Here is a 57,500-nt window from a genome sequence, read left to right as displayed (position 1 = left end):
TCGACACCCTGTCCTTCCAGGAGAAGGCGGGTCCGCAGTTCCGCCGCGGTCAGATCCGCTACGTCGGCTCCGGAGCCACCGGCAACCACGAGAGCGACAGCCGGATCCTCCCCTCCGGGGGGTTCACCTTCTCCAACATGCTGCTGCCGCCCGGCGCCGAGGGCCCGGCCCACACTCACCACGACGTGGAGGAGGCCTTCTTCGTCCTGGAGGGCGAGGTCAGGGTCGGCATCCACCGCGGCGCCGAGGAGGCCGAGTACCGCACCCTCGGCTACCGCGACATGATCGTCGTCCCCGCCGGAGTGACCCGGTCCCTCAAGAACGAGGGCGACACCGACGCCCTGTTCTGCGTCGTCATCGGAACCCGGAAGCCGCAGGTCCCGAGTTACCCCGAGTACTCGCCGATGCACGGCGTCACCCGTGGCTGACCGGCCCCCGGCAGGCCGGCGCACCGTCGTCGTCACCGGAGCGGGCCGTGGCCTCGGACTGGCCATGGCCCGCCGGGCGGGCACCGACGGCTTCCGGGTCGTCCTCGCCGAACTGGAGGAGGAGCGGGGCGAGCGAGCCGCCGCGGAGCTGCGCGGGCAGGGCATCGACGCCCACTTCGTGCGCTGCGACGTCGCCGACCCCGCCTCGGTGGACGCGCTGGCCGGCGCCGTCCGGGAACTCGGCCCGCTGTACGGCCTGGTCAACAACGCGGCGCTCGCCAACGGAGTGGGCGGAAGCGAGTTCCAGGACATCGACGTCGAGGTGTGGGACCGGCTGATGGCGGTCAACGCCCGCAGCCCCTGGCTCGTCTCGAAGGCCCTGTATCCACTCTTCGCCGAGCCCGGCCGCATCGTCAACCTCGCCTCGGACGCCGCACTGTACGGCTCCCCGCGCCTGGCCCACTACATCGCCTCCAAGGGCGCCGTCATCGCGCTGACCCGCGCCATGGCACGCGAACTCGGTGAGAAGGGCATCACCGTCAACGCGGTGGCCCCCGGCCTCACCGAGTGCGAGGCGACCGCGACCGTGCCCGCCGAGCGCCACGACCTCTACCGCGTGAACCGGGCCATCTCCCGGCCGCAGCAGCCGGACGACCTCACCGGGATCGTCTCCTTCCTGCTCGGCGAGGAATCCCGCTATCTGACCGGACAGGTGATCGCCGTCAACGGCGGCTTCACCATGAACTGAAGCGCAGGAGGAACCTGTTATGGATCTGGGCCTCGCCGACCGCACCATCGTGGTCACCGGCGGCAGCTCGGGCGTCGGCCTGGCCACGGTCCGCGCCCTGCTCGACGAAGGCGCCCGCGTCGCCACCTGCGGCCGCGACACCGACCGGCTCGCCGCCGCGGCCGCCGGACTCGGCGCCGGGCGTGACCGGCTGCTGACGGCGGTGTGCGACGTACGGGACGCCGATGCGGTGCGGGACTTCGCCGGCCGCGCCGCCGAGGAGTTCGGCGGGATCGACGGACTGGTCAACAACGCCGGACAGTCCCGGATGAAGGGACTCGACGACTCCACCGCCGAGGACTGGCGCGACGAGCTGGAGCTGAAGTTCGCCGGGGTGCTGAACCCCCTCCAGGCGGCGCGTCCGCACCTCGCCGCCTCCGGAGCGGCGAGCGTCGTCAACATCAACGCGGTCCTCGCCAAGCAGCCGGAGACCCGGCTCATCACGACCAGCGCCGCCCGTGCCGGCATCCTCAACCTCTCCAAGTCCCTGTCCGCCGAACTCGCCGGCGACGGCATCCGGGTCAACTCCGTCCTGCTCGGACTCGTCGACACCGGTCAGTGGACCCGCCGCCACGCGGCGGCGGACTCCGGCCTGTCGTACGAGCGATGGCAGGCGGAACTGGCCGCCGACCGGGGCATCGCGCTGGGCCGCCTCGGCCGGGCCGAGGAGGTCGCGTACGCGGTTCTCACCCTGCTCTCGCCCCGTGCCTCCTACATCACCGGCACCAGCATCGACGTCTGCGGCGGCGTCGGCCGCTCCATCCTCTGAGGAGACACCATGCGTCACGACAACGGAGGCGATCTCCTCGTCACCGTCCTGCGCGAACTCGGCATCGACACCGTCTTCGGCATCGTCAGCGTCCACAACCTGCCGCTCGTCGAGGCCGTCGACCGTGAACTGCGGTTCGTCCCCGTGCGGCACGAGGCCTCCGCCGTCAACGCCGCGGACGCCTACGGCCGGGCCCGGGGCACCCTCGGCTGCGCCCTGACCTCGACCGGCACCGGCGCGGGCAACGCCGCGGGGTCGCTGATCGAGGCGCTCAGCGCGGGCAGCTCCGTGCTGCACGTCACGGGCCAGGTGGAGAGCGAGTTCCTGGGCGGCGGACGGGGATTCATCCACGAGACCAAGGACCAGCTCGGCATGCTAAGCGCCGTCTCGGCGTACGCGGCGACCGTGCCCGACACCGGGCGGGCCGGCCGGATCCTGCGCGAGGCGGCCCGCCGGGCGCTGACCGCGCCCGGCGGACCCGCCAGCGTGGAGTGGCCGGTCGACCTCCAGTACGCGGAGCAGACCGACGAACCCGTCGCGTACGAGGAGCCCGCCCCCGTCGCCCCGTCGGACGGTGAACTCGCCTCCGCCGGAGCCCTCCTGGCCACGGCACGCCGTCCGCTGATCTGGGCCGGCGGAGGTGCGAACGCTGCCCGCGGCGAGCTGGCCCGGCTGCTGGACGCCACCGGCGCAGGACTCGTCACCTCGAACTCGGGCCGGGGCGGTGTGCCCGAGGACCACGCTCAGGTCGTCGGGAACTTCGCCACCACCCCCGCCGTGCGCGCCCTGCTCGCCGACGCGGACCTCCTGCTGACCATCGGCACGCACTTCCGGTCGAACGAGACCGCGGACTACACCCTGCGACTCCCGCAAGCACACATCCAGATCGATATCGAGGCCGCCGCGCTCGGCAGGGTCTACCCGGCCACCCACCAGCTGCACGGTGACGCGGCCGGCGTCCTGGCGGCCCTGCTCCCGCACGCGGTGTCCGCCGAACCCGGCTGGACCGAACGCGTCGGCGCCGTCCGCACCGAGGTGCGCGCGATCCTGCGCGACGGCATCGGGCCGCAGGCCGCTGTCTGCGACGCGATCCGCGCGGCCCTTCCCCGCGAGGCCGTCGTCGCACGCGACGTCACCATCCCCTCCAGCAGCTGGGGCAACCGCCTCCTGGAGATGTACGACCCGAAGGACAACGTCTTCCCGCGCGGCGGAGGCATCGGACAGGGACTGGGCATGGGCATCGGCGCGGCGCTCGCGCGGCCCGACGCGCCCACCGTGGTGCTGGCGGGCGACGGCGGTCTCGCCGTCCACCTGGGCGAACTCCTCACCCTCGCCCAGGAGCGGCCCCGGCTGACCCTGGTCGTCTTCAACGACGGGGGCTACGGAGTCCTGCGCAACATGCAGGACCGCTACGCCGAGCGGCGGTCCGGGGTCGACCTGACCACCCCGGACTTCGAGTTGCTGGCCCGCGCCTGCGGACTGCCGTACGCGCGCGTGGCTGCCGAGGAGCACGCGGGGCCGGTGCTCGCCGAGGCCGTCGCCTCGGACGGACCGACACTCGTCGAGGTCGATCTCGACGCCCTCGGCCCGATGAAGAACCCGTTCACCCCGCCCGTCAGGATCCCGGGCCGATGACCGGGCACGGCCGGAACACCGGCAAGGAGGCGACAGACATGTGCGAGGACCCGCTGCGGCTGATGGTCCGCCGTATGACCTGGGAGGCCGAGGGCGTCCTGTCCGTCGAGCTGACCCACCCCGACGGCGAACCCCTGCCCGCCTGGACCCCCGGCGCGCACCTCGATGTCCACGCCGGCGGCCGGATCCGCCAGTACAGCCTGTGCGGCGACCCGGACACTCCCGACGTCTACCGCATCGGAGTACTCGACGAGCCCGCCTCGCGCGGTGGTTCGCGCTTCGTGCACACCCAGCTGCGGCCCGGCCAGGAGATCACCGTCTCCCGGCCGCGTAACCACTTCGTACTGGAGGACGTTGACGCCTACGTGTTCGTCGCCGGCGGAATCGGCATCACCCCACTGCTGGCCATGGCCCGGGAGGCGGCCCGCCGGGGGGCCGGGTGGCGCATGGTCTACGGCGGAAGGAGTCGGGACTCCATGGCGTTCACCGGCGAACTGGACGCGCTCGGCGGAGACACCACGCTCGTCCCGCAGGACGAGAACGGCCACATCGACCTGGACGCCGTGCTCGCCCGGCTGCCCGCCGGCACCCTCGTGTACGCGTGCGGCCCCGAACCGCTGCTCGCCGCCGTCGAGGAGCGCTGCCCCGCGGACCGGCTGCGCCTGGAGCGGTTCACCGCGCCCACCGTGGAACGCACCGGCGACGACGAGGAGTTCGAGGTCGAGTGCCGTACCTCGGGCACGACGCTCACCGTCGGCGCCGGAACCTCCGTCCTTCAGGCCGCGGAGGAGGCCGGACTCACCGTGGGCAACTCCTGCCGTGAGGGGATCTGCGGCTCCTGCGAGACCCGGGTCCTCCAGGGGACACCCGACCACCGCGACTTCCTGCTCAGCGAGGCGGAACGGGCCGCCGGCACCTCGATGATGATCTGCGTCTCGCGGTGCGCCTCCGGCCGGCTCGTCCTCGACCTGTGACACCTCCCCCCACCGCACCCTCAGGAGACACCGTGACCGACACCTGGCCCTACCTGGACGTCCACCAGTCCCGTACCCATGAGCCCACCCCGTACGAGTACAAGCTCGCCGCCACCCTCGAAGAGGTCTTCACCCGTGAGGGCCACGAGCTCGCCGACGTCGTGCGCGGACTCAACACGCGCCAGGTCCACGCCGCCGACGGCAGTCCGTGGACCGAGGAGTCCTTCCGCGCCGAGATGAACCGACTGGGAGCCTGACCATGACGCTGTCGTCCTCCGCCACCGCGGACCACATCTACGCCACCGGCCTGCGCAACCAGTGGCACCCGGTCGTCCCCTCGCACTTCGTGGCCCCCGGCGCGATGCGCAGGGTGACCGCGCTCGGTGAGCAGTGGCTGCTGTTCCGGCGCTCCGACGGAGCCCTGTCCATGCTCGCGGACCGCTGTCCCCACCGCGGCGCGCCGCTGTCGCTCGGCAAACACCTCGGCGACCGCGTCGCGTGCTGGTACCACGGTGTCGAGGTCGAGCCCGACGGGACGGTCTCCTCCGTCCCGGGGCTGCCCGGGTGCGGCCTGGAGGGCAGGAAGCTGGTCACGTCGCTGCCGGTACGCGAGGTCGGGGGCGCGGTCCTCGCGTACTTCGGCGACGAGGAGCACCCCGAGCCCGCCGAGCTGACGCTCCCCGAGCCGCTGACCGACCCCGGCGTGGACGCCTTCCTCTGCTACGCCGAGTGGAACTCGCCCTGGCGCTACGCCGTGGAGAACCTGCTCGACCCGATGCACGGGGCGTTCCTGCACCATGACTCGCACACCATGTTCGACGGTGACACCACGGCCAAGTTCCGCATCCGGGAGACCGGCCGCGGTTACTTCTTCGAGAAGACCGACCAGCGCGGCGTCAACTTCGACTGGGTGGAGCTCTGCCGTACCGGAGTGGACTGGGTCGACCTGTCCATCCCCTACCCGCCGTCGGCCGGTCCCGGCGGGGCGTTCGGTATCGTCGGCATGGTCTGCCCGGTCGACGAGCGGCGCAGCGGCGTCTTCTTCTGGCGCTACCGCCGGGTCGAGGACTGGCAGCGCGCGTCCTGGCGCTTCCTGTACCGGACGCTGATCGAGCAGCGCCACTGGGACGTCCTGGAACAGGACCGCGTCATGCTGGAGGCCATGCCGGCCGACGCCGACCAGCGCGAGAACCTCTACCAGCACGACCTCGGGGTGGTGCGCCTGCGCCGCCTGTACCGGGCGGCCGCCGAGGAGCAGTCGACGGCGGTGCCTACGCGCGGGTGAGGCGTGTCCCCGGTACGGCGGCGCTGACGTCGGGTGCGGCGCCGTACCGGCCCCGTTCGAGGTGTGTGTACACGCGGCGCAGCAGTGAGCCGAAGCGTTCGCGTTCCTCCCGGGTCAGCGGGGCGAGCAGCTCGGTCTCGGTCGCCGACACGTCGGCGTCGAGGGCGCTCAGAGCGCACCTGCCCGCCGCTGTCAGGGCGACCTCGATGCGGCGGCGGTCGGCAGGGTCGCGGGCGCATTCGACGTAACCGGACCGGACCAGGTCGTTGACGGATCTGGTGAGGTCGCTCTGGTTCATGTCGAGCCCTGAGGCGAGGTCGCCCTTGGACAGCGGGCCGGCGTCGTCCAGCATAGCCATGATCGTCAGGTGCCACAGCCGCAGCCCGTGGGCCGTCAGCCGCTCGGTCAGTCTGCGTCGCGCGGCTTTGCCCGCCGCGTACAGGAGATAGGTGTTGAGGTCGAGCACGCTCGACGGTGTCCCGCCCGCGGGCCGCGGAACGGAGCTGTCGGGGTCCCGTGGGCCCGAAGTGTCGTGCACCGTCAGGGGGGAGGCCTGCGGGGGCATAGTTCTTCCTCCTCGGAACAACGACGGGTGATGCTTAGTTAAGCAAGCCTAACCTTAGTGCGCAATGGCCCGTGTTCCGAACGGAGTTGACGCGGTGTGTCGTGCGGCCGCGCGAATCGCGCCGACAAGGCCCGTCGGAAGGGCCGAGGCGGAGGCGGGGGCGACGCGCGGTCCGGCCCGCTGACGCCGTCAGCGGGCCGGAGGTTCAGCTCGGGATGCGCCGCCGGCCTCTCGCCGCCGCGACCAGTTCCTGAACCGTCGCCAGCTTGACCCTGGGGCGGCCGTCCCTGCGGCCGAGCGCGAGTTCGACGCGCTCGATCTCCGCCAGGCCCCGGGCGTCCACGATCCGCCTGTTGCGGCGCCGCGCGAGCCGACGGAACGCCTTGGCCCCGTGCTCGGGAGCGGGCAGCGCCCCGGCGACGACGTCGTCCAGCAGCGTGCCGACCGTCTCCGCGGCGCAGGACCTGTTGGCTCCGATGCCCCCGGACGGGCCGCGCTTGATCCACCCCACGACGTACGTTCCCTGTCGTCCCGTCACCCGTCCCGCCACATGCGGAACGGTTCCGGTGGCCTCGTCGAACGGCAGCCCGGCGACCGGCACGCCGCGTTGGCCGACAGCCCGCAGCAGCAGTCCGGCCGGGATCTCCCGGCTGCCCGTCGTACCGCTCCCTTCCGTGACCCGTACGCCGAGCACGGCGTCGTCGCCGATCACTTCCCGCGGCGACGAGTGGAAGCGGAACACGATGCGACGTCCCGCGGACGGCGTGCGGGACCAGTCGACCCTCTGGCGGGCGACACCGGTCAGCAGCGCGGCCCTGTCGTCGGGTCGCGCCGCGTCGATCGCCGCGCCCACCCTCGGGTCGTGGTCGTCCACGACCAGTTCCACGCCGGGCAGATGCTTCAGCGCCAGCAGTTCGGACCTGGTGTACGCGGCGTCCTCGGGGCCGCGCCGTCCCAGCAGCACCACCTCGCGCACGGCGCCGGCGCGCAGCGCGTCGAGCGCGTGGCCTGCGATGTCACCCGCGGCCAGCGCGTCGGGGTCCGACACCAGGATCCTTGCCGCGTCGAGGGCGACGTTGCCGTTGCCGACCACGACGACCCGCTCCGCGGACAGGTCCACGGCGTCCGGGGCGACGTCCGGATGGGCGTTGTACCAGGAGACGAACGTCGACGCGCAGACGCTGCCGGGCAGGTCCTCACCCGGTATCCCGAGCCTGCGGCCGGCCGGTGCGCCGACCGCGTAGATCACCGCGTCGTGGTGTGCGGCGAGCTCCTCCGGCGTGACGTCCCGGCCCACCTCCAGACCGAGGTGCATGCGCACCCTGGGGTGGGTGTGGAACCTGGCGAAGGTGTCGCCCGCCTTCCTGGTCGGCAGATGGTCCGGTGCCACGCCGTAGCGGATCAGGCCGCCCGCGACGGGCAGCCGGTCGATCAGGGTCACCTCGGCGCCGGTGTGCAGCAGCAGGTCCTCCGCGGCGTACATCCCGGCCGGTCCCGTGCCGACCACCGCGACCCGCGGCGGGGCGAAGTCCGACGGCAGGGTGCGGTCGAAGGACGGCCCGGCCCACACGTGGAAGTTCGGCCCCTCGGGCGCCGGTGCGGGCTCCCGGTCCGCGAAGTACGCCGCGTTGAGCGGTCCGTACTCCTGCTGCGAGGCGGGCAGGCTGTCCAGCGGGAAGACCGCGTCCACCGGGCAGGCGTCGGCGCAGGCACCGCAGTCGATGCAGGACTTCGGGTCGATGTACAGCATCTCCGTCCGGCCGAAATCCGGTTCCTCCGGCGTCGGATGGATGCAGTTGACGGGGCACACCGAGACGCAGGTGGCGTCACTGCAGCACGTCTGGGTGATGGCGTAGGTCATGTCGTCCGCTCAGATCAGATGGGCGCGCTTGTAGAACATCAGGGCGGGCTTGGTGAGCAGGCGTGCCGAGGCCAGGAAGTCCATGAGGCCCGAACAGCTGGACCGCATCATGGACTTGTGGTGCTCGTTCGCCTTCGCCTCGTCGAGAGCGCGCTTCGGGTCGAGTCCCGCGTTGGCGTAGACGCCCTTGTTGACCATGCTCGTGACGATGACGTACGAGGCGATGGCGATGACCAGCGCGTTGATCCGGCGTCGCACCGGACCCGCGCCGCTCAGGTGCTTGCGGGTCTCCGCGCGGGCGAACTTCATGTGCCGGGATTCCTCGACGACGTGGATGTTGTTGATCGTGCGGACGAAGGGGACGACCCGCTCGTCGCGCATCCAGTCGCGCTGCATGACGTCGAGGACCTCCTCGGCGACGAGGATCGCCGCGTACGCCGCCTCGCCGAACGCCAGGGTCTTGAAGGCCCGGCCCATCTCCACCGCGAACCGGTGCGGCCGGTAGGCGGGAGCGCCGAGCTTCTGAGCGCCGCGGGCGAACATGATCGAGTGCCGGCACTCCTCGGCTATCTCGGTCAGTGCCCACTGCACGTCGGCGCTCGTCGGGTCCTTGGCGTAGACGTCGCGCAGGATCATCTGCTGCAGGATCATCTCGAACCAGATGCCCGTGCTCGCGACCGAGGCGGCTTCCTGGCGCGTGAGCTCCGTGCGCTGCTCCTCGCTCAACTCCGCCCAGTAGGCGGTGCCGTACAGGGTGCTCCACTCCGGGCTCGCGCCGTGGTACGCCTTGTCCAGGGGCGTGTCCCAGTCGACCTCCGTGGCGGGGTCGTAGGCCAGCGTCGCGGCGGATTCGAGCAGGCGGCGGGTGAGGTCGTCCTCGGGAGGCCGGTCCTGGGAGTCCGGCCGAACGGTGCTGCTTGCCATGGTGCGGCTCCTCGGTTCGTCGGCGATTGTCCTTGGTGCTTTCACAGCACGGTTTCGGTGACGGTCCGTCATATGCCGTGCTGTCGAGCGTGTATGACGGCAGCGGCGAGCAGGGGATGGGTGTGGGCCTCGCCCGGGCGGCCTTCCGTCCCGCTTGTTAGACGCAAGGTATAGCAAGGACTCCGGGCGGGCCTACCCCCCAGTAAGAAATGTGCGCGAGTCCTCGCGATATCTCCTTGCGTACACGGATGCGTGCGCGGATGCGTGCAGGGTCGGCGGCCCTGTCCGGAGCGCCGAACGTGCCGAGCCCGGCGCCGCGGGTCGTGATGCGGGGCCCCGAGCCGACCGCCGGCGCCGTCGACGTGCCCACCGGCCCGAACCGCGTCCCGTGCGGGCGCTCAGGCGATGCTCGTGCCCCGGGCCAGCAGCAGCGCGACATCCGCCGCCGCCACGGCCACCGTCCCCGCGAGTGCGGCCTTGCGCCAGGTTCCGGACGGGCGGGGGCCCGCCCCCACCGCCGCCGACGAGGCGCAGAGGGTGACCACCACGAGGACGCCGACACCCGGCACGCCGGGCGCGCCCGGCGGACCCAGCACCAGCACCGCGGTCGCGGCGGCCAGGGGGAGTGGCAGCAGGAGCCGGGTGCGTACAGGGCCCCACCGCTGGGGCAGGCCGCGGATGCCCGCCCGCAGATCCGCCTCGATGTCGGGCAGGACGTCGCCCAGATGGGCCGCCACGCCGAGGAGCGCCCCGGCCGTCACCACCCACCAGGCGGGCCACGGGCTGCCCGGTAGTCCCAGGGTGACCAGGCACGGAAGGGACGCGAAGCCGATCGCGTACGGCAGCCAGGACAGCGGTGTCGCCTTCAGTCGCAGGTTGTACGCCCACGCCGCCGCGACCCCCGCCAGGTGCGCCGCACCGGGGGCGACGCCGCACGCGAGCGACAGCACCGCGCACAGGAGGAGAGCGGTGAACGCCGCACCCCACACCGTGCCCCGGCGCACCGCACCCCGGGCGACCGGCTTGCCCGGCCGTCCGGCCTCGGCGTCGTGGTGGACGTCGAACGCGTCGTTGCACCAGCCCACGGAGAGCTGCCCGGTCAGCACGGCCACCGCGACCAGCGCACAACGGCCCGCCCCCGAACCGGAGCTGACGGCCAGTGCGGCGGCCAGCACGGTCACCGCGCAGGTCGGCCCCGGATGGCACGACAGCAGGAGTCCCGTCACCGGGCGCGGCAGCCGTACGGCGGGCGCCGGCGGCCGGTCCGTGATGTCGACGGGGCGGTCGCAGGCGGGCCCTGAGATGTCCACGGGGTGATCGTATGCAGTTCCCGGCGAACGAACACGGCTGCAACGGGTCGCATGTGCGTGGATTTATGCCGGTCTGTAGGCAGGATGTGCACATGACCTCTCCGAAGCGGTGGCCAGGATGACGCGGATCGCGGCCGTTCACGGAGTGCTTCCGCCGCACCGCCACACGCAACGGGAAGTCACCGACATGGTGGCGCGCACCTGTCTGCCGGCGGGGGCCGACCGCCGCGTGCTGGACCGCGTCCACGCGAACGCGGGGGTGCGCGGCCGGAACACGGTGCTGCCGCTGGAGCGGTACGCCGGACTGGACGGCTTCGGAGCCGCGAACGACGTGTTCATCGGCGCCGCGGTCGAGCTGGGAGCGGAGGCGATCCGCGGCGCACTGCGCAAGGCGGGACTGCGACCCGCCGACGTGGACATGCTCATGTTCACCTCGGTCACCGGGATCGCGGCGCCCTCCATCGACGCGAGGCTCGTCGGACGCCTCGGCCTGCGCCCCGACGTCAAACGGCTCCCCGTCTTCGGACTCGGCTGTGTCGCGGGAGCGGCGGGAGTGGCGCGGCTGCACGACTACCTGCTCGGACGGCCCGGACAGGTCGCCGTGCTGCTCTCGGTCGAGCTCTGCTCCCTGACCTTCCAGCGCGACGACCCGACCCCCGCCAACCTGGTCGCCACGGGGCTGTTCGGCGACGGTGCGGCGGCCGTCGTCCTCGTCGGCGGCGACCACCCGGCCGGGGCGGACGGCCCGCGGGTGGTGGACACCCGCAGCCGCCTCTACCCGGACACCGGTCACGTCATGGGATGGGACATCCGCGGCTCCGGATTCACCGTGGTGCTCGACCCCGCGGTCCCCGACGTCGTACGCCGCTATCTCGCCGAGGACGTCGGCGGCTTCCTGGAACAGCACGGGATGAAGCCGAAGGACATCGCCCGGTGGGTCTGCCACCCGGGAGGCCCCAAGGTGCTGGACGCGGTCACCGAGGCCCTGGCGCTGCCCGAGGGGGCCCTGGACGTCACCCGGCGTTCGCTGGCCGAGACCGGCAACCTCTCGTCGTCGTCGGTCCTGCACGTCCTGCGGGACACCATGGAGCAGCGGAGGCCGGAGCCGGGATCGCCCGGCCTGCTGATGGCCATGGGCCCCGGATTCTGCTGCGAACTGGTGCTGCTGCGCTGGTAGCCGGGAGGAACACATGATCTGGTACACGGTCCTGGTACTGGCCGTCGCGGCCGAACGCCTCGCCGAACTCGCCCTCGCACTGCGCAACGCCCGCCGGAGCCTGGCGCGGGGCGGCACGGAGGCCGGGCGCGGCCACTACCCGGCGATGGTCGCCCTCCACACCGGGCTCCTCGCGGCCTGCCTCGCGGAGACCTGGACGGCGGGCCGCCCCTTCCTGCCCTGGTTCGGCTGGACCATGGTCACGGTGGTCGCCGCCGCCCAGGGACTGCGCTGGTGGTGCGTCCGCACACTGGGGAGCCGCTGGAACACCCGGGTCATCGTCGTTCCCGGCCTGCCCCTGGTGACCGGCGGGCCCTACCGGTGGCTGCGCCACCCCAACTACGTGGCGGTCGCGGCGGAGGGCTTGGCCCTCCCCCTGGTCCACGGGGCCTGGGTGACCGCGGCCGGCTTCACCGTGCTCAACGCGGCGCTCATGTCCGTACGCATCCGCTGCGAGGACGGCGCGCTCGCCCGCGCCACCGAAGCCGGGGCGCACGCGTGATCGACATCCTGGTCGCCGGCGGCGGACCGGCCGGTCTCGCCGCGGCGATCAGGGTCGCCGAGGCGGGCCGCGAGGCCGTCGTGGTCGAACCCCGCGCCGCTCCGGTGGACAAGGCCTGCGGCGAGGGCATCATGCCCAGCGGAGTGACGGCCCTGCGGGCCCTGGGAGTCGACCCGCCCGGCCGGGAGCTCCGGGGCATCCGGTACGTCGAGGGCGACCGGCGGGCCGAGGCGACCTTCCGCGGCGGCACCGGACTCGGCGTACGGCGGACCGAACTCCACAGCGCGCTGCACCGGCGGGCGGCGGAGCTGGGGGTGCGCGTCGTCCCGGGCAGGGTGGACGAGGTGCGCCACCAGCACGACAGCGTCACGGCGGCGGGCCTGACGGCACGCTGGCTGATCGCCGCCGACGGCCTGCACTCGCCCACGCGCCGCACGCTCGGACTCGAGCGCCCCTCCACCGCGCCACGCCGCTACGGGCTGCGCCGCCACTACCGGGTCGCACCCTGGACCGACCTCGTCGAGGTGCACTGGTCGCGCCACGGCGAGGCGTACGTGACACCCGTCGGGGACGGGCTGGTCGGTGTCGCCGTGCTCAGCGCCCGCCGGCGCTCCCACGGGCAGCACCTCGACGAGTTCCCCGAACTGGCAGGGGCGCTCCGCGGGCTGGAGGCCGGTCCGGTACGCGGCGCAGGACCGCTGCGCCGGACCGCGAGCGCACCGGCGGCCGGCCGCGTCCTGCTGGTCGGTGACGCGGCGGGCTACGTCGACGCGCTCACCGGCGAGGGCGTCGCCCTGGCGGCGGCCACCGCCTCGGCGGCGGTCGACTGCATCGTCGCAGGCCGGCCCGAGGAGTACCCCGCACGCTGGGCCCGGCTGACCCGCCGTCACCGACTGCTCACCCAGGCGCTGGTGTGGGCGGCGGGGCACCCGGTGACCGCCGCGAGGATCGTGCCCGCCGCCCAGCGGCTGCCCCCGCTGTTCAGCACCGCCGTACGCGCACTGCAATGACGCTCCCGCGCCGCCTCTGCCATGCTGACCGGGTGCCGCCGACCTTCCGTACGCCGCAGGCCGTCACCCCCGACCCCCCTGACCCGGCGATGAGTCCGCTCATGACGCAGTCCTGGCTCGACCTGGCCTTCCTGCACTGGGCCGCCGACCCTGAGGACGTGGCGCCGCTGCTGCCGGCGGGGACGGAGCCGGACACCCTGGACGGCGTCACCTACGTCGGACTGGTCGCCTTCCGCATGTACCGCATCGGATGGCTGCGCCTGCCCGGCATCCCCTACCTGGGCACCTTCCCCGAGACCAACGTCCGGCTCTACTCACGGGACGCGCACGGCCGGCGCGGGGTGGTCTTCCGCTCGCTCGACGCCTCGCGCCTGATCCCGGTGGCCGTCGCGCGGACCGTGTTCCGGCTGCCGTACAGATGGTCCCGCATGGCGGTCCGGCGCGAGGCCGACACCCTCACCTACACCAGCACACGACGCGCCCCCGGCCCCCGGGGAGCCCGCAGCCGGATCGTGCTGCGCACCGGCGCCCCCATCGACAGGCCCACCCCGCTCGAACACTTCCTGACGGCGCGCTGGGGCATGCACAGCACCTTCCACGGGCGTCCGATGTACCTCCCCAACGCCCATCCCCGCTGGCCCCTGCACCGGGCGAGGCTCATCGAGTGCGACGAGGACCTCGTCACCGCGGCCGGACTGCCCGCACCCGTGGGGGAGCCGCAGAGCGTGCTGTACTCGCCCGGAGTACGGGTGCGATTCGGTCGCCCCGCGCGCCCGTAGAGGCCGCCGATGGTCCGACCGTGGCCGGTGCACGGTGCCGGCGGCATGTCCTTGCCGCGCCCGCCCGGCCGTCGCTCTACTCTCGCCGCCACGGCACAGGACGAAGGGGCGGAGCGGCATGCACGGAGTGGCCCGGCTGTTGTGCGGACGCCGCACCAAATGGCTCGTCGTCGTGTTCTGGCTCGTCGTCCTCGTCCTCGCGGCACCGCTCGCGGGCAAGCTCATGGGCGCCCAGGACAACGACGCCACCTCCTGGCTGCCCAGCAGCGCCGAATCGACCCGCGCCTGGGAGGAGTCCAAGGAGTTCCGGCCCGAGGTCATCACCGCCGTCGTCGTGTACGCGCGCCAGGACGGACTGACCGGGGCCGACCGTGCCCGGATCGCCGAGGACGAGCAGCGGCTCACGGCCCTGCGCGCGCACGGTGTGAGGGGCCAGGAGACCCGCGGGCCCCTCTACGACCGCAGGACCGGGCCCGCCGCCGCCGAGATCTTCGTACCGATCACGATGGACGAGAAGGGCTGGGAGCGGATCGGCCCCGCCGTCGACTCCGTCCGGGACGTCGTGGGCAGCGGCGGAGGCGGACTCGCCGTCCACGTCTCGGGGCCCGGGGGAGTCGCGGCCGACTCGGCCGACGCGTTCTCGGGCATCGACTCGACCCTCCTCGTCGCCGCGCTCGCCGTGGTGGTCGTGATGCTGCTGATCACCTACCGCAGTCCGAGCCTGCTCGTGCTGCCCGTGATCTCGGTCGTGGCCGCCCTCCTCACCGCACAGGCGCTCATCTACCTGCTCGCGGCGCACGCGGGCCTCACGGTCAACGGTCAGAGCGCCGGCATCCTGACCGTGCTGGTCTTCGGCGCGGGAACCGACTACGCCCTGCTGCTCGTCGCCCGCTACCGCGAGGAGCTCCGACGCCACGAGGACCGGCACGAGGCCATGGCCCGGGCGCTGCACCGGGCCGGGCCGGCGGTGCTCGCCAGCAGCGGCACCGTGGTGCTCAGCATGCTGGTCCTGCTGGCCGCCGAGATGAACTCGACCCGCGGCCTCGGGCCCGTGGCGGCTATCGGCGTGGCCGTCGCCCTGGTCGCCATGCTCACGCTGCTGCCCGCACTGCTGGTGATCTTCGACCGCTGGGTCTTCTGGCCGGCCGTCCCCCATCACGGCACGCCCGAACCGACCGAGAGCGGGTTCTGGGCCCGGACGGGACGAAGGCTCGCCCTGCACCCCCGCAGGGTCTGGGTGGCCACCGCCCTCGTACTGGCGGCGCTGTCCCTCGGACTCGTCCAGCTGCGCGCGGCCGGGCTGAGCAACGCCGACTCCTTCCCCGACAAGCCGGACTCCGTCGCCGGGCAGGAGGTCCAGAACCGGTACTTCCCGGCCGGGAGCGGCAGTCCGCTCGTCGTGATCGCCGCGGCGGACCGGAGCGCCCAGGTGCGCACCGCCGTCCAGGGGACCCGGGGCGTCGTACCGGGCTCCGTCGTCGTGCCGCCCGGTGCCCGGCCGGTGCACGACGGCCGGGCCGTCTTCGAGGCCACCCTCACGGACGCCGCGGACAGCGACCGCGCCGAGCGGACCGTGGAACGGGTCAGGGACGCCGTGCACCGGATTCCGGGGGCCGAAGCGCTGGTGGGCGGCGACACGGCGGCGGCGCTCGACATGGACGCCGCCACCCGGCACGACAACCTGCTGATCATCCCCCTGGTGCTGCTGGTCGTGCTGATCATCCTGGCGCTGGTGCTCCGCGCCCTGCTGGCGCCCCTGCTCCTGGTGGCCACGGTGGTCCTGTCGTTCGCCGCCGCCCTCGGTATCAGCGCCCTCGCCTTCCGGTACGTCTTCGACTACGCGGGCGAGACGACGGACTTCCCGCTCTTCGTCTTCGTCTTCCTGGTGGCGCTGGGCATCGACTACAACATCTTCCTGGCGACCCGGATCCGTGAGGAGGCCGTGCACCGGGGCACCCGGGCGGGGGTCGTGACCGGGCTAGCCGCCACCGGAGCGGTCATCACCTCCGCGGGGCTGGTCCTGGCGGGCACCTTCGCGGCGCTCGGCACCCTTCCGGTCGTCGCCTTCGCCGAGATCGGCTTCGCGGTGGCGCTCGGCGTGCTCCTGGACACGTTCGTCGTGCGGTCCGTCCTGGTCACGTCGCTCTTCCTGGACATCGGCCCGCGCGTGTGGTGGCCGCACCGGTCGGCCCGTGAGGACGGCACCGCGCAGCGGAGTACCGGCAGCGTGCGATGACCCGTCCCGGCCGGAACCACCGTGCACCGCTCGCCCGGCGTATGGCCAGGGTGTAGAAAGGGGGGCATGGCCGGACGCGACGGCCGCCCGCGTTCGTTTCTCGGATTGAGAAGCCTCGCTGGTCAGGTCTTTCTCCTGCAGGTGGCGATCGTGGTGCTGCTCGTCGCCGCGGCCGTGGCGGCGCTCGTGCTGCAGTCCCGCGCCGACAGCGAACGCGAGGCCCACAACCGGTCCGTCGCCGTCGCCGAGACCTTCGCGAACTCCCCTGGCATGGAAGCGGCCCTGGACAGCCCCGACCCCAGCGCCGTGCTCCAGCCGAAGGCCGAGGCCGCACGGAAGGGATCCGGGGTCGATTTCATCGTCGTACTGAACCTGGACTCCATCCGCTACACCCACCCGCTGCCCGACCGGATCGGAAAGAAGTTCGTCGGCGACGTCGGGCCCGCCCTGAACGGCCGCGTCTCCACCGAGAAGATCACCGGGACCATCGGGCCGCTGATCCAGGCCGTGGTCCCCGTGTTCGGGGCCGACGGCAAGGTGATCGGCATGGTGTCCGCCGGGATCACCATCAAGAGCGTGAGCGGGGTCGTCGAGAACCAGTTCCCCCTCCTGTTCGGCTCCGCCGCGGGGATCCTGCTGCTCACCATGGGAGGCACGGCCCTCGTCACCAGGCGGCTGGGACGCCAGACCCACGGCCTCGGCCCGACCGAGATGACCCGGATGTACGAGCACCACGACGCCGTTCTGCACTCGGTGCGGGAGGGCGTGCTCATCGTCGGCGGCGACGGGCGGCTGCTGCTGGCGAACGACGAGGCGCGCAGGCTCCTGAAGCTGCCCCCGGACGTCGAGGGCACGCCGGTCACTGAGCTGGGACTCGACCAGGTCACCACCACGCTGCTGGCGTCGGGACGCAGCGCCACCGACGAGGTGCACTCCGTGGCCGGCCGGCTCCTGGCCGTGAGCCAGCGCGCCACCGACAAGGACGGAGGGCCGCCCGGCAGCGTGACGACCCTGCGCGACACCACCGAGCTGCAGGCCCTGACGGGCAAGGCCGCCACGGCGCGCGGAAGGCTCAAGCTGCTCTACGACGCGGGCACGGAGATCGGCACCGCCCTCGACGTCATCCGGACGTGCGAGGAACTGGTCGACTTCGCCACGGCCAGGTTCGCCGACTACGCCACCGTCGACCTCGCCGAGGCCGTGCTGCGCGGCGAGGAGCCGACCTCCGCCGGCGCGACCGCCAGCGGCCTGCGCCGATCCGCCTTCAGCGGTCTCCGCGACGACACCGGGCTCCACCCGCTCGGCTCCGTCGTCCGCTTCATGCCGAGCACGGACCTCGGCGCCGGCCTCCTCAGGGGCGAAGCCGTCCTCGACCCCGACCTCGAACGGCGCTCCGGCTGGCAGCAGCAGAACCCGGAACGCGCCGACCGGATCGTCGAGTGCGGCCTCCACTCACTGATCGCCGTCCCCGTGCGGGCCAGAGGCGTCATCCTGGGCGTGGCCATGTTCTGGCGCGCGCAACGCCCCGAGCCGTTCGAGGACGAGGACCTGTCCGTCGCCGAGGAGCTCGTCGCCCGCGCCGCCGTGAGCATCGACAACGCACGCCGCTACTCGCGCGAGCACAACGTGGCCGTCACCCTGCAACGCAGCCTGCTGCCGCGCGGACTTCCCGACCAGAGCGCCATCGACGCCGCCTACCGGTACCTGCCCGCGCAGGCCGGGCTGGGAGGGCTCGGCGGCGTCGGCGGTGACTGGTTCGACATCATCCCGCTGCCCGGCGCCCGGGTCGCGCTCGTGGTGGGTGACGTGGTGGGCCACGGACTCCACGCCGCCGCCACGATGGGACGCCTGCGCACGGCGGTCCACAACTTCTCCACCCTCGACCTGCCTCCCGACGAGCTGCTCTGGCACCTGGACGAGCTGGTCGCCCGTATCGACCAGGACGAGTCGGCCGACGGCTCGGAGGGCGGCGGTGTCACGGGGGCCACCTGCCTCTACGCGATCTACGACCCGGTGTCCGGGCGCTGCACCATGGCGCGGGCAGGCCACCTCCAGCCCGTCGTCGTCAGCCCCGCCGGCGACGCCCGGTTCGTCGACGTCCCGGGCGGCCCGCCCCTGGGGCTGGGCGGTATGCCGTTCGAGACCCTCGACGTCCAGCTTCCGGAGCACAGCCGGCTGGTGCTCTACACGGACGGCCTCGTCGAGGACCGCCACCGCGACATCGACGAAGGGCTGGAGATGCTGCGCGGCACGTTGGCGGGCCACCCCGAGCGGACACCGGAGGAGACCTGCGAGGCCGTCCTCCGCACCCTGGTGCCCGCCCGCGCCCGGGACGACGTGGCCCTGCTCGTCGGCAGCACCCGCCGCATGGCCGCGGAGGACGTGGCGGAGTGGGAGGTGCCCTCCGCCCCCTCGGCGGTCGCCCGGGTACGCGCCGACGTGTCCGGCAAGCTGACCGAGTGGAATCTGGCCGAGGAGGCGTTCACTACGGAGCTGATCCTCAGCGAACTGGTCACTAACGCCATCCGCTACGCCTCCGGCCCCATCCGGGTACGGCTGCTCCGCGACCGGACGCTGATCTGCGAGGTGTCCGACCGCAGCAGCACCTCTCCCCATCTGCGCCAGGCGGCGAGCACGGACGAAGGGGGCCGCGGGCTGTTCCTCGTCGCCCAGCTGGCCGAGCGATGGGGCACGCGTTACACGGACGACGGGGGCAAGGTCATCTGGACGGAACAGGTCCTGCAGTCCGACGGGAACGGGCCCCTGTGAGGAGGCCTGCTTCGGGCCGTTACGGGATACGGGCGACCGCGACGTAGACGCCGCTCAGCTCCTGCCGGGGGGCGGGCGTCCCGCGGAACCACTCGGGGGCCGTCACCAGGCCCGGTTCGACGATCTCCAGGCCCTCGAAGAAGCGGGCGAACCCGGCGCGGGTGCGCAGTGCGAGCCGGATACCGCCCTTGCCGTACTCGGCCCTGCCCTGTTCACCCCGCTCCGGGTTGACGTCCGACGCGCCCTGGGACAGGACCACGTAGCTGCCGGGCGCCAGGGCGGCCGTCAGGTCGCGCACGATGTCCACGGGGGCCAGGTCGTCGGGCAGGAAGTGGAGCAGGCCCAGCAGCGAGAGAGCGACGGGGCGGTCGAAGTCCAGGACCTTGCGGGCCGCCTCGACGATGGTCGCGGGCTGGAGGACGTCCGCGTGCACGTAGTCGGTGGCCCCCTCCGGACGGCTCACGAGGAGGGCCTCCGCGTGCCGCAGGACGATCGGGTCGTTGTCGCAGTAGACGACCCGTGCCGCGGGATTGATCTCCTGGGCGATCTGGTGCAGGTTCGGCGCGGTCGGGATCCCCGTGCCGATGTCCAGGAACTGGCCGACGCCCTCCGCGGCCAGCCAGGCCGTCGCCCGGTTCATGAACGCGCGGTTCTGGAACGCCCCGGCCTTCGCCTCGGGGGGCAGCTGCTCGGCCACCGCCTGGTCCACCGGGTAGTTGTCCTTGCCGCCGAGCAGCGAGTCGTAGACGCGCGCCGAGTGGGGCCTGCTGGTGTCTATGGGGGGCTGAGGTGTCCCGGTCGTCATGAACGCGCTCCGTTGCAGCAGATGGATGAACCGCTCCACCTGCGAAGTCTGCCACAGCAACTCCCGCCGCCGAGGCAGGCATTGAGGCGTCGGAACAGGAGTGGGACAGCGGGCCGCGGCGACCGGTCGGGGTGTCGGCACGCGGTTGTCCCGTTTGAACGGCATCGACCCGGTCAGACGAAGCCTGCACGCCCCCTCTTTAGGGCGCTCCGGACACGGCGCGACAGAACGGTCGAGCGACCGGATCGGCTCCTGGCCGGCAGGAAGCAGATCGCTGGGGCCGGCGTCCCCACCTCCGAACAGGCCATCGACAGCGTGCAGGCCGATCTGGTCGAGATCAAGGAAAAGGCACACCGATGAACGACGAAGCGCGAGCCGACATAGGCACCCCCGTCCCCGACGCCACCACACCCGAGGAACTGCGCATGCAGGTCGAGCGAACGCGCGACCAACTCGGGCAGACCGTCGAGGCGCCGGCGGCCAGGACAGACATCAAGGCACAGGCGAAGGAGAAGACCTCAGCGGTGAAGGAGCAGGTCGCCGCGAAGACCGCGCCGGCCTTCGGGCAGATGCGTGAGAAGGCAGGCCAGGCCGCACAGTTGATGAAGGACAGGACGCCCGATCCCGTTCTGGAGACGGCGGCCCAGACTGCCACCCGGGTGTGTGAGGGCGCGTCCCGGGCACGGCGGTACGCGGTGAAGCGGATGCCCGACCCGCTGGTCGAGAAAGCGGACCGCGCCGCGGCGCTCGCCCGTGGCAACCGCACCCCGCTGCTTGCCTGCGGTGCGCTCCTGACGGTCTTCCTGCTGGTGCGTCGCAACCGCGGACGAAACCGATGAAGGGGGCCGGGCTCGCCTACAAGCCCGTCGGGTTCGCAGTCGGCGCTGTCAGCGGGATGATCGCGGGCGCCGCGTTCAAGCAGGTGTGGAAGCTCGTCGAAGGCGAAGGCGATGCTCCCGACGCCCTTGACGAGGACCGTTCGTGGCAGCAGATCCTGCTTGCCGCCGCCATCCAGGGTGCGATCTTCGCCGTGGTCAAGGCGGCAGTCACCCGATCGGGGGCCAAAGGTACGCGACGCCTGACGGGTGTATGGCCGGGCTGATCCCCCAGCTGAGCCCTCGGATCCGGCTCGCCCGCGATGCCCCGCCCCCTCCGACGGGGGCGGGGCATCGCGGCCTTCGCGGGGCGGCCCACCGTGTGGGTGGGGCGCCCCGCCGGTGTCAGGTGACCCCGACCAGGCCGTGCGCGGGCACGCTCACCGTGCGCGCCCCGGGCCTGCCGCCGGGACCACCTCGCCCAGGGCGCCGTTGCCGCCGAAGCCTGCCTCCTTCGCGCGTCCCCGGGTCGGTCGGCGCCTGGACGCGGCAGGTGCCGCCGATCGGCCCGGTCCCTCGCCGACGGAGGCTCCGCGCCCCGCGTGTATCTGGCCGAAATTAGGCGACGAAGGATGCAATGAGACATCTAGCTGCCGTTATGTCCATGATCGCGGCATGGCTGTGCTAGAGGCCCGCACTGCTCCATGACCGTCTACGGGCACCAAACGGGCGCCGTCCCGGGCGAAACAGGCGGAGCCCGCTCCCGGGTGACCGGTGAAACACGGGTCACCAGGGCCGGGTGGCGGAGGGAAACGGGCGCGAACGGGCACAGCTCATGGCGCGAAGAAGCTGGTCGAACAGCCGATTCTGCTTGTACATATGATGCGTGGGCCCGAACGGACGCCGGGGCCATGACGGATCCGTACTAGAGCAGGGATGGTGTCGTGGGCACCGAGGAACGCCGACGAGGGATTCTCGAGACGGCCCGACGGGAGGGCTCGGTCGAGGTGAACCGGCTCGCCGAGGAGTTCCAGGTGGCCCGGGAGACGATCAGGCGCGACCTCCACACCCTCGAGGAGCACGGTCTCGTACGCCGCACGCACGGCGGCGCCTATCCGGTCGAGAGCGCCGGATTCGAGACCACGCTGGCGATGCGCACCACGCACCACGTGCCGCAGAAGTCACGGATCGCGACGGCCGCCGCCGATCTGCTCGGTGACGCCGAGACGGTCTTCGTCGACGAGGGCTTCACCCCGCAGCTGATCGCCGAAGCCCTGCCCCGTGAGAGACAGCTGACCGTGGTCACCGCTTCCCTGGCCGTCGCGACGGTCCTCGCGGACGCCGAGAAGACCTCCGTGCTCCTGCTCGGAGGACGCGTCCGCGGCGGAACCATGGCGACCGTCGACCACTGGGCCACGCGCATGCTCGCCGACTTCGTCATCGACCTGGCCTACGTCGGTGCGAACGGCATCTCCCGCCAGTACGGGCTGACCACCCCGGACCCGGCCGTCAGCGAGGTCAAGGCGCAGGCCATGCGCAGCGCCCGGCGCCGGGTCTTCGCGGGTGTCCACACGAAGTTCGGAGCGGTCAGCTTCTGCCGCTTCGCGGGCGTCGGCGACTTCGAGGCCATCGTCACCGACACCGGGCTGCCGTCCGCGGAGGCCCAGCGCTACTCCCTCCTCGGCCCGAACGTCATCCGCGTCTGACCCGACGGCCGGCCCCAGCCCAGCCGAACCCGCCGGCCCCCAGAAGGCCTGTGGGAAGCCCCGCCATGCCCGCACCGGTCCGGGGCGCCGGTGCAAGAGCCGCTACGACCGATCAGGAGAACTTATGCCCCACCAGCAACGGCGCCGCGGGACCCGCGTGCGTGCGGTCGCGGGCACCGCAGCCATGACGCTCCTCGCCGCCGGGTGCGCCGGAGCGGGCGGCACCGCCTTCGGGGGAGGTGACGCGCTGAACGTGCTCATGGTCAACAACCCGCAGATGGTCCAGTTGCAGAAACTGACCGCGGAGCACTTCACGAAGGAGACCGGCATCAAGGTCCACTTCACCGTGCTCCCCGAGAACGACGTCCGCGACAAGATCAGCCAGGACTTCTCCAACCAGGCCGGCCAGTACGACGTCGGGACCATCAGCAACTTCGAGGTGCCCTTCTTCGCGGCGAACGACTGGCTGCACCCGCTCGACACCTATGCCGAGCAGGACACCGCCTTCGACCAGGACGACATCCTCGAACCCCTGCGGGAGTCGCTCACCGCCGAGGGCAGGCTGTACGCGGAACCCTTCTACGGCGAGTCGTCCTTCCTCATGTACCGCAAGGACGTCTTCGAGGCGAAGGGGCTGACGATGCCCCCGAACCCCACGTGGAAGGAGGTCGCCGGACTCGCGGCGGAGGCGGACGGCACCGAGCCCGGGATGAAGGGCATCTGCCTGCGCGGGCTGCCCGGCTGGGGCGAGCTCGTCGCCCCGCTGACCACCGTGGTCAACACCATGGGCGGCACCTGGTTCACCGAGGACTGGGAACCCCGCCTCACCTCACCGGAGTTCAAGAAGGCGACCCGCTTCTACGTGGACCTCGTGCGCAAGCACGGGGAGCGCGGGGCCTCCCAGTCCGGGTACGCCGAGTGCCTCAACAACATGACCCAGGGCAAGACCGCCATGTGGTACGACGCCACGGCGGGCGCGGGCTCGCTGGAGGCGGCCGGCTCCCCGGTGAAGGGCAAGATCGGCTACGTACCGGCGCCCGTCGAACGGACCAAGAGCTCGGGATGGCTCTACACCTGGGCGTGGGGCATCCAGAAGGCGTCCAAGAAGTCCGACGACGCCTGGAAGTTCGTCTCCTGGGCCTCGGGCAAGGAGTACGAGTCGCTCGTCGGCGAGACCAGCGGATGGGCCGACGTACCCGCCGGCAAACGGGCCTCGACCTACGACAACCCCGCATACCGCGAGGCTGCCGGCGCCTTCGCGGACGTCACCGAGCAGGCCATCTCCCGGGCCGACCCGAAGAACCCGGGCACCCAGGCACGCCCCGTGCCCGGCATCCAGTTCGTCGGCATCCCCGAGTTCACCGATCTCGGCACCCGGGTCGCGCAGGAGATCAGCGCCGCCATCGCGGGCCGCCAGTCCGTCGACAAGGCGCTGGCCACCTCCCAGAAGCTGGCCGAACAGGTTGCCAAGGAGTACCGATGACCACAGCAGTCGGCACCACACCGCAGTCACCACCACGGCCGTCCGCCCCCGCCCGGCCGAAGCGGACCGGCACACGGGCCTGGGTCACCAGGGCCCCGCTGCTGCCCGCCCTGGTGTTCCTGATCGTCGTCACCCAGCTGCCGTTCGTGGCGACCCTGGTGATCTCCCTCTTCGACTGGAACTCCCTCAGCCCCGACAAGCGCGCGTTCAACGGGCTCGACAACTACGCCTCGGTCTTCACCGACGCCGCTCTCCGCGACTCGGTCGTCACCACGATCCTGCTGACCGCGAGCGTCGTCATCGCCACCGTGGTCATAGGACTGGCCCTCGCACTGCTCCTGGACCGTACGTTCTTCGGCAGGGGCATGGTGAGGACCCTGCTCATCACACCGTTCCTCCTCGTGCCCGTCTCCGCCGCGCTGCTCTGGAAGCACGCGCTGTACAACCCGGAGTACGGCCTCCTCAACGGCGCGCTCAGCTGGGTGGGCGAACTCTTCGGCGACACGAAGCCGAGCCAGCCGGACTGGATCGCGGACATGCCGCTGCTCGCGGTCGTCGCCGCGCTGGTGTGGCAGTGGACGCCGTTCATGATGCTTATCCTGCTCGCGGGACTCCAGAGCCGGCCCGCCGAGGTCGTCGAGGCCGCGCGCCTCGACGGTGCGAGCGCCTGGCAGACCTTCCGCTACCTGACACTGCCTCACCTGCGCAGGTACCTCGAACTCGGCGTCCTGCTCGGCGCCGTCTACATCGTGCAGAACTTCGACGCGGTGTTCACGATCACCGCCGGCGGACTCGGAACCGCCAACCTCCCGTACACGATCTACCAGACCTTCTACCAGGCCCACGAATACGGACTGGCGTCCGCCGCGGGAGTCGTCGTGGTGATCGGCACGATCATCATCGCCACCTTCGCGCTGCGGACCGTCTCGTCCCTCTTCAGTGAGGAGGCGAACCGCGCATGACCGCCGCGACCGTACCCGCCACCGAGTCCGTCCCCCGTACGCTGCGGCGGGCCAAACGCCGCTCCACCGCCCTGGGCCTGCTGGCCTGGGCGGCGGGCCTCGCCTTCTGCCTGCCGGCGCTGTGGATGCTGCTCACCTCGCTGCACGCCGAGCCGGACGCCGCGACCAACCCGCCCTCCCTCTTCGCTCCGCTCACCCTCGACGGCTACCGGACCTTCTTCGGCGCCGACACCGGCGTCACCCCCTGGCCGCCGCTGCTCAACTCCCTTGGCGCCTCCTTCTTCTCCACGGTCCTGGTGCTCCTGCTGGCGCTCCCGGCGGCGTACGCGCTCTCCATCCGGCGCGTACGCAAGTGGACCGACGTGATGTTCTTCTTCCTCTCCACGAAGATGCTGCCGGTCGTCGCCGGCCTCCTCCCCGTCTACCTGTTCGCGAAGAACGCCGGGATGCTGGACAACATCTGGCTCCTCGTCCTGCTCTACACCTCGATGAACCTGCCGATCGCGGTCTGGATGATGCAGTCCTTCCTCGCGGACGTGCCGGTGTCGGTCATCGAGGCGGCCCAGGTGGACGGCGCGCGGCTGCCGACCGTGCTGGCCCGGGTGGTCGCCCCGATGGCGGCGCCCGGCATCGCCGCGACCGCGCTGATCTGCTTCATCTTCAGCTGGAACGAACTGCTCTTCGCCCGGGTGCTCACCGGCGTCGTGGCCCAGACCGCACCCGTCTTCCTCACCGGATTCGTCACCAGCCAGGGGCTCTTCCTGGCCCAGCTGTGTGCCGCGTCCGTCGTCGTGTCCCTGCCGGTGCTCGCCGCCGGCTACGCCGCCCAGGACAAACTCGTCCAGGGCCTGTCCCTTGGAGCAGTGAAGTAGATGCGGGCAGCGATCGTCGAAGCCCCCGGCAAGGTCTCCGTCACCACCGTCCCCGACCCCACGCCCGGACCGCGCGAAGTCGTCGTGTCCGTCGCCTCGTGCGGACTGTGCGGCACCGATCTCCACATCCTGCAGGGTGAGTTCGCGCCCAGCCTGCCGCTCGTCCCCGGCCACGAGTTCGCCGGTGAGATCGTCGGCGTCGGACGGGACGTCACCGAACTGTCCATCGGGGACCGGGTCGCCGTCGACCCCTCCCTGCACTGCCACGAGTGCCGCTACTGCCGCAGCGGGCGCGGCAACCTCTGCGAGCGCTGGGCCGCCATCGGGGTCACCGTCGCGGGCGGTGCCGCCGAGTACGCCGTGGCGCCCGTCGCCAACTGCGTCAAGCTCCCCGAGCACATCGACGTGAAGGACGCGGCCCTGATCGAGCCGCTGTCCTGCGCCGTCCGGGGGTACGACGTGCTGAGCAGCACCCTCGGTGCCGATGTGCTGATCTACGGCTCGGGAACGATGGGCCTGATGATGCTGGAGCTCGCCAAGCGCACCGGCGCGGCCGGTGTGGACGTGCTCGACGTCAACCCCGAGCGGCTTGCCACGGCGAGCCTGCTCGGCTGCACCCGGTCGGCGGCCGGGGCCGACGAGCTGGACCGGCCCGGCGGCTGGGACGTCGTCATCGACGCGACCGGCAACGCGGGTGCGATCCAGGACGGCCTGGGACGTGTGGCCAAGGGCGGCACCTTCCTCCAGTTCGGCGTCGCCGACTACGCGACCACGGCCGTCATCGAGCCGTACCGGATCTACAACCAGGAGATCACCATCACCGGCTCGATGGCGGTGCTGCACAGCTACGAACGCGCCGCGGCGCTCTTCGCCACCGGGGTCCTGGACCCGTCGGTCTTCATCAGCGACCGGCTGCCGCTCGACCAGTACCCGCAGGCCATCGACCGCTTCAAGGCGGGCATCGGTCGCAAGATCGTGGTCGAGCCGTGACGGGAGGACCCGGCGCCGTCCTCGTGCTCGGTGAGGCGCTCATCGACCTCGTACCCGTGGGCGGGGACGGTGGTGTTCGGGCAGCCAGGTTCGGCGGGGCCCCGGCCAACGTGGCCGTGGGGCTCGGCCGGCTGGGCACCCCCGTCGTGTTCGCCGGGGGCCTGGGCGGCGACGGCTTCGCCCGTACGATCGAGGAGCGGCTGCGGGACTCGGGGGCGGACCTCACGCTCTGCGCGCGCTCCGAGCTCCCCACCGCGCTTGCCGTCGCGGAACCCGGGGCCGGCGGGACCGGCTACCACTTCCACCTCCAGGACACGGCGACGTTCCGGCTGCCGGACCTCTCCGCACAGGCAGGCCTGTTCGGCGCGGTGTACGTGGGCGGGCTCGCCGCAGTGGTGGAACCGGCGGCGTCGGCCGTACGGGCCACCGCCGCCGCGGCCGCCGAGCACTCGCTCCTGGTGGTGGACCCCAACGTCCGCCGGGACCGGACGCTGGGCGACGACGACGGCGCGGCGGCCCTGCGCGAACTGTGCTCCCTCGCCCACGTCGTGAAGGCCAGCGACGAGGACATGGAGCGGCTCTGGCCCGGCGCCGATCCGGAGGAGAGCTGCCGGAAGCTGGCGGCCGGAGGACGCCTGGTCGTGCTGACCAGGGGCGCCGGGGGGAGTACGGCGTACACCGCGGCCGAACCACCCGTGTCCGTCCCGGCGACCCCCGTGGACATCGTCGACACCATCGGAGCGGGCGACGCCTTCGCGGCCGGCCTGCTCAGCAGGATGGGGGCCAGCGGCTCCTTCGCGGCGGCACCCGGTCCGCAGGAGGTGCGGGACATGCTGTCCTACGCCTCCCGGGTGGCCGCGTCGGTGTGCGCGCGGGCCGGCACGGAGCCGTCCGCACCCTGACCGGATGTCCGGGATCCCGGTGAGCGGCCGCGCGGGCCGTCGCTCACCGGGACGGCGCTTGCAGCCCCTGGCCCGGGACCCGCGGGGAACGGACGGCGCCGAGCCGCGGGACACCACGGGGGAGCGACGGGCGGGTCACCGGTGCCGGGCCGGCGCCGTGCCCTGCTCGGTGAAGTGGGTGTCCATCGTGGCGTTCAGGTCGGAGACGAAGGACTCGAACTGCTCCAGGAGCCCCGGTGGGTGGCGGGCCATCGTGGCGTCCAGCCGGTGGGCGAGCGGCCCGAAGAACTCGTCCGCCCGCTCCTGGATGTGCGCGCCGCTGCGCAGAGTGACGACGCGCCGGTCGGAGTGCTCGCGGGTGCGGGTGATGTGCCCCGCCGCTTCGAGACGGTTCAGGAGTGCGGTGGTGGCGCCCGTCGACAGGGCGATGCGCTCGCTCAGGCGTGCCGGCGACAGTGGGGCGCCACGCTCCTCGGCAGCCGCGATCTCCAGTACCGCCGTCGCGTCCGTGGCGTAGAGGCCCAGCCAGGAGGCGAAGCGCCGGCTGAGCTCGGCGTAGTGGCCGCCGTAGACCCTCAGCCCCTCCATCAGCCGCTCACGCCGCGCCGCCACGTCGTCGCGCGTCGATTCCTCCACGGCGGCCGCCACCTTCCTCTCCTGCTGCGCAGCAGCCCCCCTGGGCCGCTTTGACAACCTACCGTCTCGAGTTTACCTTCATCGTGGAATTACTTCATGATGGAGGTATCTCGTGCGCGACCCGTCCCCGACCACCGGCGGGACCACGGAGCCCTACCGCTGGCGATGGCTGGTTCTGGTGGTGACGCTCGTCGCGGAGATCATGGATCTTCTGGACGCCTCAATCGTCAACGTCGCAGGGCCGGCGCTGGAGGAGTCCCTCGGTGCCGGCTCCTCCGGTCTCCAGTGGGTGATCGGCGGATACGCGCTCACTCTGGGAGCCGGGCTGGTGCTCGGCGGCCGGCTCGGCGACCGCTACGGGCGGCGCCGCATGTTCCTGGCCGGCCTCGCAGCCTTCACCGCCGCCTCGCTGCTGTGCGCGCTGGCACCGGACATCGGGTCCCTGATCGCCTTCCGGCTGCTCCAGGGTGCCGCCGGGGCGATGCTCCTGCCCCAGGGCCTGGGCCTGCTGCGCGAGAACTTCTCGGGCCCCGAACTCACCAAGGTCTTCGGGATCTTCGGTCCCGTCCTCGGGCTCGGCGGCATCATCGGCCCGGTCCTCGGAGGCTTCCTCGTCGAGGGCGACTTCTTCGGCCTGGGCTGGCGGTCCGTCTTCCTGGTCAACCTCCCCGTCGGCGTCGCCGCACTGGCGGTCGCCGCGAAGTGCCTGCCGAGGAAGCCGGGAGATCGCGGAGTGCGTGTCGACACGGCCGGTGCGGCGCTGGTCGCCACGGCCTGCGCGCTGCTCGTCCTCCCGCTGAACCAGGGGCAGGAGGAGGGCTGGCCGTTGTGGACCTGGCTGTGCCTGGCCGCCTCGGCCGTCGCGTTCGGGCTGTTCGCGCTGCATCAGCGCCGTGCCGTCGCGGTGGGCCGCCGGCCGCTGGTGGCGCCGGGCCTGCTGCGCAAGCCCGCCTTCACCGTCGGACTCGGCGGTATCGCCCTGTTCTTCGCGGGGCTTGTCGGCACCCAGCTCGTACTCACCCTCTACCTCCAGATCGGACAGCACTTCACCGCCGGTGACGCGGGACTCGGCAATCTGCCGCTAGCGGTGGGCACGGCGATCGGCGGCGCGGTCAGCGGCGCCTTCCTCGCGGACAGGATCGGCCGCAAGGTGCTCCAGATCGGCCCGCTGGTCCAGCTCGCCGGTGTGGCCCTCCTCTGGTCCGATCTCGACGGCCTCACCACGGACACGTTCTCGATCCGGGACATCGTCCCCGGGGTCGCCGTCTCGGGCATCGGTGCGGGCATGGTGATCGCGGCCCTGTTCAGCTTCGTCCTCGCCGCGGTCGACGACGAGGAGACCGGCTCCGCATCCGGAGTCCTGTCCGCGGTGCAGGCCGTCGGCGGCTCCCTCGGCGTCGCCGTCCTGGGCTCCGTGTTCTTCGCCCAGGTCAGGGCCGGGGACTTCCTCGCGGGCTTCCGCCACGCGCTCATCGTCCAGGCGTGCCTGCTGACCGCGTTCGTGGCGATCACCTTCCTGCTGCCGAGGGCCGGCCGCCCCGAGGGCGAGCAGCACGCCGTCACCCCCGACACCTCCACCGGCGCACGGCGCACGGCCGTGTGAGCCCGGCCCGCAACCGTCCGTTCGGAGCCGGTGGGCTGTCCGTCATCCGGAACGCGCCCGGTGTGAACCGTGCCGACCGCGGGCAGGTGAGGCATCCTCTGCTGGTCGGGCAGAACGGGTCCGCGGCGGTGCGTGTGCTTCCGTCGCGGTCTGTGACGGAGAAGGATTCGGAACCAGATGGCAGACAACACGGACCTGTTGCACTTCGTGCGGGCGCGCCTCGCCGACGAGGAACGCATCGCGCGGGAAGCGGGAGGGGACGGCTGGCGCATGCCGGCCGAGGCGCCGGGCGAGGTGCACGACCGCACGAGCGGCATCGCGTTCGTCGTGCGCTCGCGCGGCTACGACCGGCACATCGCCTTCCAGGACCCGGCGCGCACCCTGCGCCGCATCGAGACCACCAGGGTCCTCCTGGACGAGTACGAGGAGATCGCCGCCCTGGACACCGACCGCCCCGCCCAGGACTTCCCCTCGGGCCGGGCCGTCGGGCTCGGCTTCGTCGTCCGGCAGATGGCCGCCGAACACGCGGGGCACCCCGACTACCGGGTGAAGTGGCTGCCCCGGTTCTCCCACTGGGGCCCCTCCGCCGACCAGCGGTAGGGCGGTCGCCCGGCCGGTGGACGTCCCCCGGGCCGCAGGACCCGGCACGGACCCGGCCGGCGGGTCCCCTGCGCAGGGACGCGGGTACGGGCCCGGCCGGGCTGAGTACGGTGGAGTGACGCGCCTGAGTACGTCAGCCGATCCCGGCCCGGCCCTTCACCGGTCGAATGGAGCCATGGCCCCCGACGCGCCCACGCGCCCCCGCATCCAGCACCTGACCACCGCCGGCACGGCGCTCGCCGTCGCCCTCCTCCCGCTGGCCGCCGGCGTCCTGCTGGCCAGGTCCATGGCCACGGACCCCATGGCGCCGGTGAACGCACTGGTCACCAACGGGGGGCAGCGCGTCCGCCTCGCCCCGTCCCGTTGGGTACTGAAGGCTCGAACGCGCGAACTCCTTTCCAGGCGGTAATGGAACCTCTGTCCAGGAAAGCGCTGTCGCTTCTGTTACACGTACCGGAGTGATTCCGACGTGGGCGCCCGGGGGAGCGGGGCGGGAGTGAACGGGGCGCCATGACCAGGGGGTCGGCGTCCTGAACGGATCGGTGCAGCGATCAACGGTTGACAGGTCTACGACCGAGGGAATCCGTGCCGAGTGCAGTTGTGTGTGACAGAAATGTCCGTACTTCGTCACATGCATCAGGGCACCTTTCGGCCACTACGAAAGCCGGACAAAGTTTGCGTTCCCGGCACCGACGCCGGGGTCGGAAAACTCCCGGCACCTTCCTGCCGGGCCTGCATGATGAGGGGTTTCCATGTCCCGTTCCGCACGACGGATCACCGCCACCGTTCTCGCCTCAGGCGCCCTGCTCGCCGCAGCGGCCCTGCCGGCCTCGGCCGATGGCCGGGACCACGGCCACAACCGGCCGGCCCAGCGCTCGGCGGTCGTCCTCGGCGCGATCCAGTACGACAGCCCCGGCCGCGACAACGGCTCGAACCGCAGCCTGAACGCCGAGTGGGTCACCGTCACGAACACCAGCCGCCACTCCGTCAACCTCCGTGGCTGGACGCTGACCGACGAGAGCCGCCGCTCGTACCGCTTCGACCTGCGGCTCCCCGGCCGTTCCTCGGTCCGCGTCCACACCGGGGTCGGACGTGACACCTCACGTGACGTGTACCAGGACCGTCGCGACTACGTCTGGGACAGCCGGGACACCGCCACGCTCCGCGACAACCGCGGGCGCAAGATCGACTCCGAGTCCTGGGGCCGGCACGGCGGCGGCAACAACAACGGCCACCACGGTGGCAACAGCAACGGCCACCAGGGCAACAACCACGGTGGCGGCCCCCGCGGCAACCGCTGAACGGCACCCGTAGGGGGATGCGGCGCTTCCCCTGAATGAGACCGGTGCGGCGTACCACGGATCTTCCCCGTGGTGCGCCGCATCCGCGCGGGGGCCCGTGCACAAGGGCCCGAGGGCCGTCGGGCGGGGTCTGTGCACCGGGAGACCGCCGGTGATGTCAGGATGGGCCCATGACCATCAAGGCGTATTTCGACATCACCATCAACGACGAGCCCGCCGGGCGGATCGTGTTCAACCTGTTCGACGACGTAGCACCCAAGACCGCGGAGAACTTCCGTGCGCTGGCCACGGGCGAGCACGGCTACGGCTACGCCGGCTCCCCGTTCCACCGTGTCATCCCGGAGTTCATGCTCCAGGGCGGCGACTTCACCCGGGGCAACGGCACCGGTGGCAAGAGCATCTACGGCGAGAAGTTCGCCGACGAGAACTTCACCCTCAAGCACAACAAGCCGGGTCTGCTCTCGATGGCCAACGCGGGCCCGAACACCAACGGTTCGCAGTTCTTCATCACCACCGTCGTCACCCCGTGGCTGGACGGCAAGCACGTGGTGTTCGGCGAGGTCGCCGACGAGGCCGGTCTGGAGCTCGTCCGGAAGATCGAGTCCTACGGCACCCCGAACGGCACCCCGAAGGCCAAGATCGCCGTCTCCGGCTCCGGCGTTCTCTGACGCACGCGACGGGGCCCCGGCCGGTTCGTACCGCCGGCCGGGGCCCCGCGCGCTGCCGCGGGTTCCCCGGTCGTGGCCCGGCCCTCCGGGCTGGCATGATCAAGGACATGGACGAGCGCATCATCGCCGCGTGTGACGGGGCATCCAAGGGCAATCCGGGACCCGCCGCCTGGGCGTGGGTCGTGGCCGACGGCCAGGGAACGCCCCGCCGGTGGGAGGCGGGTCCGCTGGGGACCGCCACCAACAACGTCGCCGAGCTCACCGCCCTGCTCGAGCTGCTGAGGTCGACCGATCCGGCCGTGCCCGTCGAGGTGCGCATGGACTCGCAGTACGCGATGAACGCGGTGACCAAGTGGCTGCCGGGCTGGAAGCGCAACGGCTGGAAGACGTCGGCGGGCAAGCCCGTGGCCAACCGGGAGCTTGTGACCGGCATCGACGAACTGCTGGGCGGGCGCAGCGTCACCTTCCGCCACGTCCCGGCACACCAGGTGGACGGGGATCCGCTCAACGCGCTCGCCGACCAGGCCGCGAGCGAAGTCGCGGTCTCGCAGCGGGCGGTGGGAACCGCGCACGGCACCACTGACATGCCCGTGCCCGCACCCGCCCGTTCGACCAAGGGCGGAACGGCGTCCACGGGCGCGAAGGCGAGCCGGTCGCGTTCCGGTGGATCGACCATCCGGGCGAGGTTCGCGGGCCGGTGCCACTGCGGAAAGCCCTACGCGGCCAAGGACATGATCGCGAAGAACCCCGACGGCTGGGGCCACCCCGAGTGCCGGACCGCGCTCGCCTGAGGCGCGTGGCGGCCGTCGCTCAGACGTCGGCCCAGACCAGCCGGCCGGAGAGGCTGCTGCGGGTGCCCCAGCGTGCCGCCAGAGCGTCCACGAGCATCAGCCCCCGGCCGTCCTCGGCCACCGAGGCGAGGTCGAAGCACCCGGGGTCCGGCATGGCGTCCGGGGCGACGCGGGCCACCGGGCCGGGGCCCTCGACCGGTCCCGTGCCGCTCGCCGGGTGAGGCCCGTCGTCGGGGACGCCGTGCGGCTCCGGGCGGCGCGGCAGCGGGGCACGTGGGGCGTGGGAGCCCCTTGCCGGGTCCCTTGGACGCGGCAGCGCCGACACGCGCCGCCGGCTGCGGTTCCACACGCAGATGCGCACGCCGCCGGGGGAACGCAGCAGACGGCATCGGATGCGCCGGCTCGCGGTGTGCTGCACCGCGTTCGTGACCAGTTCGGTCACGACCAGAGCCGCCGTCTCGATCCGCTCATCGGGTTCTCCCCAGCTCCGCATCGCCTTCTGCACACGGTGCCTGGCTTCCGGGACGCCCCGGGGGAGACGGGAAATCCACCAGGTGTGTGCGCTACGCCCGCTCGAGTCCTCCGGAGCCGGACGCGCGCACGTGAATATTTCCGACATGTTCGTACTCTCCGTGCAAAGCGCATACTTTGCAAGCGACAGAATGTCTAAATAGTTCGTAATCGGCGAAGAATCTGCATGGAATCGGAGTGAACGGACCCCGACTCCGCGCTCTCCGTGCGTTTCCCGCGCCGGAGCGTGCCGAGGGTCGCCCCGTAGGAAGGTGCGTGTATGAGGCCTCGATCCGGTCCCACGGTCGAGCACCGCGTCCTCGCCGCACGTATGCGGATGCTGCGGGAACGCGCGGGCGTCACCCTCCAGACGGCCGCCGTCGCTCTGGGCGCCCACCCGGCCACCGTACGGCGCATCGAGCGCGCCGAGACCGGGATGGACTCCGGCCAGGTCCGCGTCCTCCTGGAGTGCTACGGGGCGTCCGCCGCCGAGGCCGAGCCGATCATGAAGGGTTTGACGGCGGCCAACCTGCCGGGCTGGTGGCACCGGTGGCGGGACGCGATGGAACCGTGGCAGCAGGAGGTGATCGGGATCGAGTCCTCCGCGGCGCTCGTACGGACCTGGCACCCCGCCCTGGTCCCCGAACTGCTGCGCACCCCGGCCTACGAGGCGGCCCTGCGCCGGACGCTGCTGCCCGCCGACCCCCCGGCACGCCGAGACCTGGGCGTCGAACTGCTGGGGGAGCGGCAGCGCCGGCTCAAGGCGCGCGGTGCGACGCTCTGGGCGCTGTTCCCGGCCGCCGCCCTGCACACGCGGGTCGGCGGCCCCGGAGTGATGTCCGAGCAGCGAGCGCTGCTGGAGGAGGCCGCGCACCAGCAGTACCTCACGGTCCAGGCCGTGCCTCTCGACTTCCCACCGCACCTCATGACCGGGGTCCCGCCCATGCACCTGCTGCGCGTCCCCTCGCCCGAGATCGGCGACCGGGTGGTCCTGGAGACGGCCCCTGGGATCCGTGTGGACGTCATCGACGAGGTGTCCGCGGTCACGGACTTCCGTATCCGGCTGGACGGCGCGTGCGCCGCGGCTCCGCACCCCGGGACGCCGCTGCCGGGGGGCCGTCACCCTCAGAACCTCTGAACGACCGGCCTCCCGGGGTTTCGATCGCCCGATGCCGGTCACGTGCTGAGTGCGGAACCCGCTCGTTGTGCAACCGCAGCGAATCCACATCGCCTCGAAGAGGAGTGAGAGACATGGACAACTGGCGCACCCAAGCGGCGTGCCGCGAAGAGGACCCCGATCTTTTCTTCCCGATCGGCAGTACCGGTCCCGCACTCGTGCAGGCCGAGGAGGCCAAGGCGGTCTGCGGGACCTGCCCCGCGCGCGAGCAGTGCCTGGACTGGGCCCTGGAGAACGGGCAGGACGCCGGAGTGTGGGGCGGCCTGGACGAGAACGAGCGGCGCGCCCTGAAGCGCCGCCGTGCCCGGCAGCACGCCAGGAGTCACGGATGAGGCCTTCGGGCCCCGGCCACCGCCCCGGGAGACGATGAGCCATGGACACTTCGGCCTGGCTCGTCGTCGGCGGGCTCGCCCTGCTGCTCACCGCGGTTGTCGCCGCCGTGCTCCTGGTGCGTGTGATCCGGGCCAGGAAGCTCCTCGTCGACGCGGGAATCCCCCTTCGGAACAAGGCGCTCGTCTGGGCCGCGATGATCTACACCATCTCGCCCGTCGACCTCGTCCCGGATCCCGTCTACCTCGACGACATCGGATTCCTGCTGCTCGCCCTGCGCTCGCTCCACTCGGCGGCGCACGCGGCCGGGGCGGGGCGCGGTCGGCCGGCGGCGTCGAAGGAGGCGGGCGGCAACCTTTCGGCGTCGGGCAGCAACTGACGGGGCGTAAGCCATCCCCTGCCAGAAGGTGCCTCCGATGGAGCCTCTGCTTCCCCACCCGCCTTCCCGCCCCCGCCGTGGACGCCGTGTCACCCGTGCCCGTGCGCTGACCGGCGCGCTGGCGGCCGGGCTGCTGGCCGCCGGCGGGCTCGTCGCCCTCGGCCCGCCCTCACAGGCCGCCACCGCCCGTCAGGCCGAGGCGCTCGACCGCGGTGTCGTGAGCGTGCACACCGACAGCGGGAACCTCATCAGCTGGCGCTGGCTGGGTACCGACGCCGACAACGTGTCGTTCAACGTCTACCGGGCGGGTACGAAGGTCAACGCGTCGCCGGTCACCGCCTCGACGAACTACTTCCACTCCGGGGCGCCCAGCACGGCCGACTACACCGTCCGGTCGGTCGTCGGCGGTGTGGAGCAGGCCGACTCCGTGCACGCGGTCCAGTTCCGCGCGGGATACAAGGACGTACCCGTCAGCCCGCCGCCCGGAGGCACCACACCCGACGGTGTCGCCTACACCTACGAGGCCAACGACGCCTCCGTCGGCGACCTGGACGGGGACGGTGCCCTCGACTTCGTACTGAAGTGGCAGCCCACCAACGCCAAGGACAACTCCCAGTCCGGCTACACGGGCAACACGGTCGTCGACGGGATACGTCTCGACGGAACCCGCCTCTGGCGGATCGACCTCGGGCGCAACATCCGCTCCGGCGCGCACTACACCCAGTTCCAGGTGTACGACTACGACGGTGACGGCCGGGCCGAGGTCGCGATGAAGACCGCCGACGGGAGCGTCGACGGCGCGGGCAAGGCGATCGGCAGTTCCTCCGCCGACCACCGCAACTCCTCCGGGTACATCCTGTCCGGACCCGAGTTCCTGACGATGTTCCACGGGACCACCGGCGCGGCCATGGGAACCGTCGACTACGTCCCCGCGCGCGGCACGGTGTCCTCGTGGGGCGACTCCTACGGCAACCGGGTCGACCGCTTCCTGGCCGGTACGGCCTACCTCGACGGATCCAGGCCCTCTCTGATCATGGCCCGCGGCTACTACACGCGCAGCGTCGTCGCCGCCTGGGACTGGCGAGGGGGTGCCTTCACCCGGCGCTGGACCTTCGACACCAACAGCTCGACCAACTCCGGCAAGGGGTACGACGGGCAGGGGAACCACCAGCTGTCCGTCGCCGACGCCGACGGGGACGGCAAGGACGAGATCATGTACGGCTCCATGGCCGTCGACGACGACGGCAGCGGCCTGTGGACGACGAGGAACGGCCACGGTGACGCGATGCACGTCGGCGATCTCGACCCCTCCCGCGCCGGCCTCGAGGAGTTCAAGGTCGACGAGGACGGTTCGAAGCCGTCCTCCTGGATGGCCGACGCGAAGACCGGCCAGATCCTGTGGTCCACCCCGGCCGGCGGCGACAACGGACGCGGCGTGTCCGCCGACATCTGGTCGGGCAGCGCCGGCGCCGAGTCCTGGTCGTCGGCCGCCTCCGGTGTCCGGGGGCCCAAGGGCGACGTGGTCACCGGCCGCAAGCCGTCCAGTACGAACTTCCTGTCCTGGTGGGACGGTGACACGACGCGCGAGCTCCTCGACGGCACGCACATCGACAAGTACGGCACGTCCGCCGACACCCGCCAGCTGACGGGCGCCTCCGTACACTCCAGCAACGGCACCAAGGCCACGCCGGCGATCTCCGGAGACCTCCTCGGCGACTGGCGCGAGGAGGTCGTCTGGCCGACGTCCGACAACAAGGCGCTGCGGATCTACTCCACGCCGTACGAGACGGGCACGAGGATCACGACGCTGCTCCACGACACCATGTACCGGACCGCGCTGGCCTGGCAGAACACCGCCTACAACCAGCCGCCGCATCCCAGCTTCGCCATCGGCGCGGGGATGGCGACCGCGCCCCGGCCGAGCATCACCACGCCGTAGTGCCGCGGCCGGGCCCCGTCCGGGGCCCGGCCGACCCGGAGCCGCTTCCGGACCGGCTCGGGGCTGCTCCGGCCCGAGGTCCGTTCACCGCTCGTCAACCGGTCGGATCCGTCCACGGCATTCCCTCGCACGCCGTGGGCGCCTACGCTCGGCCGAGAACCCGATCACCGGAGGCGGATGCGACACATCCGTACATCGACGCGGTGCGGGTCGACGGGCGGACTGTCGACAGATCCTGGACGGACGCCCGACCGGTCACCCGGGGAGGGGTGCTGACCCACCGGCTCGCCGCGCAGGCGAACACCACGTGGGCCGCGCGACCTGCTGATCTCCCGCGGTAGCGGAGCGGAGCGCCAGGCTCCGGAGCCCGGTGGGCGGTCGGCCGCCGCTCACCGGTTCCGGCCTTCCCGATGCGGCCGGTGGTGGGGCAGCGAATTTTCTATCGTTGAAAATACTGTGTGCACGACCGTTGTCAGGTGTTTGAGGCTGTGGCTCAATGTTCGACTATGTGCAGTGCTTCGCGGTCCGGAGCACTTCGGCTTCTTCGACGAGGACGACGCCTTGATACGACAACTAGCCCGCCCCCGAACGATTTTCAGAACGCTCGCCTGTACGGCCGCGCTGCTGCTCCCCGTCGGGGCCACCCTGGTCCCGGCCGCCGCCGCCGCTCCCGCCGAAGGGGCCGCCACCGCCTCGGCGTTCGTGAAGGAGGATCCCTCCACCGAGGTCCACGGCCTCAAGGGCGAGTACTTCGCCATGTCGGCGCCGGGTGCCCGTGACTTCGCGAAGCTCGGCGCGACCGCGCTCGACCCGGAGATCAACTTTCCGGGTCTGACAGGGGCGTTCGAGTCGGCCACCGGCAGCACCGAGCACACGACCGCCCGCTGGACGGGGCAGATCGAGGCCCCCGCGGACGGCGACTACACCTTCTCCGCCATCGGGGACAACGGCTTCCGGCTCTTCATCGACGACAAGCCCGTCATCGACCACTGGGAGCCGGACTGGGACAAGGAGCAGACCAGTTCGCCGGTCACGCTGAAGGCCGGTGAGCAGCACACGTTCCGGCTGGAGATGTTCCAGGACATCGGCGGGGCGAACATGTTCCTGCGCTGGTCGAGCGACAAGCTCGCCAAGCAGATCGTGCCCGAGTCGGCGTTCACGCCGCCCTCGGACTTCGAGGTCTACCCGGTCGCGCTGAGCGTCGCCGAGAACGGTCTCAAGGTCCAGGCGACCTTCGACCACGAGCTCAGCGGCGTCAAGGACGTGAAGGACCACCTCACCGTCGAGGCGGACACCACGCCGATGCCGGTGAAGTCGGTCGTCAAGGCGTCGAACAACCGCAAGGCACTGGTCGTCACCCTGGGCGCAGCCGTCCAGAAGGGCCAGCAGGTCAAGGTCGTGTACGACGGCGAGGGCGGCCTGAAGAACGGCGCCGAGACCGTCCCGGAGATCAGCCGCCGGGCGAAGAACCTGTCCACGCACCGTCTGCTCACCCCGTGGGGCGAGAAGGTCGACCGCAAGAACCCGCTGCCGGAGTACCCCCGCCCGCAGCAGGTCCGCGACGACTGGAAGAACCTCAACGGCCAGTGGGAGTTCGCCGGAGCCACCGCCGGTGAGAAGCCGGCCTTCGGCAAGCCGCTCGACGAGCGCATCACCGTGCCGTACCCGGTGGAGTCCCAGCTCTCCGGACTCGAGCGCCACGAAGACCACATGTTCTACCGCAAGCTCGTCACCGTGCCCAAGGGCTGGTCGGTCGGCAAGCGGAGCGGTGAGGACCGGCTGAAGCTCAACTTCGGCGCGGTCGACTACCAGGCGCGGGTCTGGGTCAACGGCAAGCAGGTCGCCGAGCACACCGGCGGCTACACCGCCTTCAGCGCCGACATCACCGACGCCGTCAAGGGCAGCGGCCCCCAGGAGATCGTCGTCGCGGTCACCGACACCACCGGAGCGGACCAGCCCACGGGCAAGCAGTCCGCGAACCCCAGCGGCATCTTCTACACCGCCTCCTCCGGCATCTGGCAGACCGTCTGGATGGAGCCCGTCGCCCCCGCGGCGGTCGACTCCCTGACGACCACGCCCGACATCGACAAGGGCCGGCTCGTCCTGAAGGTCGATTCCGAGAACGCCTCGAAGTCGGCAAAGGTCACCGCCGTCGCCCGCGACAGGAAGGGCAAGGTCGTCGGGACCGTCTCCGGCCCGGCCGGCAGCGACCTGAGCCTCCCGGTCGCCAAGCAGCACCTGTGGACCCCGGACGACCCGTACCTGTACGACCTGGAGGTCACCCTCCGGGACGGCCGCTCCAAGGACACCGTCGACAGCTACTTCGGAATGCGCTCCTTCGGCGTCGCCGAGGTCGGCGGCTACCAGAAGCTGGTGCTCAACGGCAAGCCGTTCTTCTCCCTCGCCCAGCTCGACCAGGGCTTCTACCCCGACGGCCTGAACACGGCGCCCAGCGACTCCGCCCTGGTCTTCGACCTGAAGACGCAGAAGGACCTCGGCTTCAACTCCGTCCGAAAGCACATCAAGGTCGAGCCCGCACGCTGGTACTACCACGCCGACCAGCTGGGTCTGCTGGTGTGGCAGGACTTCGTCTCCGGCAACCTCACCGGCGAGAAGGGCCAGAAGGCCTTCCTCGACCAGGGCGCCGAGATGATGCGGCAGCTGCACAACTACCCCTCGATCGGTGCCTGGATCGTCTTCAACGAGGGCTGGGGCGAGTGGGACCGCACCGAGACCGGGAAGATCACCGAGAAGGTCCAGGCCGCCGACCCCTCGCGGGTCGTCAACGCCCACAGCGGAGTCAACTGCTGCAACTCCAAGGGTGACTCCGGCAAGGGCGACATCATCGACCACCACGACTACAACAACACCGATCCCGCCTTCCCGGACGAGAACCGTGCGGCGATGGACGGGGAGCACGGCGGCTTCACCCTCCGGATGCCCGGACACATGTGGCCGGGTGCCCCCACCGCGATCTACAGCGGTGTCGCGGACAAGGACGCCCTGACCGCCAAGTACGTCGAGAACACCCGCACGCACTACCTTGCGGCGGCGGGCGCCGAACTCTCCGGCTCCATCTACACGCAGGTGACCGACCTGGAGAACGAGCTCAACGGGCTCTGGACGTACGACCGGCGCGAGATCAAGGTCGACCCCGTCAAGGTGCGCAAGATCAACCAGGAGGTCATCGCGGCCGGTGCCGCCGCGGGAGACCGGGACGCGGTCAAGGGAGGTGCCTCCTGGTCCCTCGACGAGAACAAGGGCACCGAGGCCGCCGACAGCGGCCCGAACCACAAGGACCTCACCCTCTCCGAGGGAACGTCCTGGGCGCCGGGAGTGAAGGGCTCGGCGCTGAAGTTCGACGGTGAGGGCCAGTACGCCGAGACGGACGGTCCGGCCGTCGACACCACCGGCGACTACACCGTCTCGGCGTGGGCATCGCTCGACGCGCTCCCCGGCAACTACGCCACCGTCGTCAGCCAGGACGGACGGCGCCAGGAGAACCCGTTCTACCTGCAGTACGGACAGGGCGGATTCGCCTTCTCCACGCCCGGCGCCCACCGGGCCAGGCTGGAGGTCAAGCCCGAGCTCGGCCAGTGGTACCACCTCGTCGGCGTCCGCAGCGGTGACGAGATCAAGCTCTACGTCGACGGCGAGCTCGCGTCCACCGCTGCCGCCGGCACCGCCGACGTCAGCACCGGTTCCCTCGCGGTGGGCCGCGCCAAGTGGTCGGGTGGGAACACCGACTTCTGGAACGGATCCGTCGACCAGGTCGAGGTATACGACAAGGCGCTCACCGACCAGGAGGTGACCGCACTCCACGACGGCGAACAGCCGTAGGGAGCACCCCCGCAGGACCGCTCCCGGCGGTGCGCAGCGAGAGCCGCGCCGCCGGGAGCTCCGCGCGCTCGTCCGGTGCGGCCGACCGTCCGCGCGGGGCGCACCGCGGCCGTCACACCGGGCGCGGGCGACGACCCGCACCACGACATTGCGGTGACCGAGGAGTTCTGGGCCCCACCGCCCGGACTGGCCGGGGCCCGACCGCACTGCCAGGTCGTGGGCGAGGCGGGGCCCGTCGTCCGGCAGTCCACCGTCGAAGGCCTGGTGACGGGTCGACGCCCGACAGCACGGAGCCCGGCCCCGGCCGGAACGGGCCGGAGCCGGGCTCCGGAGATCTCAGCTCACGGGGCCCAGGGCGCCTCCACCGCCCAGGTGGTGTCCTCCGTGAATGTCGCCGCGTTGTCCCAGGCGTGACCGCCGCCGGGGGTCGCCAGCCACACCTCGGAGTCGATGTGGCGCAGGTAGCTGCCCGGCAGGTTGGCGCTGGAGAGCCGCACGCCGCCCGTGCCCGAGACCGCGCACCAGGTGGCATCGGCCTTGAACAGCGCCGATCCGTCGCTCGCGTCACGGCGGATCCGGAAGTCCCGGTGGCGCAGGTACTCACCGGGATAGTTGCGGGACTCGAACGAGTAGCAGTTGCCGTTCGCCAGTCCCGTGACGATCTTCCAGGTGGCGTCGCTCTTCAGCAGCGCGCCGCTGCCGCTGTCCACGACCGCGGTGTAGGCGAGTTCCTGCGCGTGCCGCAGGTACTTGGTCGTGTGCCCCGGCGTGGTGACCCGGAGGGACTTGTACTGGCCGGTGGGCAGGGTGACCGGCGGTGCGGGCGTCCTGGACGCCTGGATGAGCGCCTGGTTCGCCGCCTTCACCCGTGCGGTGTCCACCTTGACCACCTGGCGGTCGTAGGTGAGCAGCCCGTTCGCCTCGTTCTCGACGTCCGTGATCTCCGTGTAGACCGAGGCGGAGAGACCGGCCGGCAACTGGCCGACGCGGATGGAGTCGAGGAGCCCGACGAACCGGTTGTTCAGCGCGCCTACGCTCGCCTGGTCCTCGTAGCTGAAACCGCCGCCCGGATACCACTCGTGGCCCGGGACCTTGTACCCCAGACCGCCGAACTCGCCGAGGACGGCGGCCCGGGTCGCGGTGGGCGCGGTGTTGCCCGGGCCGACGTAGACGTGGTTGTCGATCACGTCCCCGTTGCCGCCGTCCACCGATCCGCAGCAGTTGACGCCGCTCATGTTGTTCACCAGGCGGGACGGGTCGTACGCCTTGACCTCGTCGGCGATCCTCGCCTGGTCGTACTGGCCCCAGCCCTCGTTCTGGTCGACCCACATGACCAGGGACGGCGAGCTGCGGTGCTGGTCGATGACCGCGTGGTACTCCGCCTCCCACTGGGTCCTCGCCGCACCGTCGGGCGTCTTGCCGGTGTCCATGGCCGGCATGTCCTGCCAGACGAGCAGGCCCAGCTTGTCCGCCCAGTAGAACCAGCGCTGCGGCTCGACCTTGATGTGCTTGCGGACCATGTTGAAGCCGAGGTCCTTGTGTGCCTGCAGGTCGGACCTGAGCGCCGCGTCGGTGGGCGCCGTGTAGATGCCGTCCGGCCAGTAGCCCTGGTCGAGCGTGCCGGTCTGGAAGACGAACTTCCCGTTGAGGACAGGGCGCAGGATGTTGTCGACCTTCGCGACCGCGATGGACCGCATGCCCGCGTAGCTGCCCACCGTGTCCACCACGGACGCCCCGTCGAGGAGCTCGGCGCGTACGTCGTAGAGGAACGGGTCGTCCGGGCTCCACAGCCGGGCGTTCGGCACCGGCACGGCGATGTCGGCGCCGGGTGACCCGGTCGCCGTACCCACGACGGTGCCGCCGCTGGAGACGGTGACCCGGGCGGTCCGGCCGCCGCCTGACGCGGCCTGCACCTTCACCCGCAGGGTGCTGTTGCCGAGGTTCGGCGTCATGTCCAGGCGGGTGACGTGGGACGCCGCGACGGGCTCCAGCCACACGGTCTGCCAGATGCCGGAGGCCGCGGTGTAGAAGATCCCACCGCCCGCGTGCGGGTTCACGTCGTTGATGCGCTGCTTCCCGACGGCCTGGCCGCCGGTCTGCGTCGGGTCGTACACGGAGACCACGACCGTGTTCGATCCGCCGTTCAGCTGGGGCGTGATGTCGTACGCGAACGAGTCGAAGCCGCCCTTGTGGGCACCGACCTGGGCGCCGTTGACCCAGACGGTGCTCTGCCAGTCGGAGGCGCCGAAGTTGAGAACGACCCGGCGGCCGTTCCAGTTCGACGGCACCGTGAAGCTCCGCTTGTACCAGAGCTTGTCGTTCTCGGTGATCCTGCGCTTGATTCCGGAGAGCGAGGACTCCGCGACGAACGGGACCCTGATCTGCTCGGAGAACGCCGCGGGCTGTCCCGCGTCACGGCCGGTCACCGCGAAGTCCCATATGCCGTTGAGATTCGCCCAGTCGGGCCGGGTCAGCTGGGGGCGCGGGTACTCGGGCAGGGGGTTGTCGACGGACACCTGGTTCGTCCAGGGCGTCGTCATGGGCGCCGGCTTCGGCGTCCAGGCGGCGGGCGCGGCGGCGGCCGGGGCGCTGCCGGCCCCCACCAGAGCGGTGGCGAGTACCGAAAGCAGGCCGGTGGCGGCGGTCAACCGTCTCCACCAGGTGCGACGGCGCGGTGCGGGTGCGGACTTCATTCCCGATTCTCCTTGGGGAAGAGGCGGACTCCCCGCACCGGGACGGCGCGGGGAGCGGCACGGAGGGCCGGCGAGGGGGCGCTGCTCAGAGCAGCCGCCAGAGGTGGTCGGCGGTGCCGTTGTCGTCGTACTGGACGACGTGGGCGCTGTCGGCGGTGGACATGCCGTCCACGCCGAGCACCTTGTCCGAGTCGCGGTTGCGGACGCGGTACCAGCCGTCGCCGTCGGGCACGAGCTGCCAGAGGTGGTCGGCGGTGTCGTTGTCGTCGAACTGCACGACATGGGCGCTGTTCGCCGTGGACATGAGGTCCACGCCGAGCACCTTGCCCGAGTGCTGGTTGCGGATGCGGTACCAGCCGTCGCCGTTCGCGACGAGCCGCCACAGGTGGTCGGCCGTCCCGGTGTCGCCGAACTGGACGACGTGGGCGCTGTTCGCGGTGGACATGCCGTCCACGCCGAGCACCTTGCCTGAGTTGCGGTTCCCGATCCGGTACCAGCGGTCCGCGAGCCAGGGTTCCGCGTCCGGGCCCACCGTCGGGAAGGACGTGATCCGCAGCCGTGCCGCGCCCATCGGGACGAGGGTGACCTCCTCGACCGGCTGGGTGCTGCGCGCGGGGCTCCGCTGCAGCGGAGCCACCACGTGCTCGTCGTCGGCGCTCCACTCCGGGATGCGTCGGGCGCGGGCGGTCATGACGAGCGGGGTGCCGTCCAGGGTGAAGGGGTTCTCACCCGCGGCGCGGCCGGCGGGGCGCCGGCGCAGTGCGTAGGCCGGCCGCGTCCCGTCCGTGACGAGGCCGTAGTTCCAGGGGGTGGTGGCGTGGACCGCGTACTCGGGGAACCGGTCGGTGCCGCCGATGCGCTCGTACGACTCCCCGATACGCAGCGAGTAGGTCAGCGGCCCGTGGTCGACGCTCACCGAGCCGTGGTTGTCCGCCCAGGTGCGTACGGTGGTGTGCTGCGGGAGACGCAGGGTCACCTTGTCGCCGTCGGACCAGGTCCGTTCGATCCGGGTGAAGGCGGGGCCGGCGGGCGCGGTGACCCGTCGGCCGTTCACGCGGATGTCCGGCTCGGTGCACCAGGCGGGGACGCGCAGCACCAAGGGGAAGCTCAGCGGCTTCGGTGACCTGAGCGAGAGGGTGACGGTGTCCGTGAACGGGTAGTCGGTCTCCTCGGTGAAGGTCACCTCCGTGCCGTCGGCGACCTTGGCGGTGACCTCCGACGCCGCGTACATCGCCGCGGCGAGTCCGCCGTCCGTGGTGGCGAGCCAGAGCTCCTCGACGAAGTACGGCCAGCCCATGCCGTAGTTGTGCGGGCAGCAGCGGTACTGGTCGACGCCCGGCAGGTACGCCTGCATGGCGAAGCCGTTCTGGAACTGCCGGTCGCGCTTGGGCACGTCGTCCAGGTCGACGCTGTTGGCGCTGGTGACGTAGTGGACCGCCTTGCCCGACGGGTCCAGGGAGGCGGGCAGCGAGTTGAAGGCCAGCTCTTCGCAGCGGTCCGCCCAGAGCGGGTCGCCGGTGATCCGGGTGAGCAGCTGGTGGCTGGCCATGAACTCGACGATCCCGCAGGTCTCGAAGCCCTGGCGGGGGTCCCCGTGTCCCGGCCGGGCGTTCTCGTCCCCGGCGAAGCCGCCACCGGGGAACTGCCCGTACCGGTCCATGGCCTTGGCGTACGTCCCGTACGTGTCCCGGGTGTCCTGCCGGGAGCCGCTGCGCAGGGCGTACTGGGCGGGCTCGCGGAAGCCCTGGGCGATGTTGACGTTGTGCGGGTCGACCAGGTTGTCGCCCCAGTCGGCGCCGTACCGGTGGATCTTGTCGGCGAGGTCCAGCAGGAAGGTGTCGCCGGTGCGGTTGAACAGCCAGTAGACGCTGTCGAGTCCGTCGCCCCAGCGCAGGGCGATCCAGCTGGTGTCGAACGCGCCGGGGCCCTGTGCGTTCATGTACCGGAAGAACCTGCTGAGGAACGGGATGATCCGGTTGTCGCCGTCGTACTCCTGCCATGAGCGCAGCGCCTGGACCAGTGGGAGGAAGGGCCAGAAGTCCGGGCCGCCGTTGAGCGAGGTCCGCAGCGCCTTCGGCCCGAAGAAGCCGTCGGACTGCTGGGTGGTGAGGATCGCGTCGATCCAGCGTCGGGCGTCGGCCAGGGCCGTCGCGTCCCCGGTCACGATGGCCAGGTCGGTGTATCCGCGCAGCCAGTAGGGGACCTCCTCCCAGCCGCCCCGGTCGGGCCGGACCCAGCCGGAGGCGCCGAAGTCGAGGAAGTGCGAGAACTTCTCGTACTGGCCGCAGAGGCCGTCCAACTGCATCCGGAGCTGACCGGCGAGCCAGCCCCGGGCGGTGACCCGCCCGGGTGGGAGTCTCAGGAACGCCGTCGGGTGCAGGGGAGCGGCGTTGGGGGAGTAGTGGCCCCCTGCCGCGGCCGTGACCACACCCTCGGCGGCCGTGGCGGTCGCGGCCCAGCGGCCCGCCGAGGTGGCCGCCGCCGCGGTGACCAGGGCGCCGGTCACGAGTTGTCTGCGGTTCAGGGGCATCGTGGGGACTCCGCTTCTGCTCTGCGGGACAGGGAGTGACCGGTCCCGTGCGGGGCCGGCGCATGGCTAAGACGGCGGTCGCGCCCGGATCCGTCGGCACGACAACTGCCTTGCAACGTTGGAAAATTGATGTCCGCGGTATGACAGCACGCGGTCAAGCCGGTGTCCAGAGGTGGCGCTGACCCCGGTACCCCGTCGCCCCGCGGTTGGGTGCGCCGGGGGCGGTGTCCGTGCGCGACACATTTTGGAAACGCATCGACAACGCTCTTGCCGCCTGCGCCACCACGCCTATATAACGTTGTAAACCGAGCCGCCGAGAGGCCGCACAGGCCCGCACGACCACAGTTCCCGCAGCTCGCGGCGGGGGTCGTGGGAAATGCGGCGCCATGTGCCACCCAGCGGCTGAAGCACCGTCCCGCCATGCCCGACCGCACGCCGAACGGTGTGCCGTCACCTCGCCAAGGAGCGTCCCGCGCATGATGATCCAGCGTCGATCCCGTACCCTCGCCGCGGCCTGCCTGCTCGCCGCCACCGCCACGCTGGCCGTTTCCGGCTGCTCCAAGTCGGAGACCACGAACGACGCGGGCGGTGACAGCAGCCAGGGAGCACAGGCGGCCAAGTCCCCCGAGGCCGCCTCCGGTCCCGGCTGCTCGCTGAAGACCTACGGCGCACCCAAGATCGACCTCAAGGACGCGGTGGTCGGCTTCTCCCAGTCGGAGAAGGAGGCCAACCCGTTCCGCATAGCCGAGACCCAGTCCATCAAGGACGAGGCGGCCAAGATCGGCGTCAAGAAGCTGCTCACCACCAACGCGCAGTCGCAGCTGTCCAAGCAGATCAGCGACATCCAGGACATGCTCTCGCAGGGCGCCCAGTTCCTCATCATCGCGCCGCTGAACTCCGACGGCCTGGAGCCGGCGCTCAAGGCCGCGGCGGCCAAGAAGGTGCCCGTGCTCACCGTCGACCGCAAGGTCAACTCCACCGCCTGCAAGGACTACGTCGCCTTCCTCGGCTCCGACTTCGTCGAGCAGGGCAAGCGCGCCGCCGACGCGATGATCAAGGCGACCGGCGGCAAGGGCAAGGTGGCCATCCTGCTCGGCGCCTCCGGCAACAACGTGACCACCGACCGGACCAAGGGCTTCGTCGACCAGATCAAGGCCGAGGCGCCCGGCATCCGGATCGTCGCCCAGCAGACCGGCGAGTTCGCCCGTGACAAGGGCCAGCAGGTCATGGAGCAGCTCATCCAGTCCAAGCCCGACATCACCGCGGTCTACGCCGAGAACGACGAGATGGGCCTCGGCGCCGTCACCGCGCTGAAGGCCGCCGGCAAGAAGCCCGGCAAGGACGTCAAGATCGTCTCGGTCGACGGCACCCGCAACGCCGTCCAGGCCCTCGTCAACGGCGAGTACAACGCCGTCATCGAGTCCAACCCGCGCTTCGGACCGCTGGCCTTCGCGACCGCGGGCAAGTTCTACGGCGGCGAGGAGATCCCCGAGAACGTCATCATCACCGACCGGGCCTACGACGAGACCAACGCCAAGGCATCCCTCGGCGGGGCGTACTGATCCGCTCCTGAGACCAACAGCCCCTGCCGCCGTGGCGCCCGCATCGCGCCACGGCGGCTCCCGGGCCCTCACCCGTGGACAGCGGAAGGCCAAGAACACCCATGGCACCACCCGAAGCAGTACCTCAGGCACCGGAGGCGGCAGCGCCGACTGCCTCCGCGGTGCTCGAAGCCCGCTCGGTGAGCAAGCGGTTCCCCGGCGTCGTCGCCCTCGACGACGTCACCTTCTCCCTGCGCGCGGGGGAGACCCACGCACTGGTCGGGGAGAACGGCGCGGGCAAGTCCACCCTCATCAAGGTGCTGACCGGTGTCTACCGGCCGGACGGGGGCGAACTGAGGCTGACGGGTGAACCCGTCAGGTTCGCCCGGCCGTTCGACGCGCAGCAGGCCGGGATCTCCACGATCTACCAGGAGGTCAACCTCGTCCCGCTGATGAGCGTGGCGCGCAACATCTTCCTGGGCCGCGAACCCAGGAACCGGTTCGGCCTCATCGACTTCTCCCGCATGCACCGGGAGACGAGCGAACTCCTGGACGGCTTCGGCGTACGCGTCGACCCCCGCCGCCCGCTGCACACGCTCGGCATCGGCACCCAGCAGATGGTCGCCCTGGCCCGGGCGGTGTCCGTCAACGCCCAGGTCGTCATCATGGACGAGCCCACCTCCTCGCTGGAGCCGCGCGAGGTGGAGACCCTCTTCCGCGTCATCGAACGCCTGCGCTCCCAGGGCATCGCCGTCCTGTACGTCAGCCACCGCATGGACGAGCTCTACCGGATCTGCGACCGGGTCACCGTCCTCCGCGACGGCCGCCACATCCACACCGGCGATCTCGCCGGACTCGACCGGATGCAGCTCGTGTCCATGATGCTCGGCCGCGACCTGTCCGAGGTACGCCGCTCCGGAGTCACCAGCTTCACCGCCGAGGGACACGAGGTGGCGCGTACCCCCGTGCTCACGGCGACCGGTCTCTCCAGCCGCCTCCGACTCCACGACATATCCGTGTCGCTGTACGCGGGCGAGGTCCTCGGCCTCGGCGGTCTCCTCGGCTCCGGCCGCAGCGAGACGGCCAAGGCACTGTCCGGCGCGCTGCACCTGGACTCCGGCGACATCACCGTCGACGGCACCCCCCTGAAGCGCCTCACCCCGGCCGCCGCGATCCGGGCAGGCATCAGCCTGCTCCCCGAGGACCGCAAGGCCGAGGGCATCGTCCCCGGACTCTCCGTACGCGAGAACATCGTGCTCGCCGCCATGCCGCGCCTCTCCCGGGCCGGTGTCGTCTCACGCGCCCGGCAGGACCGGATCGTCGACATCTTCATGAAGCGCCTGCGGATCAAGGCGTCGAGCCCCGAGCAGAAGGTCGGCGAACTCTCCGGCGGGAACCAGCAGAAGGTCCTCCTGGCCCGCTGGCTCTGCCTGGAGCCCAAGGTGCTGCTGCTCGACGAACCCACCCGCGGCATCGACGTCGGAGCCAAGGCCGAGGTCCAGAGCCTCATCGACGACCTCGCGGGCGAAGGCCTGGCCGTCCTGCTCATCTCCTCGGACATCGAGGAGCTCATCGAGGGCGCCGACCGCATCGTCGTCCTGCGCGGCGGAGCGGTCGCGGGCGAACTGGAGGGCGACGACGTGGCCGAGAGCCGGCTGCTCGAAGTGCTCGCCGACCACGCGCCGGAGCCGGCGGACAAGGCCACGGCCGCTCAGGAGGACCCCCGATGACCCGGACCGCCGTCGTCCCGCCCGTGAAGGGCGAAACGCCGAAGAAGCAGGCGAGCCCACTGGCCCGGCTGCGCGACCCCTCCTGGTACCAGCGGTACGGCGTGTACGTGGCCGTCGCGGTGGTGCTGCTCTTCAACGCGCTGTTCACCGAACACTTCATGACCGCGGACAACTTCCGCACCCAGCTCGTCCAGGTCGCCCCCATCGTGATCGTCGCCCTGGGCATGGCCCTGGTCATCGGCACCGAGGGCGTCGACCTGTCCGTCGGTTCGACCATGGCGCTCGCCGCTGCCTTCCTGCCGCTCTACCTCGGATACGGGCTCGTGCCCGCCCTCGTCGTCGCCCTCCTGGCAGGCGCCGTCGTCGGGGCGGTCAACGGCACCCTGGTCTCCCTCATCGGGCTGCAGCCCATCGTGGCGACACTCGCCCTGTTCGTCGGAGGCCGCGGACTCGCCCTGGTCCTGGCCGACGGCCAGCTCAAGCAGATCGTCAACCCCGACATCCTGTCGTTGGGCACCGGCTCCTTCCTCGGGATCCCGCTCGTCGTCCTGATCGCCGGGGTGCTGGCCGCCGCCGTCGCCTTCCTGGTGCAGCGCACCACCTTCGGCCGCCAGATCGTCGCCGTCGGAGGCAACCGCTCCGCGGCCGCGCTCGCCGGACTGCCCGTCAAACGGGTCCTCATCGGCGTGTACGTGCTCTGCGGTGTGCTCGCCGCCCTCGCCGGCGTCCTCGCCACGGCCAGGCTCACCGCGAGCGACCCCTCCTCGCTCGGCACCCTCATGGAACTCTCCGCCATCACGGCGGTCGTGGTCGGCGGCACCCCGCTCAACGGCGGTTCCGTCCGCGTGCTCGGCACCGTGGCGGGAGCCCTGCTGATGCAGCTCCTGCGCGCCACGCTCGTCAAGCACGACCTGCCCGACTCCACCGCCCAGATCGCCCAGGCGGCGATCATCGTCGCCGCCGTCTACGTCGCCCGGGAGCGTCGGTCCCGATGAACGAAACCACATCCGCACCCGCCGCCCCTCCGATGCCGCGGAAGCCGACGAGGCCCCCGCGCCGGGGCACCGGACCCGAACGGACCGGCAGGGCCCGCGCCGCCGAACTCCTCCAGCGCCAGGGCGTGCTCGCGGTCCTGCTGGCGGTCGTCCTCGTCGCGTCCTTCGTCTACCCGACCTTCGCCTCGCTGGACAACGCCCGAGGCGTGACCATCCAGGCGTCCTTCCTCGCCGTGGTCGCACTCGGCATGACCATGGTCATCATCACCGGCGGCATCGACCTGTCGGTCGGATCCGTCTTCGCCCTCGGCGGGGTGCTCGCCGCCTGGGCATCCCAGTACGGCTTCCTCGCCGCGCTGTTCGTACCACTCGTGGTGTGCGGAGGCATCGGCCTGCTCAACGGCCTGCTGATCGCACGCGGCAACATGGCGCCCTTCATCATCACGCTCGCCACCCTGCTCGGCGCCCGCGGCCTGCTGCTCGCCATCACCGACGAGGGCGCCACCACCTACCTGGTGCCCAAGGGCTCCGCCTTCGGCGAACTCGGCCAGGGCAGCGTCTGGGGCTTCGGCCACCCGATCCTGATCGCCCTGGTGCTCTTCGGGGCCGGCGGGATCGTGCTCCAGCGCACCTCGTTCGGGCAGACCCTCTTCGCGGTGGGCGGCAGCAGCGACGCGGCCACCCTGATGGGCCTCCCCGTCGCCCGCACGAAGATCGTCGTCTACACGCTCAGCGGCCTGCTCGCCGGCCTCGCCGGAGCGCTCAACGCCGCCCGGCTCTCCTCCGGCGTCACCATCGTCGGTGTCGGCATGGAACTCGACGCGATCTCCGCCGTCGTCATCGGCGGCACACTCCTCATCGGTGGCGCGGGCTCCATCAGCGGAACCCTCTGGGGCGTGCTGCTGCTGGCCGTCATCCAGAACCTGATCAACCAGATCGGCTCGCTCAACTCCTCGTACCAGTCCGTGGTGAGCGGCGGTTTCCTTATCGTTGTCGTGGTGGCCCAGCGCTACCTGGCACGCAGCCGGAGAAGCACCTGACGCCAGAGCCGCCGTACGAGAAGAACCATCGAGTCCAGCCGAACCAAGGAGTGCCGTGGGCGTCAGCCTCAAGGACGTCGCGCAACGGGCGGGCGTGTCCATCAAGACCGTGTCGAACGTGGTGAACAACTACCAGCACGTCACGCCCGCCATGCGCGCCAAGGTGCAGCACGCCATCGACGAGCTCGGCTACCGGCCGAACCTCACCGCCCGTCATCTGCGCAAGGGCCGCACCGGCATCATCGCCCTCGCCGTCCCCGAGTTCGGCAACCCGTACTTCGCGGAGCTCGCCGGAGCGGTCATCGACGCGGCGGCGCGGCACGACTACACCGTCCTGGTCGACCACACCGCCGGCCTGCGGGAGAAGGAACTGCTGGTCAGCCAGGGATTCCGGTCCCACGTCATCGACGGCCTCATCCTCAGCCCCATCCATCTGGAGACCGAGGACCTGATGGCGCGCACCGAGACGGCGCCCCTCGTGCTGCTGGGGGAGCGCGAGTACGAGGCCCCCTACGACCACATCGCCATCGACAACGTGGCGGCGGCCCGCGCCGCGGTGCGCCACCTCGTCGGCCGCGGCCACCGGCGTATCGCCTTCCTCGGATCACGCACCGGCCGCGAACGCCAGCCCGCGCACCTGCGACTGCGCGGCTGGCGCCAGGAACTCGTCGCCTCCGGCATCACCCCGGACGAGTCCCTCGTCGTCGTCACCGACGGCTACGGCCGCGAGGACGGCGCCGCCGGCATGGCGGCGCTCCTGGACCGGGGGGACCGCCCCGACGCCGTGTTCGCCTACAACGACCTCATCGCGATCGGCGCGATGCGGGCCGTCACCGAACGCGGGCTGCGCATCCCCGAGGACGTGGCCGTCGTCGGCTTCGACGACATCGAGGAGAGCCGCTACACCACCACCACGCTCACCACGATCGCACCCGACAAGGAGGCCATCGCCCGTCTCGCCGTCGACAGCCTGGTCGAACAGCTGGCGGGGAAGCCCGTCGCCGAACCCAGGCGACCGCGCCCCGGCTACCGCCTCGTCGTCCGCGAATCCACCACGCCCGGTTCCGACTCCGGCCACACCGAGGACCTCTGATGCCGCGCCCCACCGTGCACCGCACCCCGTTCGGCTCCGCCCACGGGAAGCAGACCCACCTGTGGACCCTCGACAGCGGTACCGGGATCCGGGCCGAGGTGCTGACCTTCGGAGCCTCCCTGCACCGCCTCACGGTGCCCGACACCGCTGGCGCGGCCGCCTCCGTCGTGCGGTCGCTCCCGGCCCTCGACGACTACGCGGCCAAGCACCCGTACTTCGGCGCCGTCGTCGGCCGCTACGCCAACCGTGTCGCCCACGGCCGCTTCACCCTCGACGGCGCCGAGCACCACATCCCCGCCAACGACCGCGGCCACGCGCTGCACGGGGGGCCCGACGGCTTCCACACCAAGGTGTGGGACGCGGCCCCGGACCGGAAGGGCGACAGCGCCTCCGTCCGGCTCTCCCTGCACAGCCCCGACGGCGACATGGGCTTTCCCGGGGCGCTCGACACCACGGTCACGTACACCCTCGACACGGCCGGGACGCTGGCCGTCGACTACGCGTCCGTCACCGACCGCCCGACCGTCGTCAACCTCACCAACCACGCCTACTTCGACCTGTCCGGCGGTGACGGCGTGCTCGGCCACCTCCTCCAGGTCGACGCCGACACCTACCTCCCGGTGGACGGCGACGGCATCCCCCTGGGGCCGCGGGCCGGGGTCCGGGGGACCCCGTTCGACCTCACCTCGCCGCGCGTGCTCGGGGAGCGCCTCGGGATCGACGACGACCAGTTGAGGGACGCCGGCGGATTCGACCACTGCTGGGTGCTGCGGGACGCCGGCCCCGGCCTGCGCCGTGCCGCACGGCTGACCGCCCCCGACGCCGCCCGCGTACTGGAGGTGTGGACGACGGAGCCAGGCATCCAGGTCTACACCGCCAACCAGCTCGACGGCTCCTACACCGACGGCGCCGGCCACCGCCACGAACGGCACGGCTCGGTGTGCCTGGAGACCCAGCACCTGCCCGACTCGCCCAACCGTCCGGAATGGCCCAGCACCGTGCTGCGCCCCGGTGAGACCGCTCGCAGCCGGACCGAACTGCGATTCCCGCACCTGGCCGGTCTGTAGCACGCCGCCGCGCATCGACAGCCGGCGCTGCACGGGTGTGGCGGACGTGCGGGGTCCGCCACACCCGTGCGTCACTTCAGGTAGGGGCCCGCCGTCCCGATCTTCCCCGGGGCCGCGTTCCTGCCCCCGAGGTCGAGGACGTACACCCGCAGGTTGCCCTTGCCCGGCGCCGGGACGGTGAGTGTGCCGCCCGTCACCACCCTGGTGTCACCGGTGACGGCGTCCTTGTAGGTTCCGTCGGGAACGCCGGTGTAGGTGGCGCCGCCCGTGACCGTCACCAGCGCGAAGCTGTCGGTGCCGGTCACCGTGTCGGTATAGCGACGTTTGTACGCCATCGAGCCGGAGATGCCCTCCGTGGAGTACTGCCCCATCTGCAGGGCGGGCACCGCACGGCGGATCAGGTTGAGCCGCTGGACATGCTTGACCAGGGGCTTCGCCAGTGTGTCGGCCACCGCGCCGGTCGCGGAGTCGACCGTGCCGAACTCCGAGGCCTTCACGTCCCCGGCGAGATGGCCGCCGAAGTAGGCGCGGCCGGTCGTCGCCAGTGGACAGGTGGGCCCGCAGTCGATCTTCTTCCCCGCCTGGAACTCGATCTCGGATCCGTAGTACAGCGTCGGGATGCCGCGGAAGGTCCACATCAGCGACATGTTCTCGGCCCAGGCGTCCGTGCCGCCGGCGTACCGTTCGCTGCTCTTGTTGGGGCCGTAGTCGTGGCTGTCGACGTAGACGACGTTGTACGTGGCGTCGTTGTAACTGTCGTCCGAGTCCTTGCCGTTGTGGTACGCGTTGCCGGCGTCACCGAAGTTCATGTGCATGCGCATGTCGATGACGTTCATGCCGGAGAACCTGCTGCGGTCCGGCGTGTGGTAGGCGTTCCCGTTCAGGAAGGCGTTGGTGGAGGTGGGCTGGGAACCCGTGCCCTGCTGCTGTTCGTAGTCGTACATCTCCAGTGCGGCCTTCTCGTCGTCCGCGCTGTACTCCTTGCGCTCCTTCCATGTGTAGAACTGCGCGGAGTGGTTGACCGAGCCCCGGTTCCACTTGTCGTTGACGAAGGCGGCGACCTCGCCGAAGACGAAGAAGTTCTTCGCCGCCCCGGCGCCGAACCGCTGGGTGACGCGCTCCTGGATCGCGGGGAGGAAGCGGCGGTTCCAGGTCGTCCGGGGGATGTGGACGGCCGTGTCGACGCGGAAGCCGTCCACACCCATGTCGATGTACTTGTCGTAGGCGCCGATCAGGTAGTTCTGCACCGGCGCGCTCTCGGTGTTCAGGTCGGCCAGGTCGTCGTGCAGCCAGCAGCTGCGGGAGTCCTCGCCCTCCCAGTTGCCGATCCAGCAGTTGTGGTAGAGCGCCTTGGGGAACATGCCCGATGTAGGGCTCGGCCACTGGCAGTTGTAGATCCGGTAGCCCTCCGGTGACGTGTACTGGGTGGGCTTTCCCCAGTTCACACAGGTGTTGCCCGAGGGCTCGGCGGTGGACCACAGGTCACCGTTGTAGTACGACTTCCCCGACTTGGGCTCGACCGTCAGACCGTCGTACTCGAAGCCCTCGTTCCTCTCGTCGTAGAACCAGCTCCACTGGGTGTCGCGGACCCCGTAGACCTTCGGGGTGAACAGCCCCTTGGCGCCCCAGCGCGACGAGTGGTTGTAGACGACGTCCTGATAGATCTTCATGCCCTTGGCGTGGGCGGCGTTGATCAGATCCTGGTACGAGGCGCCCGCGGACTCCAGCCGCGGATCGACCTCGTAGAAGTCGTAGCCGTGATAGCCGTGGTAGTCGTAGTCCGAGCGGTTCAGCACCACCGGGGTGATCCAGACGGCCGACATGCCGAGGCCCTTGATGTAGTCGAGCTTGTCGACCAGACCCTTGAAGTCGCCGCGGAACATGGGGTCGCCGTTGGCCGCGTTGCCCGACTTCTCGTGCTGGCTGCCGCCCCGGTTGTTCGAGCTGTCGCCGTCCTGGAAGCGGGCGGTGAGCACGAAGTAGACGGGGTCCTTGCGGGGGTCGGTGCCGAGCGGCTGCCCGGCCGCCGGGGCGGCCGGCTTCTCGCCGGTGGTGGCCGTCGCGACGGCCGACGACGCCGACACGTTCCCCGCGGCGTCGACTGCTCTGACGGTGTAGCCGTACGCCGTCCGCGCCTCCAGGCCCGTGTCCGAGTACACCGTGGAGCCGACGTCGGTCACCAGGGTGCCCTTGGTGCCGCCGGTACGGGTGACCTGATACTTCGTCACGCCTCGGTCGTCCGTGGACGGATCCCAGGTCAGCACGACCGACACGCCGTCGACGCCCGCACGCACCCGGGCCGGCGCGCTCGGGGCCCGGGTGTCCGGAGTCTCTGCCGCGCACGGATCCGCCGTCCCGGTGGTGACCTTTCCGTCCTTCACCGTGGTGAGCCCGGCGGGGACGGTGTAGTCGAGGCCGGCGTTGTTGTCCCAGACCCCGTTGCCGTTGTTGAAGGCGGCCGTCATGGTCGTGGCGGACCCCAGGTCCGCCGACTTCCTCACCCAGCCGGTGCAGGCCGGTTCCATGCCCACACCGGGCACGGCCGTCCAGGTCCCGCCCGCCGGCCGGTAGTGGAGATTGGCCGTCGTCCAGCCGACCGTGGCGGTGGAGTAGTAGACCTCGGCGGTTCGGCCCCCACCGGGGCTCGGGCTCGGGTCGGTGCCGGTGCCGGCGCAGGGGTCGCTGTGGGCCACCACCCCGTCCTTCACGGTGATGGTGCCGGTGCCCAGGGCGTAGTTCCGGCCCGCGTTGTTGTCCCAGACCCCGGAACCGTCGTTGAAGGTCGCGGACAGGCCGGACGCGCTGCCGATGCCGACGGTCCGCTTCACCCAGTCCGTGCAGGCGGCTTCCATGGCGACACCGGGCACGGTGGTCCAAGCCCCGCCGTCAGGTGCGTAGTGAAGTCTGTACGCGGACCAGTCCTTCGTCTTGGTGTAGTAGAAGACGGTGGTGGCGGACTCGGAGGCGGCGACGGGAACGGCCGGTTCCCGGGCGGGATCCTCCGGGGTGGCGGTGAGGAGTCCCAGCATGACCAGGGCCGCGACGGCCGCCGCGATCGGCCGTCCGAGCATCCGCACAGGGGTGCGTCTCATTCGTGTGTCTCCAGGGGGAGGGCCGCGGGCGGGTGGACCACGGCTGCCGGCAGCGGCCGCTCCGTGAACGACCGCGTTTTCCCGCCGGAGAACCCGGACGCGCCTCTGGGTTCGGGCGAGCAGTGCGTCCTGACGGCAAGAGCCGTCAGAATGTTTCTGCAATCTCTTGCGGTCAGGAAGTTACCGGTGCGTGACAGGCCCGTAAAGAGGGTGCGCGGCAGGGGTTGTGCGCTTGCCGTGGTGGGGAGCGGGGAAGGGCGGCGTACGCGGGATCGGCACCGGTCGGCGTCGAGGTGCACCACGCAGCCCACCCGTGCGCGGCGACAGGTGGTGGGGGGTCAGGTACCGCGGTCCTGGTTG

Annotated in this window: 48 protein-coding genes and 1 pseudogene (1 of these 49 running past the window's edge); 39 read left to right on the top strand and 10 right to left on the bottom strand. The window is 71.3% G+C overall.

Annotation, left to right across the window (positions count from 1 at the left end):
- The 7 genes in view from AB0I83_RS19280 to AB0I83_RS19250 are tightly spaced (at most 38 nt apart) and all read left to right on the top strand, a layout consistent with a single transcriptional unit that may run on beyond the window.
- Positions 1-428, top strand: the 3' portion of a protein-coding gene (locus tag AB0I83_RS19280; protein WP_356536144.1) for a cupin domain-containing protein. The gene continues 94 nt to the left of window position 1, outside the view; only the last 428 of its 522 coding nucleotides appear in the window; the start codon falls outside the window, past its left edge; its stop codon occupies positions 426-428.
- The gene (locus tag AB0I83_RS19275) at positions 421-1,176 is read left to right on the top strand and encodes an SDR family oxidoreductase (protein WP_356536145.1); all 756 of its coding nucleotides are present in this window, start codon (positions 421-423) and stop codon (positions 1,174-1,176) included. Before AB0I83_RS19280 ends, AB0I83_RS19275 begins: the two co-directional genes overlap by 8 nt.
- Before the next feature lie 19 nt (positions 1,177-1,195).
- Positions 1,196-1,984, top strand: a complete 789-nt coding sequence (locus AB0I83_RS19270; RefSeq protein WP_363305441.1) for an SDR family oxidoreductase — start codon at positions 1,196-1,198, stop codon at positions 1,982-1,984.
- A 9-nt stretch (positions 1,985-1,993) separates the two neighbouring features.
- The gene (locus tag AB0I83_RS19265; RefSeq protein WP_363305440.1) at positions 1,994-3,619 is read left to right on the top strand and encodes a thiamine pyrophosphate-binding protein; all 1,626 of its coding nucleotides are present in this window, start codon (positions 1,994-1,996) and stop codon (positions 3,617-3,619) included.
- 38 nt (positions 3,620-3,657) lie between these two features.
- Positions 3,658-4,593 carry a PDR/VanB family oxidoreductase gene (locus AB0I83_RS19260; protein ID WP_363305556.1) on the top strand — a complete coding sequence of 312 codons (936 nt, stop codon included), beginning with the start codon at positions 3,658-3,660 and terminating at the stop codon, positions 4,591-4,593.
- 32 nt (positions 4,594-4,625) lie between these two features.
- The gene (locus tag AB0I83_RS19255) at positions 4,626-4,850 is read left to right on the top strand and encodes a recombinase-like helix-turn-helix domain-containing protein (RefSeq protein ID WP_103517693.1); all 225 of its coding nucleotides are present in this window, start codon (positions 4,626-4,628) and stop codon (positions 4,848-4,850) included.
- 2 nt (positions 4,851-4,852) lie between these two features.
- Positions 4,853-5,878 carry an aromatic ring-hydroxylating dioxygenase subunit alpha gene (locus AB0I83_RS19250; protein WP_363305439.1) on the top strand — a complete coding sequence of 342 codons (1,026 nt, stop codon included), beginning with the start codon at positions 4,853-4,855 and terminating at the stop codon, positions 5,876-5,878.
- On the opposite strand, the gene AB0I83_RS19245 is transcribed toward AB0I83_RS19250, so the two are convergent.
- From AB0I83_RS19245 to AB0I83_RS19230, 4 genes are all read right to left on the bottom strand, one after another.
- Positions 5,865-6,443 carry a MarR family transcriptional regulator gene (locus AB0I83_RS19245; protein WP_363305438.1) on the bottom strand — a complete coding sequence of 193 codons (579 nt, stop codon included), beginning with the start codon at positions 6,441-6,443 and terminating at the stop codon, positions 5,865-5,867. The two genes, AB0I83_RS19250 and AB0I83_RS19245, sit on opposite strands and share 14 nt — an antisense overlap.
- A gap of 205 nt (positions 6,444-6,648) precedes the next feature.
- Entirely contained in the window at positions 6,649-8,304 is a 1,656-nt protein-coding gene (locus tag AB0I83_RS19240) for an FAD-dependent oxidoreductase (protein ID WP_363305437.1), read from the bottom strand.
- Between the two features lie 9 nt (positions 8,305-8,313).
- Entirely contained in the window at positions 8,314-9,228 is a 915-nt protein-coding gene (locus tag AB0I83_RS19235) for a diiron oxygenase (protein WP_363305436.1), read from the bottom strand.
- A gap of 398 nt (positions 9,229-9,626) precedes the next feature.
- Entirely contained in the window at positions 9,627-10,466 is an 840-nt protein-coding gene (locus AB0I83_RS19230) for a UbiA family prenyltransferase (RefSeq protein ID WP_363305555.1), read from the bottom strand.
- 190 nt (positions 10,467-10,656) lie between these two features.
- Here AB0I83_RS19230 and AB0I83_RS19225 point away from each other — a divergent pair, with 190 nt between their 5' ends.
- From AB0I83_RS19225 to AB0I83_RS19200, 6 genes are all read left to right on the top strand, one after another.
- Entirely contained in the window at positions 10,657-11,715 is a 1,059-nt protein-coding gene (locus AB0I83_RS19225; RefSeq protein WP_356536153.1) for a 3-oxoacyl-[acyl-carrier-protein] synthase III C-terminal domain-containing protein, read from the top strand.
- 13 nt (positions 11,716-11,728) lie between these two features.
- Complete coding sequence (locus AB0I83_RS19220; protein WP_356536154.1) at positions 11,729-12,256, top strand: isoprenylcysteine carboxyl methyltransferase family protein; 528 nt, start codon at positions 11,729-11,731, stop codon at positions 12,254-12,256.
- Entirely contained in the window at positions 12,253-13,266 is a 1,014-nt protein-coding gene (locus AB0I83_RS19215) for an NAD(P)/FAD-dependent oxidoreductase (RefSeq protein WP_363305435.1), read from the top strand. Before AB0I83_RS19220 ends, AB0I83_RS19215 begins: the two co-directional genes overlap by 4 nt.
- Entirely contained in the window at positions 13,263-14,045 is a 783-nt protein-coding gene (locus AB0I83_RS19210; protein ID WP_363305434.1) for a DUF2071 domain-containing protein, read from the top strand. Before AB0I83_RS19215 ends, AB0I83_RS19210 begins: the two co-directional genes overlap by 4 nt.
- Positions 14,046-14,163: 118 nt before the next feature.
- Positions 14,164-16,281 (top strand): MMPL family transporter, encoded by a 2,118-nt coding sequence (locus AB0I83_RS19205; protein WP_363305433.1) that lies wholly within the window; start codon positions 14,164-14,166, stop codon positions 16,279-16,281.
- Positions 16,282-16,347: 66 nt separating this feature from the next.
- Positions 16,348-19,050 carry a SpoIIE family protein phosphatase gene (locus AB0I83_RS19200; RefSeq protein ID WP_363305432.1) on the top strand — a complete coding sequence of 901 codons (2,703 nt, stop codon included), beginning with the start codon at positions 16,348-16,350 and terminating at the stop codon, positions 19,048-19,050.
- A 19-nt stretch (positions 19,051-19,069) separates the two neighbouring features.
- Here the strand turns inward: AB0I83_RS19200 and AB0I83_RS19195 are convergent, their stop codons facing one another.
- Positions 19,070-19,855, bottom strand: a complete 786-nt coding sequence (locus AB0I83_RS19195) for an SAM-dependent methyltransferase (protein WP_356536190.1) — start codon at positions 19,853-19,855, stop codon at positions 19,070-19,072.
- A 252-nt stretch (positions 19,856-20,107) separates the two neighbouring features.
- Between AB0I83_RS19195 and AB0I83_RS19190 the strand changes: the two are divergent.
- The 9 genes and pseudogenes from AB0I83_RS19190 to AB0I83_RS19150 form a co-directional block, all read left to right on the top strand.
- Positions 20,108-20,215, top strand: a pseudogene (locus AB0I83_RS19190) (phage holin family protein); the annotation flags it as partial.
- The gene (locus AB0I83_RS19185; protein ID WP_363305431.1) at positions 20,212-20,694 is read left to right on the top strand and encodes a DUF3618 domain-containing protein; all 483 of its coding nucleotides are present in this window, start codon (positions 20,212-20,214) and stop codon (positions 20,692-20,694) included. The pseudogene AB0I83_RS19190 and the gene AB0I83_RS19185, both read left to right, overlap by 4 nt.
- Positions 20,691-20,957 carry a DUF4235 domain-containing protein gene (locus AB0I83_RS19180; protein WP_356536160.1) on the top strand — a complete coding sequence of 89 codons (267 nt, stop codon included), beginning with the start codon at positions 20,691-20,693 and terminating at the stop codon, positions 20,955-20,957. The genes AB0I83_RS19185 and AB0I83_RS19180 overlap by 4 nt, the downstream gene beginning before the upstream one ends.
- Positions 20,958-21,614: 657 nt before the next feature.
- Positions 21,615-22,376, top strand: a complete 762-nt coding sequence (locus tag AB0I83_RS19175; protein WP_356536161.1) for a DeoR/GlpR family DNA-binding transcription regulator — start codon at positions 21,615-21,617, stop codon at positions 22,374-22,376.
- A gap of 124 nt (positions 22,377-22,500) precedes the next feature.
- Positions 22,501-23,859 carry a sugar ABC transporter substrate-binding protein gene (locus AB0I83_RS19170; protein ID WP_356843812.1) on the top strand — a complete coding sequence of 453 codons (1,359 nt, stop codon included), beginning with the start codon at positions 22,501-22,503 and terminating at the stop codon, positions 23,857-23,859.
- Positions 23,856-24,821, top strand: coding sequence for a sugar ABC transporter permease (locus AB0I83_RS19165; protein WP_356536163.1), 966 nt, complete (start codon positions 23,856-23,858; stop codon positions 24,819-24,821). The genes AB0I83_RS19170 and AB0I83_RS19165 overlap by 4 nt, the downstream gene beginning before the upstream one ends.
- Positions 24,818-25,693, top strand: coding sequence for a carbohydrate ABC transporter permease (locus AB0I83_RS19160; RefSeq protein WP_356536164.1), 876 nt, complete (start codon positions 24,818-24,820; stop codon positions 25,691-25,693). Before AB0I83_RS19165 ends, AB0I83_RS19160 begins: the two co-directional genes overlap by 4 nt.
- A complete protein-coding gene (locus AB0I83_RS19155; RefSeq protein ID WP_363305430.1) occupies positions 25,694-26,683 on the top strand; it encodes a zinc-dependent alcohol dehydrogenase family protein in 990 nt (329 codons plus the stop codon). It begins immediately after the preceding gene.
- Entirely contained in the window at positions 26,680-27,585 is a 906-nt protein-coding gene (locus tag AB0I83_RS19150) for a PfkB family carbohydrate kinase (protein WP_363305429.1), read from the top strand. The genes AB0I83_RS19155 and AB0I83_RS19150 overlap by 4 nt, the downstream gene beginning before the upstream one ends.
- Before the next feature lie 135 nt (positions 27,586-27,720).
- Here AB0I83_RS19150 and AB0I83_RS19145 read toward each other — a convergent pair whose 3' ends face one another.
- Complete coding sequence (locus AB0I83_RS19145; RefSeq protein WP_363305554.1) at positions 27,721-28,173, bottom strand: MarR family transcriptional regulator; 453 nt, start codon at positions 28,171-28,173, stop codon at positions 27,721-27,723.
- A gap of 160 nt (positions 28,174-28,333) precedes the next feature.
- On the opposite strand from AB0I83_RS19145, the gene AB0I83_RS19140 reads away from it, so the two are divergent.
- From AB0I83_RS19140 to AB0I83_RS19115, 6 genes are all read left to right on the top strand, one after another.
- Positions 28,334-29,824, top strand: coding sequence for an MFS transporter (locus tag AB0I83_RS19140; RefSeq protein ID WP_363305428.1), 1,491 nt, complete (start codon positions 28,334-28,336; stop codon positions 29,822-29,824).
- A 177-nt stretch (positions 29,825-30,001) separates the two neighbouring features.
- On the top strand, positions 30,002-30,424 hold the full coding sequence (locus AB0I83_RS19135; RefSeq protein WP_356536169.1) for a DUF6221 family protein: 423 nt from the start codon (positions 30,002-30,004) through the stop codon (positions 30,422-30,424).
- Positions 30,425-30,599: 175 nt separating this feature from the next.
- On the top strand, positions 30,600-30,833 hold the full coding sequence (locus AB0I83_RS19130) for a hypothetical protein (protein ID WP_356536170.1): 234 nt from the start codon (positions 30,600-30,602) through the stop codon (positions 30,831-30,833).
- A gap of 343 nt (positions 30,834-31,176) precedes the next feature.
- Positions 31,177-31,725, top strand: coding sequence for a lamin tail domain-containing protein (locus AB0I83_RS19125; protein ID WP_363305427.1), 549 nt, complete (start codon positions 31,177-31,179; stop codon positions 31,723-31,725).
- A gap of 170 nt (positions 31,726-31,895) precedes the next feature.
- A complete protein-coding gene (locus AB0I83_RS19120; RefSeq protein ID WP_356536172.1) occupies positions 31,896-32,393 on the top strand; it encodes a peptidylprolyl isomerase in 498 nt (165 codons plus the stop codon).
- A gap of 107 nt (positions 32,394-32,500) precedes the next feature.
- Positions 32,501-33,184 carry a ribonuclease H gene (locus AB0I83_RS19115; protein WP_363305426.1) on the top strand — a complete coding sequence of 228 codons (684 nt, stop codon included), beginning with the start codon at positions 32,501-32,503 and terminating at the stop codon, positions 33,182-33,184.
- Positions 33,185-33,203: 19 nt separating this feature from the next.
- Here the strand turns inward: AB0I83_RS19115 and AB0I83_RS19110 are convergent, their stop codons facing one another.
- Positions 33,204-33,731 (bottom strand): ATP-binding protein, encoded by a 528-nt coding sequence (locus AB0I83_RS19110; RefSeq protein ID WP_363305553.1) that lies wholly within the window; start codon positions 33,729-33,731, stop codon positions 33,204-33,206.
- Between the two features lie 243 nt (positions 33,732-33,974).
- Here AB0I83_RS19110 and AB0I83_RS19105 point away from each other — a divergent pair, with 243 nt between their 5' ends.
- From AB0I83_RS19105 to AB0I83_RS19085, 5 genes are all read left to right on the top strand, one after another.
- Positions 33,975-34,832, top strand: a complete 858-nt coding sequence (locus AB0I83_RS19105) for a helix-turn-helix transcriptional regulator (protein ID WP_363305425.1) — start codon at positions 33,975-33,977, stop codon at positions 34,830-34,832.
- A 113-nt stretch (positions 34,833-34,945) separates the two neighbouring features.
- Positions 34,946-35,203 (top strand): WhiB family transcriptional regulator, encoded by a 258-nt coding sequence (locus tag AB0I83_RS19100; RefSeq protein ID WP_356536175.1) that lies wholly within the window; start codon positions 34,946-34,948, stop codon positions 35,201-35,203.
- Between the two features lie 41 nt (positions 35,204-35,244).
- Positions 35,245-35,580 carry a YkvA family protein gene (locus tag AB0I83_RS19095; RefSeq protein ID WP_363305424.1) on the top strand — a complete coding sequence of 112 codons (336 nt, stop codon included), beginning with the start codon at positions 35,245-35,247 and terminating at the stop codon, positions 35,578-35,580.
- 37 nt (positions 35,581-35,617) lie between these two features.
- A complete protein-coding gene (locus tag AB0I83_RS19090) occupies positions 35,618-37,519 on the top strand; it encodes a rhamnogalacturonan lyase (RefSeq protein ID WP_363305423.1) in 1,902 nt (633 codons plus the stop codon).
- A 513-nt stretch (positions 37,520-38,032) separates the two neighbouring features.
- On the top strand, positions 38,033-41,359 hold the full coding sequence (locus AB0I83_RS19085) for a LamG-like jellyroll fold domain-containing protein (protein WP_363305422.1): 3,327 nt from the start codon (positions 38,033-38,035) through the stop codon (positions 41,357-41,359).
- 341 nt (positions 41,360-41,700) lie between these two features.
- Here AB0I83_RS19085 and AB0I83_RS19080 read toward each other — a convergent pair whose 3' ends face one another.
- The gene (locus AB0I83_RS19080; RefSeq protein WP_363305421.1) at positions 41,701-44,052 is read right to left on the bottom strand and encodes an AbfB domain-containing protein; all 2,352 of its coding nucleotides are present in this window, start codon (positions 44,050-44,052) and stop codon (positions 41,701-41,703) included.
- Between the two features lie 85 nt (positions 44,053-44,137).
- Positions 44,138-46,582: a beta-L-arabinofuranosidase domain-containing protein gene (locus AB0I83_RS19075; protein WP_363305420.1), complete on the bottom strand. Its 2,445-nt coding sequence runs from the start codon at positions 46,580-46,582 to the stop codon at positions 44,138-44,140.
- 476 nt (positions 46,583-47,058) lie between these two features.
- On the opposite strand from AB0I83_RS19075, the gene AB0I83_RS19070 reads away from it, so the two are divergent.
- From AB0I83_RS19070 to AB0I83_RS19045, 6 genes are all read left to right on the top strand, one after another.
- Positions 47,059-48,144 (top strand): ABC transporter substrate-binding protein, encoded by a 1,086-nt coding sequence (locus AB0I83_RS19070; protein ID WP_363305419.1) that lies wholly within the window; start codon positions 47,059-47,061, stop codon positions 48,142-48,144.
- A 101-nt stretch (positions 48,145-48,245) separates the two neighbouring features.
- Positions 48,246-49,853, top strand: coding sequence for a sugar ABC transporter ATP-binding protein (locus AB0I83_RS19065; RefSeq protein WP_356843826.1), 1,608 nt, complete (start codon positions 48,246-48,248; stop codon positions 49,851-49,853).
- A complete protein-coding gene (locus AB0I83_RS19060) occupies positions 49,850-50,848 on the top strand; it encodes an ABC transporter permease (protein ID WP_356536183.1) in 999 nt (332 codons plus the stop codon). The genes AB0I83_RS19065 and AB0I83_RS19060 overlap by 4 nt, the downstream gene beginning before the upstream one ends.
- Positions 50,845-51,888 carry an ABC transporter permease gene (locus AB0I83_RS19055; RefSeq protein ID WP_363305418.1) on the top strand — a complete coding sequence of 348 codons (1,044 nt, stop codon included), beginning with the start codon at positions 50,845-50,847 and terminating at the stop codon, positions 51,886-51,888. Before AB0I83_RS19060 ends, AB0I83_RS19055 begins: the two co-directional genes overlap by 4 nt.
- Positions 51,889-51,943: 55 nt before the next feature.
- Positions 51,944-52,981 (top strand): LacI family DNA-binding transcriptional regulator, encoded by a 1,038-nt coding sequence (locus AB0I83_RS19050; protein WP_363305417.1) that lies wholly within the window; start codon positions 51,944-51,946, stop codon positions 52,979-52,981.
- Positions 52,981-54,048, top strand: coding sequence for an aldose epimerase family protein (locus AB0I83_RS19045; protein WP_363305416.1), 1,068 nt, complete (start codon positions 52,981-52,983; stop codon positions 54,046-54,048). Before AB0I83_RS19050 ends, AB0I83_RS19045 begins: the two co-directional genes overlap by 1 nt.
- A 71-nt stretch (positions 54,049-54,119) precedes the next feature.
- Here the strand turns inward: AB0I83_RS19045 and AB0I83_RS19040 are convergent, their stop codons facing one another.
- A complete protein-coding gene (locus AB0I83_RS19040) occupies positions 54,120-57,140 on the bottom strand; it encodes a carbohydrate binding domain-containing protein (RefSeq protein WP_363305415.1) in 3,021 nt (1,006 codons plus the stop codon).
- Positions 57,141-57,500: the final 360 nt, after the last annotated feature.

This window comes from Streptomyces sp. NPDC049970 (assembly GCF_040660235.1).
GTDB lineage: Bacteria > Actinomycetota > Actinomycetes > Streptomycetales > Streptomycetaceae > Streptomyces.
The sequence above is the reverse complement of the archived record's forward strand: the minus strand, read 5'-3'. Positions and strand labels throughout refer to the sequence as shown.

Excerpts from the sequence above, each read along its gene's own strand:
- AB0I83_RS19155 (WP_363305430.1), top strand. The coding sequence starts at position 25,694 with ATGCGGGCAGCGATCGTCGAAGCCCCCGGCAAGGTCTCCGTCACCACC.
- AB0I83_RS19095 (WP_363305424.1), top strand. The coding sequence starts at position 35,245 with ATGGACACTTCGGCCTGGCTCGTCGTCGGCGGGCTCGCCCTGCTGCTC.
- AB0I83_RS19265 (WP_363305440.1), top strand. The coding sequence starts at position 1,994 with ATGCGTCACGACAACGGAGGCGATCTCCTCGTCACCGTCCTGCGCGAA.
- AB0I83_RS19245 (WP_363305438.1), bottom strand. The coding sequence starts at position 6,443 with ATGCCCCCGCAGGCCTCCCCCCTGACGGTGCACGACACTTCGGGCCCA.
- AB0I83_RS19100 (WP_356536175.1), top strand. The coding sequence starts at position 34,946 with ATGGACAACTGGCGCACCCAAGCGGCGTGCCGCGAAGAGGACCCCGAT.
- AB0I83_RS19220 (WP_356536154.1), top strand. The coding sequence starts at position 11,729 with ATGATCTGGTACACGGTCCTGGTACTGGCCGTCGCGGCCGAACGCCTC.
- AB0I83_RS19180 (WP_356536160.1), top strand. The coding sequence starts at position 20,691 with ATGAAGGGGGCCGGGCTCGCCTACAAGCCCGTCGGGTTCGCAGTCGGC.
- AB0I83_RS19135 (WP_356536169.1), top strand. The coding sequence starts at position 30,002 with ATGGCAGACAACACGGACCTGTTGCACTTCGTGCGGGCGCGCCTCGCC.
- AB0I83_RS19250 (WP_363305439.1), top strand. The coding sequence starts at position 4,853 with ATGACGCTGTCGTCCTCCGCCACCGCGGACCACATCTACGCCACCGGC.
- AB0I83_RS19080 (WP_363305421.1), bottom strand. The coding sequence starts at position 44,052 with ATGAAGTCCGCACCCGCACCGCGCCGTCGCACCTGGTGGAGACGGTTG.
- AB0I83_RS19090 (WP_363305423.1), top strand. The coding sequence starts at position 35,618 with ATGGAGCCTCTGCTTCCCCACCCGCCTTCCCGCCCCCGCCGTGGACGC.
- AB0I83_RS19040 (WP_363305415.1), bottom strand. The coding sequence starts at position 57,140 with ATGAGACGCACCCCTGTGCGGATGCTCGGACGGCCGATCGCGGCGGCC.
- AB0I83_RS19200 (WP_363305432.1), top strand. The coding sequence starts at position 16,348 with ATGGCCGGACGCGACGGCCGCCCGCGTTCGTTTCTCGGATTGAGAAGC.
- AB0I83_RS19170 (WP_356843812.1), top strand. The coding sequence starts at position 22,501 with ATGCCCCACCAGCAACGGCGCCGCGGGACCCGCGTGCGTGCGGTCGCG.
- AB0I83_RS19105 (WP_363305425.1), top strand. The coding sequence starts at position 33,975 with ATGAGGCCTCGATCCGGTCCCACGGTCGAGCACCGCGTCCTCGCCGCA.
- AB0I83_RS19125 (WP_363305427.1), top strand. The coding sequence starts at position 31,177 with ATGTCCCGTTCCGCACGACGGATCACCGCCACCGTTCTCGCCTCAGGC.
- AB0I83_RS19235 (WP_363305436.1), bottom strand. The coding sequence starts at position 9,228 with ATGGCAAGCAGCACCGTTCGGCCGGACTCCCAGGACCGGCCTCCCGAG.
- AB0I83_RS19240 (WP_363305437.1), bottom strand. The coding sequence starts at position 8,304 with ATGACCTACGCCATCACCCAGACGTGCTGCAGTGACGCCACCTGCGTC.
- AB0I83_RS19205 (WP_363305433.1), top strand. The coding sequence starts at position 14,164 with ATGCACGGAGTGGCCCGGCTGTTGTGCGGACGCCGCACCAAATGGCTC.
- AB0I83_RS19055 (WP_363305418.1), top strand. The coding sequence starts at position 50,845 with ATGAACGAAACCACATCCGCACCCGCCGCCCCTCCGATGCCGCGGAAG.
- AB0I83_RS19075 (WP_363305420.1), bottom strand. The coding sequence starts at position 46,582 with ATGCCCCTGAACCGCAGACAACTCGTGACCGGCGCCCTGGTCACCGCG.
- AB0I83_RS19070 (WP_363305419.1), top strand. The coding sequence starts at position 47,059 with ATGATGATCCAGCGTCGATCCCGTACCCTCGCCGCGGCCTGCCTGCTC.
- AB0I83_RS19120 (WP_356536172.1), top strand. The coding sequence starts at position 31,896 with ATGACCATCAAGGCGTATTTCGACATCACCATCAACGACGAGCCCGCC.
- AB0I83_RS19160 (WP_356536164.1), top strand. The coding sequence starts at position 24,818 with ATGACCGCCGCGACCGTACCCGCCACCGAGTCCGTCCCCCGTACGCTG.
- AB0I83_RS19115 (WP_363305426.1), top strand. The coding sequence starts at position 32,501 with ATGGACGAGCGCATCATCGCCGCGTGTGACGGGGCATCCAAGGGCAAT.
- AB0I83_RS19060 (WP_356536183.1), top strand. The coding sequence starts at position 49,850 with ATGACCCGGACCGCCGTCGTCCCGCCCGTGAAGGGCGAAACGCCGAAG.
- AB0I83_RS19210 (WP_363305434.1), top strand. The coding sequence starts at position 13,263 with ATGACGCTCCCGCGCCGCCTCTGCCATGCTGACCGGGTGCCGCCGACC.
- AB0I83_RS19165 (WP_356536163.1), top strand. The coding sequence starts at position 23,856 with ATGACCACAGCAGTCGGCACCACACCGCAGTCACCACCACGGCCGTCC.
- AB0I83_RS19130 (WP_356536170.1), top strand. The coding sequence starts at position 30,600 with ATGGCCCCCGACGCGCCCACGCGCCCCCGCATCCAGCACCTGACCACC.
- AB0I83_RS19185 (WP_363305431.1), top strand. The coding sequence starts at position 20,212 with ATGAACGACGAAGCGCGAGCCGACATAGGCACCCCCGTCCCCGACGCC.
- AB0I83_RS19045 (WP_363305416.1), top strand. The coding sequence starts at position 52,981 with ATGCCGCGCCCCACCGTGCACCGCACCCCGTTCGGCTCCGCCCACGGG.
- AB0I83_RS19065 (WP_356843826.1), top strand. The coding sequence starts at position 48,246 with ATGGCACCACCCGAAGCAGTACCTCAGGCACCGGAGGCGGCAGCGCCG.
- AB0I83_RS19145 (WP_363305554.1), bottom strand. The coding sequence starts at position 28,173 with ATGGAGGGGCTGAGGGTCTACGGCGGCCACTACGCCGAGCTCAGCCGG.
- AB0I83_RS19225 (WP_356536153.1), top strand. The coding sequence starts at position 10,657 with ATGACGCGGATCGCGGCCGTTCACGGAGTGCTTCCGCCGCACCGCCAC.
- AB0I83_RS19195 (WP_356536190.1), bottom strand. The coding sequence starts at position 19,855 with ATGACGACCGGGACACCTCAGCCCCCCATAGACACCAGCAGGCCCCAC.
- AB0I83_RS19260 (WP_363305556.1), top strand. The coding sequence starts at position 3,658 with ATGTGCGAGGACCCGCTGCGGCTGATGGTCCGCCGTATGACCTGGGAG.
- AB0I83_RS19270 (WP_363305441.1), top strand. The coding sequence starts at position 1,196 with ATGGATCTGGGCCTCGCCGACCGCACCATCGTGGTCACCGGCGGCAGC.